The organism is Terrimonas pollutisoli, from assembly GCF_029360765.1.
Taxonomy (GTDB): domain Bacteria; phylum Bacteroidota; class Bacteroidia; order Chitinophagales; family Chitinophagaceae; genus Terrimonas_B; species Terrimonas_B pollutisoli.
Window position 1 is genome coordinate 1 of sequence record NZ_JARKNA010000025.1, and the last position, 57,671, is coordinate 57,671.

The 57,671-nt window shown below is 42.0% G+C and carries 46 protein-coding genes; 12 read left to right on the forward strand and 34 right to left on the reverse strand.

The annotated features are described in order from the left end of the window. Nucleotides 1–239 precede the first annotated feature (239 nt). From P2W73_RS24215 to P2W73_RS26570, 6 genes are all read right to left on the reverse strand, one after another. Complete coding sequence (locus P2W73_RS24215; protein WP_276504686.1) at nt 240–989, reverse strand: SDR family oxidoreductase; 750 nt, start codon at nt 987–989, stop codon at nt 240–242. Between the two features lie 164 nt (nt 990–1,153). Continuing rightward, the gene (locus P2W73_RS24220) at nt 1,154–1,735 is read right to left on the reverse strand and encodes a Crp/Fnr family transcriptional regulator (protein WP_276504687.1); all 582 of its coding nucleotides are present in this window, start codon (nt 1,733–1,735) and stop codon (nt 1,154–1,156) included. Between the two features lie 108 nt (nt 1,736–1,843). Beyond that, on the reverse strand, nt 1,844–2,437 hold the full coding sequence (locus tag P2W73_RS24225) for an NADPH-dependent F420 reductase (protein WP_276504688.1): 594 nt from the start codon (nt 2,435–2,437) through the stop codon (nt 1,844–1,846). 284 nt (nt 2,438–2,721) lie between these two features. Beyond that, entirely contained in the window at nt 2,722–2,928 is a 207-nt protein-coding gene (locus P2W73_RS24230; protein WP_276504689.1) for a hypothetical protein, read from the reverse strand. Between the two features lie 323 nt (nt 2,929–3,251). After that, a complete protein-coding gene (locus P2W73_RS24235) occupies nt 3,252–3,683 on the reverse strand; it encodes a heavy metal-binding domain-containing protein (protein WP_276504690.1) in 432 nt (143 codons plus the stop codon). Between the two features lie 95 nt (nt 3,684–3,778). Continuing rightward, nucleotides 3,779–3,943, reverse strand: a complete 165-nt coding sequence (locus tag P2W73_RS26570) for a DUF892 family protein (protein WP_369127538.1) — start codon at nt 3,941–3,943, stop codon at nt 3,779–3,781. 67 nt (nt 3,944–4,010) lie between these two features. Here P2W73_RS26570 and P2W73_RS24240 point away from each other — a divergent pair, with 67 nt between their 5' ends. The 9 genes from P2W73_RS24240 (at nt 4,011) to P2W73_RS24280 (ending at nt 13,931) form a co-directional block, all read left to right on the forward strand. Next, entirely contained in the window at nt 4,011–4,172 is a 162-nt protein-coding gene (locus P2W73_RS24240) for a hypothetical protein (protein WP_276504691.1), read from the forward strand. Nucleotides 4,173–4,350: 178 nt separating this feature from the next. Continuing rightward, nucleotides 4,351–5,448, forward strand: coding sequence for a baeRF3 domain-containing protein (locus tag P2W73_RS24245; protein ID WP_276504692.1), 1,098 nt, complete (start codon nt 4,351–4,353; stop codon nt 5,446–5,448). Nucleotides 5,449–5,474: 26 nt separating this feature from the next. Further along, a complete protein-coding gene (locus P2W73_RS24250; protein ID WP_276504693.1) occupies nt 5,475–6,311 on the forward strand; it encodes a universal stress protein in 837 nt (278 codons plus the stop codon). Between the two features lie 97 nt (nt 6,312–6,408). Further along, nucleotides 6,409–8,811: a phosphoenolpyruvate synthase gene (ppsA, locus tag P2W73_RS24255; RefSeq protein ID WP_276504694.1), complete on the forward strand. Its 2,403-nt coding sequence runs from the start codon at nt 6,409–6,411 to the stop codon at nt 8,809–8,811. 1 nt (nt 8,812) lies between these two features. Then, nucleotides 8,813–9,568 carry an SDR family oxidoreductase gene (locus tag P2W73_RS24260; RefSeq protein WP_276504695.1) on the forward strand — a complete coding sequence of 252 codons (756 nt, stop codon included), beginning with the start codon at nt 8,813–8,815 and terminating at the stop codon, nt 9,566–9,568. Between the two features lie 33 nt (nt 9,569–9,601). Further along, nucleotides 9,602–10,057: a pyridoxamine 5'-phosphate oxidase family protein gene (locus tag P2W73_RS24265; protein WP_276504696.1), complete on the forward strand. Its 456-nt coding sequence runs from the start codon at nt 9,602–9,604 to the stop codon at nt 10,055–10,057. Nucleotides 10,058–10,068: 11 nt separating this feature from the next. Further along, nucleotides 10,069–11,001, forward strand: a complete 933-nt coding sequence (locus P2W73_RS24270) for a 1-phosphofructokinase family hexose kinase (protein ID WP_276504697.1) — start codon at nt 10,069–10,071, stop codon at nt 10,999–11,001. Nucleotides 11,002–11,103: 102 nt separating this feature from the next. Further along, entirely contained in the window at nt 11,104–11,307 is a 204-nt protein-coding gene (locus tag P2W73_RS24275) for a YtxH domain-containing protein (RefSeq protein WP_276504698.1), read from the forward strand. Nucleotides 11,308–11,393: 86 nt separating this feature from the next. Further along, entirely contained in the window at nt 11,394–13,931 is a 2,538-nt protein-coding gene (locus P2W73_RS24280) for a cation-translocating P-type ATPase (protein ID WP_276504699.1), read from the forward strand. Here P2W73_RS24280 and P2W73_RS24285 read toward each other — a convergent pair. The 8 genes from P2W73_RS24285 to P2W73_RS24320 all read right to left on the reverse strand — a co-directional run bounded on the left by P2W73_RS24285 (nt 13,928) and on the right by P2W73_RS24320 (nt 23,847). Then, on the reverse strand, nt 13,928–14,125 hold the full coding sequence (locus tag P2W73_RS24285) for a YgaP family membrane protein (protein WP_276504700.1): 198 nt from the start codon (nt 14,123–14,125) through the stop codon (nt 13,928–13,930). The two genes, P2W73_RS24280 and P2W73_RS24285, sit on opposite strands and share 4 nt — an antisense overlap. A gap of 10 nt (nt 14,126–14,135) precedes the next feature. Next, nucleotides 14,136–14,786, reverse strand: coding sequence for a hypothetical protein (locus P2W73_RS24290; RefSeq protein ID WP_276504701.1), 651 nt, complete (start codon nt 14,784–14,786; stop codon nt 14,136–14,138). A gap of 57 nt (nt 14,787–14,843) precedes the next feature. Continuing rightward, complete coding sequence (locus P2W73_RS24295; protein ID WP_276504702.1) at nt 14,844–16,421, reverse strand: L,D-transpeptidase family protein; 1,578 nt, start codon at nt 16,419–16,421, stop codon at nt 14,844–14,846. Between the two features lie 144 nt (nt 16,422–16,565). Then, nucleotides 16,566–17,006: an Hsp20/alpha crystallin family protein gene (locus P2W73_RS24300; protein ID WP_276504703.1), complete on the reverse strand. Its 441-nt coding sequence runs from the start codon at nt 17,004–17,006 to the stop codon at nt 16,566–16,568. Between the two features lie 508 nt (nt 17,007–17,514). Then, on the reverse strand, nt 17,515–20,691 hold the full coding sequence (locus P2W73_RS24305) for an efflux RND transporter permease subunit (RefSeq protein WP_276504704.1): 3,177 nt from the start codon (nt 20,689–20,691) through the stop codon (nt 17,515–17,517). Nucleotides 20,692–20,727: 36 nt separating this feature from the next. Then, nucleotides 20,728–21,798 (reverse strand): efflux RND transporter periplasmic adaptor subunit, encoded by a 1,071-nt coding sequence (locus P2W73_RS24310; protein WP_276504705.1) that lies wholly within the window; start codon nt 21,796–21,798, stop codon nt 20,728–20,730. A 6-nt stretch (nt 21,799–21,804) separates the two neighbouring features. Further along, nucleotides 21,805–23,181: a TolC family protein gene (locus P2W73_RS24315; protein WP_276504706.1), complete on the reverse strand. Its 1,377-nt coding sequence runs from the start codon at nt 23,179–23,181 to the stop codon at nt 21,805–21,807. A gap of 33 nt (nt 23,182–23,214) precedes the next feature. Continuing rightward, nucleotides 23,215–23,847 carry a TetR/AcrR family transcriptional regulator gene (locus P2W73_RS24320; RefSeq protein WP_276504707.1) on the reverse strand — a complete coding sequence of 211 codons (633 nt, stop codon included), beginning with the start codon at nt 23,845–23,847 and terminating at the stop codon, nt 23,215–23,217. A 272-nt stretch (nt 23,848–24,119) separates the two neighbouring features. On the opposite strand from P2W73_RS24320, the gene P2W73_RS24325 reads away from it, so the two are divergent. Continuing rightward, on the forward strand, nt 24,120–24,719 hold the full coding sequence (locus tag P2W73_RS24325; protein WP_276504708.1) for a TetR/AcrR family transcriptional regulator: 600 nt from the start codon (nt 24,120–24,122) through the stop codon (nt 24,717–24,719). A 368-nt stretch (nt 24,720–25,087) separates the two neighbouring features. On the opposite strand, the gene P2W73_RS24330 is transcribed toward P2W73_RS24325, so the two are convergent. Next, nucleotides 25,088–26,503 carry an aminotransferase-like domain-containing protein gene (locus P2W73_RS24330; protein ID WP_276504709.1) on the reverse strand — a complete coding sequence of 472 codons (1,416 nt, stop codon included), beginning with the start codon at nt 26,501–26,503 and terminating at the stop codon, nt 25,088–25,090. Nucleotides 26,504–26,599: 96 nt separating this feature from the next. Here P2W73_RS24330 and P2W73_RS24335 point away from each other — a divergent pair, with 96 nt between their 5' ends. Then, on the forward strand, nt 26,600–27,076 hold the full coding sequence (locus tag P2W73_RS24335; RefSeq protein ID WP_276504710.1) for a GNAT family N-acetyltransferase: 477 nt from the start codon (nt 26,600–26,602) through the stop codon (nt 27,074–27,076). A gap of 11 nt (nt 27,077–27,087) precedes the next feature. Then, nucleotides 27,088–27,360 (forward strand): FMN-binding negative transcriptional regulator, encoded by a 273-nt coding sequence (locus tag P2W73_RS24340; RefSeq protein ID WP_276504711.1) that lies wholly within the window; start codon nt 27,088–27,090, stop codon nt 27,358–27,360. Nucleotides 27,361–27,401: 41 nt separating this feature from the next. On the opposite strand, the gene P2W73_RS24345 is transcribed toward P2W73_RS24340, so the two are convergent. The 19 genes from P2W73_RS24345 to P2W73_RS24435 form a co-directional block, all read right to left on the reverse strand. Further along, on the reverse strand, nt 27,402–28,946 hold the full coding sequence (locus P2W73_RS24345) for an acyl-CoA carboxylase subunit beta (RefSeq protein WP_276504712.1): 1,545 nt from the start codon (nt 28,944–28,946) through the stop codon (nt 27,402–27,404). Between the two features lie 328 nt (nt 28,947–29,274). After that, nucleotides 29,275–30,753, reverse strand: coding sequence for an acetyl-CoA carboxylase biotin carboxylase subunit (gene accC, locus P2W73_RS24350; RefSeq protein WP_276504713.1), 1,479 nt, complete (start codon nt 30,751–30,753; stop codon nt 29,275–29,277). Nucleotides 30,754–30,962: 209 nt separating this feature from the next. After that, entirely contained in the window at nt 30,963–31,454 is a 492-nt protein-coding gene (locus P2W73_RS24355) for an acyl-CoA carboxylase biotin carboxyl carrier protein subunit (protein WP_276504714.1), read from the reverse strand. Nucleotides 31,455–32,278: 824 nt separating this feature from the next. Continuing rightward, nucleotides 32,279–32,839 carry an alpha/beta hydrolase gene (locus P2W73_RS24360; protein WP_276504715.1) on the reverse strand — a complete coding sequence of 187 codons (561 nt, stop codon included), beginning with the start codon at nt 32,837–32,839 and terminating at the stop codon, nt 32,279–32,281. After that, nucleotides 32,814–33,119: a hypothetical protein gene (locus tag P2W73_RS24365; protein WP_276504716.1), complete on the reverse strand. Its 306-nt coding sequence runs from the start codon at nt 33,117–33,119 to the stop codon at nt 32,814–32,816. The genes P2W73_RS24360 and P2W73_RS24365 overlap by 26 nt, the downstream gene beginning before the upstream one ends. After that, nucleotides 33,103–33,681, reverse strand: coding sequence for a glycoside hydrolase domain-containing protein (locus tag P2W73_RS24370; RefSeq protein ID WP_338116898.1), 579 nt, complete (start codon nt 33,679–33,681; stop codon nt 33,103–33,105). The genes P2W73_RS24365 and P2W73_RS24370 overlap by 17 nt, the downstream gene beginning before the upstream one ends. Continuing rightward, nucleotides 33,666–36,395, reverse strand: a complete 2,730-nt coding sequence (locus P2W73_RS24375; protein ID WP_276504717.1) for a glycoside hydrolase family 38 N-terminal domain-containing protein — start codon at nt 36,393–36,395, stop codon at nt 33,666–33,668. Before P2W73_RS24375 ends, P2W73_RS24370 begins: the two co-directional genes overlap by 16 nt. Before the next feature lie 47 nt (nt 36,396–36,442). Beyond that, nucleotides 36,443–38,782, reverse strand: a complete 2,340-nt coding sequence (locus P2W73_RS24380; protein ID WP_276504718.1) for a GH92 family glycosyl hydrolase — start codon at nt 38,780–38,782, stop codon at nt 36,443–36,445. Nucleotides 38,783–38,881: 99 nt separating this feature from the next. Then, nucleotides 38,882–39,709, reverse strand: coding sequence for a sialate O-acetylesterase (locus tag P2W73_RS24385; protein ID WP_276504719.1), 828 nt, complete (start codon nt 39,707–39,709; stop codon nt 38,882–38,884). A gap of 62 nt (nt 39,710–39,771) precedes the next feature. Continuing rightward, nucleotides 39,772–41,529: a hypothetical protein gene (locus tag P2W73_RS24390; RefSeq protein WP_276504720.1), complete on the reverse strand. Its 1,758-nt coding sequence runs from the start codon at nt 41,527–41,529 to the stop codon at nt 39,772–39,774. Between the two features lie 157 nt (nt 41,530–41,686). Next, nucleotides 41,687–43,600 carry a right-handed parallel beta-helix repeat-containing protein gene (locus tag P2W73_RS24395; RefSeq protein WP_276504721.1) on the reverse strand — a complete coding sequence of 638 codons (1,914 nt, stop codon included), beginning with the start codon at nt 43,598–43,600 and terminating at the stop codon, nt 41,687–41,689. 78 nt (nt 43,601–43,678) lie between these two features. Next, complete coding sequence (locus P2W73_RS24400; protein ID WP_276504722.1) at nt 43,679–45,619, reverse strand: right-handed parallel beta-helix repeat-containing protein; 1,941 nt, start codon at nt 45,617–45,619, stop codon at nt 43,679–43,681. Nucleotides 45,620–45,638: 19 nt separating this feature from the next. Further along, nucleotides 45,639–46,454, reverse strand: coding sequence for a sugar phosphate isomerase/epimerase family protein (locus P2W73_RS24405; RefSeq protein ID WP_276504723.1), 816 nt, complete (start codon nt 46,452–46,454; stop codon nt 45,639–45,641). Between the two features lie 70 nt (nt 46,455–46,524). Continuing rightward, nucleotides 46,525–49,215, reverse strand: coding sequence for a glycoside hydrolase family 38 N-terminal domain-containing protein (locus tag P2W73_RS24410; protein WP_276504724.1), 2,691 nt, complete (start codon nt 49,213–49,215; stop codon nt 46,525–46,527). Nucleotides 49,216–49,229: 14 nt separating this feature from the next. After that, nucleotides 49,230–50,102 carry a phytanoyl-CoA dioxygenase family protein gene (locus P2W73_RS24415; RefSeq protein ID WP_276504725.1) on the reverse strand — a complete coding sequence of 291 codons (873 nt, stop codon included), beginning with the start codon at nt 50,100–50,102 and terminating at the stop codon, nt 49,230–49,232. Nucleotides 50,103–50,109: 7 nt separating this feature from the next. Next, nucleotides 50,110–51,432, reverse strand: coding sequence for a sugar porter family MFS transporter (locus P2W73_RS24420; protein ID WP_276504726.1), 1,323 nt, complete (start codon nt 51,430–51,432; stop codon nt 50,110–50,112). A gap of 172 nt (nt 51,433–51,604) precedes the next feature. Beyond that, nucleotides 51,605–52,558: a phytanoyl-CoA dioxygenase family protein gene (locus tag P2W73_RS24425; protein ID WP_276504727.1), complete on the reverse strand. Its 954-nt coding sequence runs from the start codon at nt 52,556–52,558 to the stop codon at nt 51,605–51,607. A 248-nt stretch (nt 52,559–52,806) separates the two neighbouring features. Further along, nucleotides 52,807–54,231, reverse strand: a complete 1,425-nt coding sequence (locus P2W73_RS24430) for a RagB/SusD family nutrient uptake outer membrane protein (protein ID WP_276504728.1) — start codon at nt 54,229–54,231, stop codon at nt 52,807–52,809. 18 nt (nt 54,232–54,249) lie between these two features. Further along, complete coding sequence (locus tag P2W73_RS24435; RefSeq protein ID WP_276504729.1) at nt 54,250–57,357, reverse strand: SusC/RagA family TonB-linked outer membrane protein; 3,108 nt, start codon at nt 57,355–57,357, stop codon at nt 54,250–54,252. Nucleotides 57,358–57,671 lie beyond the last annotated feature (314 nt).

Genomic DNA, 57,671 nt, shown 5'->3' on the forward strand with positions numbered 1-57,671 from the left:
GCTTTATGGAAATCTATATTACGCTATAGAATAAATAACACATGGATGCTAAAGTTCAATATTGCAAGCACTTGTTCAAAGTATAATTTCATAACAATCTAAAATTACAGTCGCGCAACAGCCACTTTAATGGCGGGGCTATGAAACGCTCTTCCACAATGGGCTTTAGCCCAATATCGAAAATTTTAGTCGGATAACCGGATTCATAAAGAGATTCCGGTTGTTTTTATCATGCACCATCAGGCGTTTTGTCCGCCATCTACCGTAATAGTTGATCCAGTAACAAAAGATGCGTCAGGGCTTGCAAGGAAAGATACAGCAGCAGCGATTTCTTCAGCTTTGCCATAACGGCCCAGAGCTAAGCCTGCTTTTATTTTATCAGAAAACTCGGTTCCGTCCGGGTTCATATCAGTATCAGTAGGGCCAGGTTGTACAGTATTAACCGTAATGCCTTTCTTACCAAGGTCCCAGGCCCAACCCCGTGTATAAGCTGCAACGGCGGCTTTTGAGGCAGCATAATCTGCAAAACCAGCATTAGCAAGCCTATCAGCAAAAGTGGAACCTATAGAAATGATGCGTCCACCATCACCCAGGTATTTTGTGGCTGCTCTTACTGTTGCAGCTACACCATTCAAGTTTACAGCGAACAGCCTGTCCACATGTGAAAGGTCGTCTCCTGCATTATCTACCACGCTGAAAGCTGTGACCCCGGCACTATTGACAAGTATATCCAACCCGCCAAATTGTTTTACTGTTTCTTCAACTACAGCTTCCGCAGCCTTTGTGTCGCCACTGTCAGCTTTTATGGCATAGGCTTCTCCACCTGCTTTTTTGATTTCATTTACCAGGTCAATGGCCTTATCCACTGCATTCAGATAAGTAAATGCTACTTTGTTTCCATCGGCTGCTAATCTTTTTACTATAGCAGCGCCAATGCCCCTGCTACCGCCTGTAACAAGAGCAACTTTATTTTTTGATTTCTTTTCCATGATTATTTGTTTTATGTTTTTTTAATAAAACAAAATTGCGTGTTTGAGGAGGCCGTTTCCAACGTCATTTGAGGCTATTTAGTCTTGATATTTATCAAGAGGCTTGATTGTAAAACAAAATGTTAGTCCAGCAAATCCCGGGAGAGTGTAAGAGAAATTAACGACTACTTTTTATTGGCGAATTGAGTGCGTATCCGCGATAACGTTTCGGCGGAGATTCCGAGATAGGAAGCGATCATATGTAAAGGAACCCGGCTGGTAATGTTCGGATATCGTTTGATGAAGTCCAGATATTTTTCCTCACTTGTAAAAGTGATATTTCCGTGTATCCTTTCCTGGCTGGCGATATAAGTGCGGTTTAGCAATTCACTTACCAGGTCATTAAAAGCGGGTATTTCTTTGCATAAATTATCAAAATTCTCTTTAGTGATCATGATGACCACCGATTCCTCGAGTGCGTCAATGTAACAACGGGAAGGTTTGCCCGTCAGCAAACTTTCCCGATCTCCGGCCCACCAGTTTTCGATACAAAACTTGAGGATATGCTCCACTCCTTTCTCATCCAGCCGGTAAATGCGAAGACAACCTTTGCATACAAAAGCATAATGTCTCCAAACGTCACCTTCTTGTAAAAGGTATTGTTTCCGTCGGAGTTTTTTTATAATACTGACTGAAGATATTCTATCCAATTCGGGTTCCGACAGCGTTATTTTATCAGTAAGATATTTTCGGAAAACGTCAAACATACTTATTCATCAGCTTGAACTAAACCAGTTTAAAAGACATACTCACTTCAAACTTATGAATAGTTTTTAAAACGGTTTAGACCGTTTTAAAAGAACCTGGTTTATAGGTTATCCGATTTTTAGCAGGTTTAATGTAGGAAGTGGCCCTCCCGGAAATTGCTGCAATTTACCCCCCTCATCCAACCGGCCCAGGTCAACCCCAGCAAAACCTAACCTATCAATGATACCCGCCACTACTTCCTTGGCAGATTCATCATTACCGGAATAAAAAATCACCCGGCTTCCCCCATGCTCTTTGGGGTTTGAATTCAGAACTGTTGGTGTAAGCGTATTAAAAGCTTTCACAAGAGTTGCACCTTTGGCCCATGAAGCAACCACCTCGCTGGATGTCTTTCCATTTAAATCAGCGAGCTTAAATCCTGGTAAAATGGGATTGGTAGGGTCAATAATAATTTGACCGTTCCACTTGTTACCCGTGATCACTTGTTTAAGATGCTGCCATTGCAAAGAAACAAAGACAACGTCTGCCGCTGCAGCCTCGGTGACTGTGCCAGCTTTTACATGACCACCTAATTGGTTCACAACTCCAGCCAATGATTCAGGGCCACGGCTATTGCTCAATATAACTTCATAGCCAGCTTTAACTACCTGTTTTGCAAAAGCCATTCCTATAGAACCGGCTCCAATGATACCTATTTTCATTTCTTTTAAAATTTTAAGTTAAATATTTATTTATACCAAAGATGGCTCGTAAAGCAGCCATGCTCCAATGACATTTAAAGGGAATTAGTCTTGACAAATGTCAACGCTGCATTTGTTGAGAAAGCTTAACAAAATCAGCCAACTCCTAATGCTGTGCTAACTTATTTTACCGGGCGAAAAGGATTCGATGGTATTGTAGGGATAGTGATTACCAAATACCCATCGTCTTGAAAGTCCACCGTTAGTTGTCACCATTTGATTTCGAAACGTATTATCACCTGTCTTTAGCCAAATTGTCGCAACTTACGATCCCTGATAACAGGATCTGTTGGTAATCTCAAGGTATATTTATTGGAAGTATTGACACGAACATAGGATGTTTTTTCATAAACCGTCATACCCGCTGCGATCAGCAATACGATCAGACGGTTCCGTAAACTGAATTCAATAAACTTATTGATCACTTGATTTTTATTTTCGTTATATCGCATCAGCTGAATGCTTGCGTGAGCAATTGGAATAGCATATAAGCGCTGACTTGAAATGAAAATCACCTTTCACTTTTAAGTTATAGCGACAGGAGGTCTGAGAGGCTGTAAGAAAAAAATAAAATACGCAAATTGCACTTGCGAATGTATATTTCTATGCAACTACTTCGCAGAGGGGGACATATCAGAAGAGGAGAAAAAAGCTATCGTAGTTCCCAATGAGCCGGAGATATAATGCTATAAAAGGGGCCTTTTGGTCAACAGTCAGTTTGATATGACGTTTCACCTTTACAAAATTGGATCGGAAAATGAACTTTACTTTATACCTATTCGTTGGTTTTCTTTTCAACCAGTGCTTTACCGCATTTAGGGCAATTACCCTCTTTGTCTAACGCTACTTCCGGATGCATTGGGCATGTATATAACTTTACAACTTCAGCTTTCATTTGTTCTTTTGGAGCCAGGTTTAGCTTCTTTCCACATTTGGGGCATTTTCCCGGATCGTGTTTTGTTACCTCAAGATGAACAGGGCACCTGTAAGTTTTCATTTCCTTAGCTTTCAGTTCTTCCTTGGCTGAAAGGGTAAATTCCATTCCACACTTCGGGCATTTTCCTGGCTCGTGACCGGTAGCTTCCGGATGGTTAGGACAGGAATAGAATGTCGCATGCTTTGTCGTATCCACTTTTCCGGCCTTTTGTCCAAAAATACAAGTGGATGTAAAGACCAGAGCGATCGGGAGAAGAACTAACTTTTTCATGAGTTAAGTTTTTAAAATTGAGTAATACTCGAAATTAGACGCATTACGGGCACTATAAAATGACGTGAGTCAAACAATACTGTGATAGGAGTCAGCTAATGATCATCCTGAATTAGCTTTACTACGGACTCCTCATCAATTTTCTTCTCGTTTACTTCTGCTTCGTGAAATAAAGTGGCGGCCTTATCATTTCCCAATGCTTTTGTAAAAGCAGCAGCGGTTCCATAAATACTGATTTTATAATGGTTGATGGCTTGAATGCAGCCATCCGTAAAAAACGGGAATCAAACCCGTGTCGTGCCGGATAAAAAATTGATGAAGGAGTTTATGAAGCGCCACTTTCCTCATGCCACCTATTCTGTTTTCAAAGGCTTGCCCGAAATAGCAATCGTAAATTATTTGAAAAAGCAAAAAGAAAATTCCCTGGTGATCCTGGGTGCTTACCGTCGAAGCACCGTCTCCCGTTTGGTTCAGGGCAAGCATGGCTGATGTGTTGATGAGAGACCTGAAACTCCCGCTATTTATTGCGCATAACAGATAAGCGGGTTAACGCCCTTCCGGCCAACTTTTTGCTGCTACATGAATGAGAACAATCAAAGGCTTATGTGATCATAGTCATTTTTTGGAGTAGTAAGCAGACCTAGCTTCGGTATCTAAAACATATGTTATGAATACCGGTCTGACATCCGAATTAAGTGAAGTATTGGAGGCGAAGTATTACCGTCCTGCTATTTCTATCGTAATGCCATTTGAGCCAAAGATGAATCAGAAGACAGCCCTGTCGCATTCATTGAAAATTGCCGTTGACAAGGTGGAACGGGAATTAAGGGAAGCTTATTCCACCGAAATCATCGAACTCGTGATAGGCAAGCTCAGGTCGGTAATCAGCAACTTAAATTATAATACTCATAAAAAAAGTATTGCCATTTATGTGTCACCGGTATTTGAAAAGGTTTTGTACCTGGATATTGCGGTAGAAGAAAAGATCATGGTAGATGAGTCATTTGAGATCCGTGACCTCGTTTACAACAAAAAGCAATCCCATCAATACCTGGTGTTGGTATTAAACGGTAAGAAAAGCCGCATGTTCCTGGGCAATTCAAAAACCTTTGTAAAAATAATTGCCGACACTTCCGGTTCGGTATATACGCATGTCAATGATGCACCTGAAAAAGTGTCCAATTTTTCGGATAATGCAAGCAGGCGGGAGATCATTATGGAAAAGTTCCTGCACCATATTGATAATTCGCTCGGCATTATTCTTCAGGCTTATCATTTGCCTCTTTTTGTACTGGGTCCTGAAAGAATCGTTGGCCATTTTAAAAAACTGACTAAACATGGAAGCGCTGTTATCGAATATATCTATGGTGGTTATGATGAAGCGAATGCCGAAGAACTGGCAGCCATCCTGCAACCCTACACAGTAAAATGGAAAGAAGTAAAACAAAAAGAATTATTGAATCAACTGGAAGATGCAGCCCGTAAAAAACAACTGGCATGTGGCATACGCAATGTATGGCGGGAAGCGATGAATCACAAGGGTCGTCTCCTGGTTGTCGAAAAAGATCATATGTACGCCGCACAGCATGGAGGAAGCAAGAATGTTATTTACATGCCATCAAAATCTTATTCTAAGTTTTCACATATTAAAGATGCGGTAGATGATGTAATTGAAAAAGTGCTGGAGCAAGGCGGCGACGTTGAATTCGTTGACAAAGATGTATTGAAAGATTATCACCACATTGCCTTAGTTCAATATTATTAATTATTAACCCATATAAAATAATTTTTATGAAAACAATCATTGCCCCAACCGATTTTTCGGCCAACTCGTTGAATGCGGTTGACTATGCCGCTGACATGGCCAATATGCTGGGCGCCCACTTAACCCTATTTCATGTATATGCCATTCCTACACCGGCTACCGAGGTACCAATACCCACCTATGATGTGGAAGCCCTGGCTATAGCAGCTGACGCAGAAATACAAAAGCTAAAAGAAACATTGCTAAACCGGTTGAATGACCGGGTGATCATTCACACCGAAACAAGGCCGGGCTATGTGATAAACGAATTGACAGAATACGCAGACTCCGTAAAACCATTTGCAGTGGTAATGGGTGCTGAAAGTGCCGGCGCCTTTGAACGATTCTTATTTGGTGGCAAGACCGTAACAGCAGTAAAAGATTTAGCCTGGCCATTGATCATTGTGCCGCCAACTGCGAAGTTTACCAATATTCGCAAAGCAGGACTGGCTTGTGATTTCAGGGTAGTAGTAGACTCAGTAAGAGTGCAGGAAATAAAAGAACTGGTGAAAGAATTCAACGCTGAATTGCATATACTACACGTAAGCGACAAGACACAGGGTACATTTAGTGCGGTAACAGTAGAAGAATCAGGACTATTACAGGAAATGCTGGGCGACCTGCATCCGCAATATCATTTTCTGAATGCACCAGAGGTTGAAAAAAGCGTAACTGATTTTGCAGAAGAAAACAAGCTTGACCTGCTAATACTAATCCCCAAAAGGCATAGCCTCGTTAGTAAAATATTCCAGCACAGCCATTCCAAACAGTTGGTGCTGCATACACATGTACCGGTAATGTCACTCCATGAAACGCCTATGTAAAATAGTTGACAGACAGGGGATGTTGATAGGGCGTTCCATCTGACCAAATTAAAACAATAAAAAATAAACAGATGAATAACGATTATTGCCTGGCAAAATGGACAATTATATAAAAAAATTCAAGGAAATCAGCATAGCTGATATAGCAGCAGTGGGTGGTAAAAACTCGTCCCTGGGCGAAATGTTTTCGAAACTTTCCTCAAAGGGTATTCCGGTACCCGACGGTTTTGCCACCACTGCTTTTGCTTTTGAAGAATTTTTGTCGCATAACTCATTACACCTGCCGTTGCATGACTTGGTAAATGACCTGGACAAAAATAATTTTTCAAACCTGCAAACTATCGGCGCCAAAGCAAGAGCATTGCTGCTGAAAGCAGATATGCCCCGTAGCATGGAACTGGCGATTGTGCATGCCTATAAAGAACTGTGTGAAACCGCTTATTTCGAAGTTGCCGTGAGGAGCAGTGCAACCGCCGAGGACTTGCCACAGGCAAGCTTCGCCGGGCAGCATGAATCGTATCTCAATGTTAAAGGTGAAAAAGCATTGCTACAGGCAGTTAAAAAATGTTTCGCTTCTCTTTATACAGACAGGGCCATTAAATACCGGGAAGACAATGGATTTGCACACGAAAAAGTAGCCTTATCAGTAGGTGTACAAAAAATGGTTCGTTCTGACCAGGCGTCGTCCGGCGTTCTCTTTACACTGGAGCCAGAATCGGGTTTCAGGGATATTATTCATATCAGCGGTGTATGGGGATTGGGTGAAAATATCGTGCAGGGAACAGTAACACCGGATGAGTTTTTTGTTTTTAAACCCACGTTACGGCAAGGCAAGAATGCCATCGTACAAAAGAAGCTGGGTGAAAAAGCAAAGACGATGATTTATAGCAACGACGAAGCAAACCCGATTATCAATATTGACACGCCAAAAGAAAAGCAAGAGCGATTTGTTTTGAATGATGAAGAAATAACAAAGCTTGCCAACTGGTCATTGCTGATTGAAGAGCATTATCAAAAACCAATGGACATCGAATGGGCCAAAGATGGAATCAGCAATGAACTATCTATTATCCAGGCCCGGCCCGAAACAGTACACAGTCAAAAGAATCCGCTGGTAATAAAAGAATACCAACTCCTGGATAAAGGAGTGGTACTAACGGAAGGTCAGGCCATCGGGTCCAAAATTGCAACCGGTGTAGCCCGGATTCTACAATCGCCAAAAGATTCCTATAAATTAAAACCCGGTGAAATAGTTGTTACCAATTTAACAAGCCCCGACTGGGATCCTATCCTGAAAAACGCCTCAGCGATCATCACCAATAAAGGTGGCAGAACAAGCCACGCCTCCATTGTTGCAAGAGAATTAGGCGTCCCCGCTGTAGTGGGATGCAACGATGCGACGGAAAAAATTGCTGATGGTGATACCGTAACTGTATCCTGCAGTGAAGGCAAGACCGGATTTGTCTACAATGGCGCTTTAAAATTCAAAGAGGTTGAACTTGATTTTTCGAAAGTAAAAAAAACGGAAACAACTAAAGCAATGCTGATTGCCGGCGACCCTGACAAAGCCTTTAAACTTTCATTTTACCCCAATGACGGCGTTGGCCTGATGAGGATCGAATTTATTATTACCCATACCATACAAATACACCCGATGGCACTGGTTCGCTTCAACGAACTAAAGGATGTTGCGGTAAAACAAAAGATCGAAGAATTAACCCATCACTATCCTGATAAAGAAAAATACTTTGTTGATAAACTGGCTGAAGGCGTAGCGACCATAGCCGCCGCTTTTTATCCAAAAGATGTAATTGTACGAATGAGTGATTTCAAGACGAACGAATATGCCAACCTGGTAGGCGGTAAAGATTTTGAACCAACGGAAGAGAATCCAATGATCGGCTTCCGCGGTGCTTCCCGCTATTATCATGAATTATACCGGGAAGGTTTCAGGCTGGAATGCGAAGCCATCCGCAAAGTGAGGGACGAGATGGGATTTACGAATGTGAAAGTGATGATCCCATTTTGCAGAACGCTGGAAGAAGGAAACAAAGTGATAGCCGTGATGAAAAAATATGGTCTCTCACGGGGTGTCAATAACCTCAAGATTTATGTAATGGCTGAAATACCAAGCAATGTAATACTTGCCGGAAAGTTTGCACAGATCTTCGATGGCTTTTCCATTGGCTCCAATGATCTTACCCAGCTGACATTGGGTATCGACAGGGATTCCGCCATTATCAGCCATTTATTCAGTGAACAAAATGAGGCGGCAAAAGAAATGATCGCTACAATGATCAGTAAGGCAAAAAAAGCCGGTGCAAGAATTGGCTTATGTGGCCAGGCTCCCAGCGACTTCCCTGAATTCGCCAAATTCCTGGTAGAACAGGGAATTGATAGCATCTCCTTTAATCATGACGCTTTACTAAAAGGGATTGAAAACATCCTGCAAGCGGAAAAAAAAGAAATAAAAAAATTACAACAAACGCCAAGCCTTTAGCATGGAAAGAATTTTTGAAAATAAAGTGGCGATTGTAACAGGTGCAAGCTTCGGCATTGGAAAAGCTACCGCCATTGCTTTTGCAAAGGAGGGCGCCAAAGTTGTTATTGCGGATATCATTGAAGACAATACAACAGTAAGTGCTATTCAGTCCGCAGGCGGAGAGGCTATGTTTATAGCCTGCGATGTATCCAGCGAAGACAGCGTCAAAGCGATGGTTGAAAAAACTATTGCTAAATACGGCCGCCTGGATTATGCATTTAACAACGCCGGTGTAGAAGGTCATGCAGCTCCTACACATGAATGTACAACTGACAACTGGACAAAGACCATTGATATAAACCTGAAGGGTGTTTGGCTCTGCATGAAGCATGAAATACCGCACATGCTGAAGCAGGGAAAAGGTGCAATTGTAAACAATGCATCGATAGCAGGCCTGGTAGGATTTCCCAATATCCCCGCTTATGTCGCCTCGAAGCATGGCGTCATCGGACTTACGAAAAATGCTGTCCTTGAATACGCAAAAATGGGCATCCGGGTAAACGTCGTATGTCCGGGTGTGATCAGGACGCCGATGATCGACCGCTTTACCGGGAAAAATAAAGAAGTGGAAAAACAATTTGAAACAATGGAACCCGTGGGAAGGCTTGGTGAGCCCGAAGAAGTAGCAGCGGCAGTCATCTGGCTTTGTTCAGATGCTTCTTCTTTTGTAACAGGCCACTCGCTGACGGTAGACGGCGGATGGGTTGCACAATAAACTCAAATTCTTTACAGGATAAAACATACCTGTATGCTTGGCCAATTGAATAATAAGGAAATTGAAATGGTGTTAAAAAATAACCTCCTGGGACGTATTGCCTGTTATGATGACGCCAAAATGTATATAGTGCCTATCAACTATGTGTATGATGGAAAAGACATCATCGCACACTCGATGCAAGGCATGAAAATAGAAATGATGCGCAGAAACCCGCAAGTTTGTTTTGAGGTAGATGAAATAAAAGATTTCACCAACTGGAAAAGTGTGATCGTGTGGGGCGAATACCAGGAACTGTCCGATTCAGCAGAAAGATACAGGGCCATGAAATATTTTGTGGACCATACCCTACGCACAAAAATCAGTGAAACAGCCATGCCTCCTGAAATATCAGAAGATAACCAGATACTGCATGTTCCCGGCGACCTTCGTCCTGTTATTTACCGGATCGTTATCCTTGAAAAGACGGGCCGGTATGAAAAAGATTAATTTTTCTGCTCATGACTTCTATCATTACGATCACCTTTAGCCCCTGTATTGATAAAAGCACATCGGTTCATTCATTGATTCCTGAAAAAAAATTAAAATGTTCAGCGCCCAAATTGGAGCCCGGTGGCGGCGGCATTAACGTAGCAAGGGCTATCAAAAAATTGGGCGGCGAAGCAATAGCCATATTTCCTTCCGGTGGCTATACCGGCAAATTCCTGAATCATTTGATAGAAAAAGAAAATATCCCCTCCATCATTGTTGAAACAGCCAACGAAACAAGAGAGAATATTATCGTCGTAGATCAATCAACCAATAATCAATACCGGTTTGGAATGCCCGGCACCACCTTAACTGAAAGTGAATGGCTACATTGTGTGAAAGCAGTGGAGGAAGCCTGCAATGGCGGTTATTTGGTGGCCAGCGGTAGTTTGCCACCGGGAGTTCCGCCCGATATTTATTCACGCCTTGCGAAAATTGCACATAATAAAAACTCAAAGTTCATAGTTGATGCTTCCGGCGATGCATTGAAGTACGCCATTAAAGAAGGTGTTTACTTATTGAAGCCTAATCTTGGCGAACTAAGTTCACTTGCCGGCTTGAAATGGATCGACGCTGACAAGGCAGAAGAAATTGCCCGGCATCTCATTGAAAAATTTCATTGTGAAATAATCGTGGTCTCCATGGGAGCCGATGGTGCTATGCTGGTAACAGCAAAAGATTCATTCCGGATCAAGACGCCAAAAGTGGAAAGAAAAAGTACAGTGGGCGCCGGTGATAGCATGGTAGCAGGTATTATTTACAGTCTTGCCAATGGAAAAAATTTGCAACAGGCCTTACAATATGGAGTGGCCTGCGGTACTGCTGCTACCCTGAACCCTGGTACTGAACTTTGTAAAAAAGATGATGCCGACAGGTTATACCTGCAGATCAATCAATCCGCCTGATAGTATTATGAGGATTGTCATAACTTCAAATGAGCGGCCTCATTCTTCATAGTTAAGCGGGTGGTTACTTTACAGTTTTTATTACCAATAAACTATTTTTTTATGAACAAAAATGATAAAGTATTGATTGCACTTGTCGCCGGTGCGGCTGTGGGAGCCCTGTTAGGAATTTTATTTGCGCCTGCTAAAGGAAGCGAAACAAGACAAAAGATCGCTGAAGCACCAGGAAAATTAGCCGATAAGCTGGAAAAAGAATTCAGCCGTTGCAAAGAAAAATTTGCAGACAAGGAAAATGAACCAGTGTGATGTGATCTGTACACTGCGGAAAGAAAAAAATAAGAAGGCAGTCATACCAAAACAGGTTCTTACATTTTAAAAAAATCTTTTTGCTGATGCCGGAAAAAGTTATTCAACTGGAAAACATCAACGGCTTATCTGCAAAAGATATTGAACCGCTACGCCGGCAATATGGTAAAAATATTTTCCAGGCAGAGCCATCCAGGCGTTTCTTTTCTATCGTATGGGATATTGTAAAAGAACCCATGTTTATTTTGCTTTCCATTGCCTGTACACTCTATTTCATCCTGGGAAGCATAGACGAAGGTATCATGACGGCAGTAGCAATAAGCCTGGTTACTGCTATTTCTCTTTACCAGGAAGTAAAAAGCAACAGGGCATTAGAAGCCTTAAAGCATTTGACAGATGCCCGGATCACCGTTATCAGGGATGGCAAAGAGATCATATTACTCTCAGAGGATTTGCTACCCGGAGATATCATGCTATTGAGCGAAGGGATGAATATACCCGCTGACGCCATCATCTTACAGGAAAATGATCTAAGCATCAACGAGTCGGTTATTTCAGGAGAGTCGTTCCCGGTTGAAAAAAATGAAACGGAAGGAAATAATATTTTATACCAGGGTACTACCATCAATGCCGGTAAGTGTGTGGCACAGGTTAGCGCTATTGGCAATAACACCGTTTTAGGTAAGTTGGGCAAAACAATTGGAACTTACCGACCACCTAAAACATTACTCCAGCAACAGATCAATCGTTTTGTACGATACCTTGCTTTTTTTGGTCTTGCCGGTTTCTTTATCATTCTTTTACTGAACTACCTGGATAGCGGCAACTGGGTTACCAGTTTGTTGTTTGCCCTGACACTTGCCTTATCCGCAATTCCTGAGGAAGTGCCGGTAGCATTCTCCTCTTTTATGGCACTGGGGGCTTACAAAATGAGTAAGCTCGGCATTATTTCGCGGCAGCCACAAGTGGTAGAAAACCTCGGAGCTGTCAGTGTTATTTGCCTGGATAAAACAGGTACCATCACTGAAAATAAAATGGAGGTAAAAACTATTTATGATTTTAATTCAGATGCATTCATTGAGCTGAATGAAAATTCCGGCTTGCAAAACACAGAGGTTTTACGTTATGCAGTATTAGCCAGCGAACAAGATCCATTTGATGCCATGGAAAAAGCAATATGGGATGCGGGCAAAAAATACCTGCCCCAGCAACCATTAAAAATGAACTATGAGTATCCGCTGGAAGGCAGGCCGCCGATGATGACACATGTTTACATTACAGATGGTTCAAGAATCGCCGCAGCAAAAGGCGCAGTAGAGCGTATAATAAAAGTATGTCAGCTCAGTGACGTTGATAAGAATACCATCAGCCAACAAACAAGGTCGCTGGCTTCGAAGGGATATCGTGTTTTGGCAGTCGCCAGCAGCAGGCTCCAATTTGACAGGCCATTACCATCAGCGCAGGATGATTTTGATTGGCATTTTGAAGGCTTATTGGCATTATATGACCCACCCAAAAAAAATATTCCTGGTATTCTCAGGGAATTTCACGATGCGAAAATCGAAGTGAAAATGATAACCGGGGATTATCCCGAAACTGCCGTTACTATAGCAACCCAATCAGGCATACATCACCATCAGCATTATATTACCGGTGACCAGGTTGCAAACATGAGCGATGGCGAGATACAGATAGCGGTAAAGAATACCAACATCTTTGCAAGAATGTTTCCCGATGCCAAATTGAAAGTGATCGAAGCTCTAAAAGCCAATGGTGAAATAGTAGCCATGACGGGTGATGGCGTTAATGATGGACCAGCTTTAAAATCGGCCAATATCGGAATTGCCATGGGTAAAAAGGGAACAGAAATAGCCAGGCAAGCCTCAGACCTCATTTTAACGGACGACAATCTTGAAAGAATGGTAACGGCTATCCGGGAAGGAAGAAAAATTTTTACCAATCTTAAAAAAGCAATCCGCTATATTATTTCGATTCATATCCCTATTGTGCTGACCGCATCCATCCCCATTATACTTGGATGGGCATACCCCAATATTTTTACACCGATCCATGTTATTTTCCTGGAACTGATCATGGGGCCCACCTGTTCTATATTTTTTGAAAGAGAACCGGTTGAGGGCAATAGCATGCTCCAAAAACCAAGACAAAAAAAAGATAGCTTGTTTACCCGGCGGGAAATATTTATCAGCATCCTGCAAGGCTTGTTAATAGCGACTGGCTCCCTGGCGTTATATTATTACTTCATGACGAAGGGCACCTCGCTGGAACAAACAAGAACCATTGTTTTCACTACCTTAATTCTTAGTAATATCTTTTTAACCTTTGTGGATCGTTCTTTTACGCAGACCATTTTTCACACCATCCGGTATAAAAATAATCTTGCCCCTGTTATACTTATTATCTCTACACTGTTTCTTGGTGCCTTGCATTTTGTTCCCTTTGTCCGTAAGCTTTTTCAATTGGCAACAATAAACTGGCAGCACTTCTGGCTTTGCTTCGCAGTTGCATTTGCCAGTGTTTTCTGGCTCGAGGTATATAAAATAGTTCTGCTCAACTTCAATCGTAAAGCAACTTATGGTGACCCTCTAAGCAATGCCGCTTAATTTACATTGATCTTTGGATGGCAGGTGCTTATACCCAGTAAACTGTATAGAGGACAAAATCCGGCATAAGAAGTAACCAGTGGCAGAATGGCCACAAGTCCCCACCAGGATTTAAAATACAAGCCTGCTGCACCGATCGCAACGGCTATTATCAACCGGATTGTTCTGTCTGTTTTTCCAACATTGCATTTCATAAATGTTTGTTTAAAAAGGTTTACTAACAATATTTTTTTTCGCCACCACTCCGTTTTTTATCATGTGCTTCGCGATAAGCAGGCCATACTGGTGACCCAGGCTTTCTGAACTCGCCGGATCAAAGGATTGGGTTTGCACCGAGTACAACAATTTTTGCGTACGCATATCATAGAAATTACTTTCCCAGAAATATTTGGTATCGGTGACATAATAGCCCGGTTCGTAAATCCGCCGGTTCATTGTGCCATAATATCCCCAGAAGCGATTGTAGTAATAGCCATAAGGCGAGTAGTTGATATGGCCCGGAACATATCTTTTTTCTTTTTCTTTATCCAGCAATACAATTGTCACTACCGCATCGACACCACTATTATTTAGTTTGGCCAGTGCAGCTTCTTCATCCATTTTATCGAAAGCTTTCGGTCCATATTCTTCTAACGCTGATACCGCATTATAACCTAAGTTCTGCAGATCGCCGACCAAATGATCTTCCATGTTTTCACGAATGGTACGATCTGCTTCCCGGATAAGACCCAACACCAGTATCTTATTGTATTGTTTGGGTGATACATTTTCATCTTTCCATGAACTGGTAATCCTGGAAGAAGTACATCCTGCCAGGAACAGTGCAATTATACCCAACCATTTTATCGCTTTCATATTTTTTGTTTTATGGTTCAAAATACAGAAAGCACCAGCCTCAAAAAATGACAGGCATCATTGGGCTGCCAGATTATTATCAGGCGTTTTCCCTGCCCGGTTAAACTTGCCGTATACGTCTTCAAAAAATAAAACCCGGCCCGATGAATCGACACCAGCAGGATTGTACCAGACGATCACAGGCATTTGTTGATCAGCAGGCACAATAACAGGTGATTGATTTCGCAAACATCCTTTCTCTTCCAGTGTATCTATTGTCAAAGGATTTTTTACAAGCAGGTGTGCTAACTCCATGGGCTTGCTCATGCGCAGGCATCCATGACTGAAGAAACGCTTGTTCAGCATAAATGCATCCTTAACTGGTGTATCATGCAGATAAACACCGTAAGGGCTATAGAAATTAAGCTTTATCAGCCCTAATGAATTATCGCAGCCTGTGCTCTGCCTGATAATATAAGGGAAATACCGGGTGCTTAGGCTTTGCCAGTTCACAGTATAAGGGTCTATAATTTTTCCTGATAGATTCAGCAGTTGAAAATTGCCTGCAGCAAGATAGCCGGGATCTTTTTTTATATGAGGCAACAGTTCTTTGGTGGCAATACTAAACGGCACATGCCAGTAAGGATAAAGCACCAACTCTGTTATCCGGCTGGCCAAAGTGGGTGTCGGGGTAGATTTTTTTCCTAATACCATGCGCATTTCAAGAATCACCTGTTGCTTGTGGTACACTTTCATATAGGCTGCCGGAATATTAATCACGATAACCGGCTGACTTTGTGCCAGGCAATTCAGCCAACGATAATAATTGACCGAAAGATTTAACTGTTGCAGCCTGGTGGCAAGCGGCACATTTAACTCCGCCAAAGCAGTGGTCCGTAACACCCCATCAGCCAGCAACCCAAACTGACGTTGCGCTTCTTTTACTCCTGCCTTCACAAGACTGTCTGACAATTTATTTATCGCAGTGTCAAGAAGTGATAACTGCCATAGTTTTATAATCAATGGTTGGTTAGCAACATTTACCTTGGAAGAACGGATAGTTGTTTCCTTGAAACTGTTATCAGCCATCACCCGGTTATACCATTGTATTCTATTTGTCAGCGACTGTATTTCCGGAAGAGTAGTGCTTAAGTGGTGTGCTAATGCGGGTAATTCATTTTTCAACATGGATTCAGCCAGCAATGCCGCGATATTGGTGCAGCCCGGTACGTAGTTTATACCATTATAACCCAACGCAGGTCTGGTATTTCCAAAAGTGATATCACTGTAAAACTGAATGGCAGATTGTGTAATCTTTATGTCCGCCCTGATTGAGTCCTCCTGGTTTTGTAGATGAAGTTTATCCTGTAGTAATGAAGCTATAAAATCAATATCGTAGTCTTTTGGCTGTAGCCCCCAATCAGCCGCTTGTTTTAAAACAGAAAGCAGAAAAATACAGTTTGTTTTGTTTTCTTTTTGTATCCACCCTGTCGTAAAGCCAGTCTTTTCATAAAAGATGCTTTCGTTTTGGCGGGACTCGGGGGAGCCCATCTTATTTTCAAATGAAACAAATTGCTTTACAGCAGCCGGGGAAATTTGAGCAAGGCCTGTCAGGCTGATTACGCAAAACAGCGATATGATGATTTCTTTTTTCACAAACCTTGGCAAACGAAGCAGATGAGCAATATCCCAAACATTGATTTAAACAGGGCGGTGAAAGTCATTCCTGAATTTCTTATGCATCAACTAAAAAGCCCCGTCACCCTTTGTGGCGGGGCATTAAGCCATACAGTAGCTGGCTTATTTTACAGCGATATGCTTCGCTGAAGATTTTTTTGCTTCCTCATACCGGGGCAGGGAAATCTTTAACACACCGTCTTCATACCGGGCATCAATTTTTTCCTTGTTTACTTCATCGGGCAGCGTAAAACTGCGACTGAAAGAAGAATAGCTATACTCCCGCCTTGTGTAACGTTTGTCCTTCTCTTCCTTGCTTTCTTCTTTTTGACTGCTGATGGTTAACATATTGCCATCTACATCAATATTGAAATCATCTTTCTTCATGCCGGGAGCGGCCAGCGATACCAGGTATTGGTCCTTTTGTTCAGTAATATTCACAGCGGGTACGTTCATGACGCGGCCCGAGAAACCACTATCAAACCACTCGTTCCAGGGTTTAAAAAAATCATCAAATACGGAAGGCATTCTTTCTGAAAGCCTGCTTAATGCTTGGGTTCCCATAAAAACCTCCTTGTTTTTTTGTTAGAATATTTTTTACATCACAAATCTATTTTTTCAACCGTCTGAAATAAACGATCTGCGTCAGCAAAAACCTTGAGATTAATCAGGCGTTGCGGCAATACAAGATTAGTGGCTAACTGGTCTTTTAAAATAAAAGGTGAACAGGTGAAAAGACGCACCTGATAAACTGGTAAACCTCTGACATGACAGATATTGATTATCAATGAAACTATCGAACAAATCCTGCTTAACCAGAAGGACAGAATTTTAAATGCCAATACACCGTACCCACACCCCCATCAATACGATAATATTGACCTGTCATAAAACGAGCTTTGTTGCTTGCGGCAAATAGAATAAAATCTCCATTTCAAAAAATCAATCAGATGCCTTATTGTCATTAATTGAACTACTTTTAAAAAACAGCAGGACACAGAAAATAAATTTCCAGTGTCCTGCCTCCGTTCATAAAACAACTCCGATCTAAAATCCTGATCCTTCTATATAACTAAACAACATGTATCGGTGTAAATCCGTCTTCGCTCTCAGCGGGAATATATGTCTCTGTCATTAACTCGTCAATTGTTTTCTTTTCCTGTTTTTTGCGTCTTGAGCGTTCGATCCAGCCATCGAATATGGTATAGATAACGGGAACGATGATCAGCGTAAGAAACAGCGAACTGATCAATCCCCCGATAATTACCCAGGCAAGACCATTTTTCCATTCGGCGCCGGGACCGGAAGCAATGGCGATAGGCAGCATACCAAACACCATGGCAATGGTTGTCATCAAAATCGGGCGAAGTCTTGCATGGTTTGCCTGTATCAATGCTTTAAACGTAGTTTCTCCGGCTGCCTTTCTGTGATTGGTAAAATCTACAAGCATGATGGCATTTTTACATACCAAACCAACAAGCATGATGATACCGAGAATGGTAAATATGTTCAATGAATTGTTGGTTAATCCCAGTGCCAGCAAGGCGCCGATGAAGGACAGCGGTACAGAGAACAACACCACCAAAGGATAAACGAAACTATCGTACAGCAACACCATCACCAGGTACACGAGTAAGATAGCAGCCAGCATGGCTATACCCAAAGAACCAAATCCTTCAGATTGATTTTCCATATCGCCGCTCCACACATAACTTACTCCGGCCGGTATTTTTAATTTTTCAAAAGCAGCCTGCCATTCTGTAGCAACAGTACCCGAAGGGCGCCCTACTGTTTGGCCCTGGATAGTTACTGAAGGACTTTTATCTCGTCTTTCCAACTGGCTGGGGCCTGATGATTCAGCAGTAGTAGCAAACTGCGATAGTTTGATATGCTGGCCCTGATCATTTACAAATTCCAGGTTGCGTACATCATCAATATTCGATCGGTTGAAACTGTTATAACGTATGTTGATGTCGTATTCATATTCACCGGCTCTGAACTTACCATCGGTATTACCGTTGAAAGACGTTTGCATCGTGGCGCCCACTGTTTGAAGAGTTAAGCCCAAACTAGCCATTTTATCCCTGTCCACCTGTACATTGATCTCGGGGTTTCCTGCTTCAACGGTAAGCTTTGTTTCTGTAGCGCCTTTTATTTTTTTCAGCTCATCATGCGCTGCATTGGCAAAGGCCATAGCGCTATCCAAATCAGGTGCCATTACAACCAGAGCCAGTGGTGCATTATCTGCGGTGCCCAACATACCTATGGGTGTTGTTTTCACTTTGGCTCCTACCAATACATTTTCCAATTCTCTTTTTATTTTGGCTGCATACACATACGAATCATCATTCCGTTGCTTTTTGTTTACCAGCTTTACATGTATCTCCGACTTATATGCAGTAGACTGGCTCCCGGCCATGCCATCACTTGTTTGCCCTACTGTAGTGATCATATCGATCACTTCAGGCTTTTTGCGCAAATACACTTCTGCTTTTTGCGTCACCTGGTTTGTTTGCTCAACGGAAGCATCTTTAGGCAATTCCATTTGTACCAGGAATTCTCCCCTGTCGCTTTTTGAAAAAAATTCACCACCGACATAACCGCCTACTACCATGTATAACGATCCCACAAACAGGGCGAGCACGATAGCTAACGTGATCCGTTTATGCTTAAGCGTCCACGTTAATATATTGCTTACCCAATGTGTGAAAGAGGTAAGCCCTTTTTCAAATCCCAGGATAATTCTGCCGAACAGCGTTTTTGAAGTAATATGCTCCAGCTTTCCAAACCGGGAAGAAAGCCAGGGTACAATGGTGAACGAGGATAAGAGTGAAAACAGCGTTGCAATAATTACCGTAACACAAAACTGTTTAATGATATTTGATACCAATCCGGTACTTAATGCGATGGGTAAAAACACCACCACAATTACCAGGGTAATGGCGGTAACGGTAAATCCTATTTCTTTGGTGGCTTCGTAAGCAGCCCGCACTCTGTTCTTACCCATTTCCATATGGCGGTAAATGTTTTCCAATACCACAATGGCATCGTCAACAAGAATACCAACCACCAATGAAAGTCCCAGCAAACTCATCAGGTTAAGGGTATAACCAAAAAGCGCCATACCAATAAACGTAGCAATTAAAGACGCCGGAATGGATACCATTACAATCAGCGAATTTCTTATGCTGTGTAAAAAGAACAGCATCACAAAAGCTACCAATACTACCGCCAGCAACAGGTCATGCACTACGGAATCAGCCGCTTCCAATGTAAATACAGTACTGTCGTTCGCGATGTTCATCTCTAAATTGCTGGCTGCATATTGCTTTTGAAGAGCTGCAATCTTTTCTTTGATCTCATCAGCCACCGCTACCGCATTGGCGTCGGTTTGTTTAATGATCTGCACGGCAATGGCGTTCTTCTGATTTACACGGGATATTTTCTCTACTTCTTTTTGTGCATCCTGTACATCAGCAACGTCTGAAAGCCGTATGGATATACCATTCTGAGAAGTCAGCACCAGGTTACGCAACTCGTCTACGTTCTTGTATTTACCTGATAAACGCACTGTAATATTTTGTTCCCGTGTTTGTACATTACCAGTAGGAAAATCGAGGTTAGAGCCAAGAATCATTTGCTGCACCTGGGGAACAGACAAGCCATATCCTTTCAGTTTTTCTGCATCAAGACTTACCTGTATTTCTCTTTCCTGTCCTCCGATCAGGTTCACCTGCGCCACGCCATTCACCCGTGACAATGCAGGATTAATTCGTTTGTCAATAAGATCATACAACGACGATTCATCCATTTTTGCAGAAGCAGAAAGCGTTAATATAGGCAGATCGCTCAACGAAAATTTGTTCAGTGATGGCGGATCAATATCATCCGGTAGATCTTTTAAAACAGCATTGATCTTGCGCTGCGCATCGTTTAACGAATAATCGGCATCGGCCCCGCTGGTTAATTGAATCGTAACCAGTGAAATGTTTTCCATTGATTTCGATTCCAGCTTTTTTATGTTTTCCAGCGATGCCACTGCATCTTCAATTTTTTTGGTTACAGTATTTTCTACTTCCGACGGAGAAGCACCCGGATACACCGTAGTAATGGTTACCGCATTGGAGTCGAACTTAGGGATCAGTTCATATCCCAGCATCGTATAACTAAATAAGCCGCCGAGTATGAGAACCGTGAACAGCACGATTACGAGGGATGGCCGTTTTATGGAAATTTCAGCTAATTTCATGTGTTATGTTTTTACAATGATATTTGTATCCGTGGTTTATTGAATAATACTCACTTTACTACCATCCGCCAGGTTGATCTGACCACTGGTAATAACCAATGCACCTTCATTTAAACCTTCCAATACTTCTACTTTTTCGCCTATAACCCGACCGGGTGTAACGGTTTTCAAACGGGCAGTACCGTTATCGGCCACAAATACCTGTTTGCTGTTTACACTGCCCACAAAAGCTGTTCGCGGTATCATAATAATAGCCGATTGATTGGGGAAATCGAATACTGCGGTACCATACATACCTGCTTTCAATTGATTGGCTGTATTGTTTGTTATAACTATTTCTACCCGGAAGTTCAATGCTTCATCCGCTTTCGGTGCAATGAAATTGATTTTACCGGAAAATGTCTTGTCAGGAAAAACACTTGCTTTTATCTGTACCGGTTTTCCTAATTCCAGGTAAGGTATCTGTGCTTCGTTTGCTGCAACATTTAATTTAAGTGTAGAAACATTCACGATATCAAATAATACAGTGCCGGGCGCTACAACGGTTCCCGGTTCAATATGGCGTTTGTTTACAATACCGCTTATGGTAGCACGAATATTGGCATCACCCAGGTTAATGCGTGATTGTTCCAGTTTAGCCTTTGCATTTTCTACATTCAAGCGTGCCTGATCTACCTGCTGCTGCGTTACGCCACCGGTTTTAAATGCATTTTCATATCGTGCAAGGTCAGCAAGTGCTGTTTGATAATTAGCGCTGGCATTGTGAGCATCCACCGAAAGCTGGTCAACCCGTATAGTGGCAACTGTTTGCCCTTTTCGCACATAGCTACCTTCGTCTGCCAATACGTGTACAATGCGACCCGATTTTTCTGCGGCCAGGCTCAACTCCTGGGCAGGTGCAAAATTGCCGTTGGCTATTACATCCAGATCAGGTATTTCGCTGGTAGCAGTATCTATGCGCACCGCTACCGTTGCATTTGTTTGTGCTACAATTTTTGTTTTTTCTTCTGATTCCTTTTTATTGTTCGAAAGCACCATTGCTATAGCTCCGAACGAAGCAATTATTACTACGATGGTTAAAATAATTCGGGTGATCTTCTTTTGCATTGCATATTAGTTTAAGAGTGATTTTAAATTTCCCTGTGATTTTATTAATTGAATTTCTGCCAGCCGGTAATCAAGCAAAGCGGCGGTATAATTATTTTGAGCTGTTGACAATGAATTTTCAGCGTCCAGCAGGTCGGTTAAAGGAGCCAGGCCCTGACGGTAGTTATTCTGGGTATTATCATATACTTCTTCGGCCAGCGCTACATTTTCTTTTTGATTATTCAGCGTAATAATGCTGTTACGAAGTTGTGTTTTTGCATTTTGATTAGTAAGACTAAGCGATAGCTCAGTGTTTCTGATATCTTCTTTGAGCTTTCGTATATCTACTTCGGCCTGCCGTACTTTGGAGCGTGTTGCAAATCCATTAAAGAGGGGAATTTTCAGGTTTAATCCTACCGATGCATAATCGAACCAGTTGGCGCCACTAACCGTTGATTTTCCTATGGGAAAGGAATTGCCTAATCCCTGGTAGCCATAATTACCCGAAAACGACAGCGACGGATAATCACCGGCACGGATGGATTGTTTTTGTAATTGCAACAGTTCTTCCTGTTTTTTCAGCACCTTGTAATCAGACAGCTTTTTGACATCAGCTACATTATCCATCAGTGATAAACCTGGTTGAATGTCGTTCAATTCGGCAGAAGGAATAGTAATGGGTGCTTCAATAGGCATACCCATGTAAAACTTCAATGTGTTTTCCTGTTGCTGAACCGAATTGATCAATTGCTGACGTTGTGCCTGAAGGTTAGATAAATTAACCTTGCTTCTGTCGAGATCAATTTTTTTTGCAAGCCCGTTTTTGTATTGTCCTTCGATTACATCCTTCACGCGGGTGGTAGTGGCAATATTACTGTCTACAATTACCAGTTGCTGGCGTTGCACCAAAACCTGGTAGTACTGTGTAGCTACTTTTTCAATCACCTGTTCATCGGTCAGGCCTGCCATTAGCTGGTAATATTGTTTCGTGGTCTTTGCTGCTTTCAAACCAGTAAATACCGATTTGTCGAACAGGGTTTGAGAAAGAGAAACAGAGGCACCGCTGTTCCATTTTTGTCCCATTGGAATCAATAATGTTTTACCTGGTTGTCCTGCCAGATCGCCGGGCAATGCGGTCAGCTGTAAAATAGGATTATAGGTAAGGCTTCCATTACCATTTATCTGCGGGAGCGCCTGTGATTTGGCTTCGTCAATTTTGTTTTGACCGTTTTCTTCATCAAGCCTTGCCTTTATTGCATCAGATTTGTTTTTCAGCGCATACTGCAGTGCTTCTTTCAGGGAAAGCGGAGTTGTCTGGGCTTTTGCTAAAGACAAAACGCCCACCCCGATCGCAAGTAATACCAAGCGTTGGGCAAAAGTTCGAAGCGATTGATTTTGTTTCATTAGTTAAGTATTTAATTGAACTGTTTAGCTTATTTATATTGAGTGAATTCTTTCGGGTGCAGTGAGGCTGTATTGCTGCAGTTCGCTCTCAAGCCGGGGAATAGCACCAGGCGCAATAATTCCATACAGGAACAAGTACATGGCCTGTCTGAAAACTTCATCTTTTGAGTAGTCGGTAACCAATTCGGCTGCGAACTCAAAATCTTTTTGTATGTGTTGTTGTAAAAGAGCAACTATCAGTTGCGGATGCAGACTTCCACGGAATACACCTTCCACAATCCCTTGCTCCAATACTTTAAGCAGCTTTTGCTGTATAAAATTGTTTAGCGTATTAACCAGGTTGGCATATTCAATGGGATTATATTTTTGCAGGTCGGTGAAAAAAACCGGGCTTGTCTTTTTGCAGAACTGTACATTAGCTGTGAGGTATCCGAGTACCCGCAGCAGGTTATCAGCTTCCGCCCTATCAACTTTTGCCATAGCTGCCTCGTAATTATCCGCCACACGCTTACATACCTGTTGAATCAAATGGTGCCTGGAGTCAAAAAACCGGTACAAGGTTTTTTTCGAAATGGCCAGACGGGATGCAATTTCATCCATGGTAAAGGGCTGAATACCCTGGCTGGTGAATAATTTGTAGACCGTTTCTAGTATCTGTTCTGTCATAAAATTTTCGACCACTTTGGTTTATTGGTCAAATATAGGATGACTATTCGACCAAATTGTAAAATTGGTCGAATTAAATTGTTAAGAAACTGCCAAACGTGCCAGAATTGAAGAAAAATGTTAAGCTCGCACCTGAACATTCACCAATTAACTATATAATAATCAATAAAATAAAAATTTTCACTCCTGAAACGTTTTAAATGTCCGCTGTTTTCTGACAACGGTTAGAAACGATTCTGTATATTTGTACAAGACCTTAAAATAGACCAAATATGTCGAATAGTCAAGAAACAAAGGACCCTATCAGGGAAGAAATACTAAATGGCGCCAGGGACTTGTTTGAGCGGTTTGGCTTTAAAAAAACGACCATGGAAGATATTGCCCGCCAGATAGGCAAATCGAAAAGTGCTTTATATTATTATTATAAAACCAAGGAAGAGATATTTGGTGCGGTTGTGCTAAATGAGGTAGAAGCATCGCAGACCATGGTAGCTGAAGCGGTAAAAAGAGAGGAATCGGCAATTAAAAAATTCCGCATGTTATTTATCAGTATGCTGGAGGGTGTAAAACAAAAGGCCAACAAATTCTCCATTTTCAGAGCAGAGATGCACGAAACCCATTTCCTGGTTGAAAATGCTCTTAAGCATCGCGATTCTTATATCGAAGAACAGCTAAAAGATATTCTTATACTGGGTATCAGCCAGCACGAAGTAAAAATGATGAACAATGCAGAAATGAGTTTATGGGCAAAAATGATAAATCTTGCTATTAAGGGTATGGCCCACAAACTTTTCCTGGAAGATGATTTTAGTGTATCCGAAAGTCAACTGGGTTTTATCGCCGATACGCTTTTCTATGGAGTGAAAGCATAAGAATTGCTAATCCTGCTTTCCCGTAATAAGATCGAATTGTTTATCGCCCTGCCAGTGATCTTCTACTGTCACCTTATTAGATAGATCACTCAACTTGTTATTGCAAAACAAACAATTTATAAAGACTAAAGCCGCTTAGCAATCAATTATATTATTTCAGATTCTGTTTTGTCCAGTTGTACTTCACCCCAAAGAGCATCTTGCACATCTTCAGTCATCTATGGTTTCGCCGGCTCACCGCTATTTTTAGCTCTTCTAAAAATTCTAAGTCTAATCTTACAACCTTAACCGTCTTGTAAAAAAAGGAGTCCCAAAATCAAAAATTACAAGCCATCGAATAAGAAATTCTAATATTGTATAAGGTAAGATTATTGCATAGATGCAGCCAATCTGCCGAGTATTTTTAATTTAAGCTGCACTTCTTTCGACCAGGGTAAGCCGATAGAAAGCCTCATGCAATTTTCAAATTGATTTTGTAAAGTAAACATCCTTCCCGGAGCTATGCTTATTTTATGTTTCATTGCTATATCAAACAGTTCTGTAGTATTTACTTTTCCGTTAAACTCCACCCATAAGGCAAGCCCACCTTGGGGTCTGCTTGTTTTAGTGCCTTCCGGAAAATATTCTGCTATCGCATCTATATAATGCTGGTAATTGCTTCGAAGTGTTTGCCTCAGTTTGCGAAGATGATTTTCATAGCGACCGCTTTTCAGGAAGTTGGCTACTGCCTCTTGCGTTATAGTGGGGCAAGATATGGCATGAACGAGTTTTAGTTTTAAGATTTGTTCCCTGTATTTGCCTGGTGCTACCCATCCTACCCGATAGCCCGGTGCCAGTGTTTTGGAAATAGAGCTGCATAATAAAACTGTTCCCTCTTTATCAAAAGCCTTGCAACATTTTGGACGTTGAGTTCCAAAGTAAAGATCACCGTATATATCATCCTCTATCAGTGGAATACCATGCTTCGACAAAAGCGTCACGACTTCTTTTTTTTGTTCATCGGGCATACAACTGCCCAAAGGAGTATTGAAGTTTGGTACGAGTAAGCAAAGGTTGATCTTAGGTATTACTTTCTTCAGGGCTTCTATTTCAATACCCGTGGTTGGATGTGTAGGGAGCTCAAGTACTTTTAGCCCCAAACTTAAAGCCAGTTGTAAGATGCCGGGATAACACGGGCTTTCCATAGCAATAGTATCCCCGGGTTTTGCCAAAGCCATCATGCAAAAGGATAAAGCATTCATACCTCCTGCAGTAGTTACCATGTCATTTTCTGAGAGCGTTAACCCGCAGGATAAGGAACGGGCAGCAATCATTCTTCTCAATTTTTCATTGCCCTGCAACTGTTCATATTCTGTACCACTTCCTTTCAGTTCCCGGGTAGCATGTATCATTTCCTTATTCAATTTTGCTAAGGGCAACAATTCATTGGAAGGTACTCCAATTGAAAAAAGCATAAGGTCATTCTTGCCCATATTAGCATAGACCTTGCTGATTAATTCTGCTGGTTCCTTACTATTACTAACTTGTGGCGGCTTGCTTACTTCCGGGAGTGGGAGCCTTTGATAAGATAACCTACTTACAAAATATCCCGATTGTGGTTTTGTCTCAATGAGTGATTGAGCTTCCAGTTCCACGAATACCCTTTTAGCAGTGTTCATACTAATCCCGTGTTCCTGACATAACATTCTAACCGAAGGCAGGCGGTCGCCTTCTTTCAATACTCCGCTTCTGATCAGTTTTGCAATGTTGTTTGATATTTCAACATACAGATAGTCATTCTTCATACCCTAAAGATAACTGTGTCCATCAAAATAAATAAAAACTGCGACTGTGTTCATCGAAAAGCCTTATCTAGTTTTGCAAAAAAAATACAAATACATATGTCAGAAGTAATCATTAAAACAGGTAAAGAGAATATGGATGTGAAAATGATACATCGTTTCTTAAGTGAAGATTCCTATTGGGCTAAAGACATTTCTTATGCGCTCATAGATCATTCGTTGTCTCATTCTTTTTGTATCGGTGCTTTTGTAAATGACGAGCAGGTTGGCTTTGGTCGGGTGATAACCGATTATTACACTTTCGGGTGGTTCGCTGATTTTTTTGTGTTACCAGGATATCGGGGAAAAGGTATTTCTAAAAAAATGATATCCTATATATTGGAGCAGCCCTGGTCTAAGCGTTTAAGAAGGAAGATGCTGAATACAAGTGATGCACATGGTTTATATCGTCAATTTCAGTTTAAGGAACTTACTAACCCTTCCTATATACTGGAAATATATAACCCCAATATTCATTTACAGTATAAGGAAGAAAAAGAAACTTCTCAGGCCTCAATAGATAATCAGCCTGTTTAAAACCATATCCAATGTTTATACCCAATGCGTTCAAATTTGAGAATCTGGCAGATAAAATCGCCTTTATGAAAAGGTACAGTTTTGCCACCATGGTAACCTGTAAAGACAAAATTCCTATAGCCACCCGACTGCCTTTTGTTATCGATTACAGTTCAGGGAAATTGCTGTTAAATGCCCACCTTGCAATTATTGGGTATTTCTTTATAATCAAATTCCCACCTTATCGTGATGGCAGTTTAAACCTGGTCTCACTTTCAGTTTCTTTCCTGCAATCCAGTTCATAAAAAATTTTGCCACATTGATTTTAACACAGCACAATAGTTTTTCACAAAGGAATATTCCCATGCTTCTTCCTGGGTAGTTTAGCCACTTTATTCTCCAGCATGGCAAATGCCTTGATCAGTTTTATTCGTGTTTCTTTTGGTTCTATTACTTCATCAATAAAACCTCTTTCTGCAGCCAGGTAAGGAGTGGCGAATTTTTCCCCATACTCCGCTTCTTTCTCCGCAAGTTTTTGAATCGGATCAGCCGCTTCGGCGATTTCTTTTTTGAAAATAATCTCACTGGCCCCCTTCGCTCCCATTACGGCTATTTCCGCTGTGGGCCAGGCGAAATTCATATCAGCTCCGATATGTTTTGAATTCATCACATCATAAGCGCCGCCGTATGCTTTTCTTGTAATAACGGTGATACGGGGAACGGTGGCCTCGCTTAATGCATATAGTAGTTTTGCACCATTGGTAATAATGCCATTCCATTCCTGGTCGGTACCCGGCAAAAAACCCGGCACATCCACCAATACCAATAAAGGAATATTGAAACAATCACAAAAGCGGGTAAACCTTGCCGCTTTTTTTGAGCTGTTAATATCCAGCACACCGGCCAGGCTCATGGGTTGATTGGCCACGATGCCAATACTCCGGCCCGCCAGTCGTGCAAAGCCAACCACGATATTTGTCGCATACTCTTTATGTATCTCAAAAAATGATTCGTCATCACAAATCGTTTCTATCACTGATCGCATATCATAAGGTTGGTTATTACTTTCGGGAATGATCTCTTCCAATGACTCCCTTGTTTCATTTCCCGGTACATATGGAAATTTGGGTGTAGTGTCCTCGCAGTTTTGCGGCAGGTAGCTTAATAGTTTTTTTACCTTTGCAATGCACTCCATATCGTTGGCCGCCGTCAGGTGTGTAACGCCGGATTTAGAAGAATGTGCAAAAGCTCCACCGAGTTCTTCCGAGCTTACTTCTTCATTGGTAACTGTTTTCACCACATTAGGCCCGGTAACGAACATATAACTGGTATGCTCAACCATCAAGGTGAAATCAGTCATAGCAGGTGAGTACACTGCACCGCCGGCACAGGGCCCCATGATAGCCGACAGCTGCGGAATAACACCGGAAGACAACACATTCCTGTAAAAGATATCCGCATAGCCTCCCAGTGATCTTACACCTTCCTGTATTCTTGCGCCGCCTGAATCATTCAACCCGATCATAGGTGCACCCACCTTCATAGCAAGATCCATTACCTTACATATTTTTTCCGCATGCGTTTCAGACAGTGCGCCACCGAACACGGTAAAGTCCTGTGCAAACACATAAGCGAGTCGTCCATTGATAGTACCATAACCGGTAACAACACCATCGCCATAAAACTGTTGGTCTTCCATCCCGAAATCTTTGGTACGATGAAGCACCAGGGCGCCAATCTCTTCAAAGGATCCAGGATCCATTAGAAGTGTAATACGCGCCCTGGCAGTCAATTTTCCTTTTTTATGCTGCGCAGCATTTCTTGCCGCACCTCCACCCTGTTTTCCCTCCTCAATCTTTTTCCGTAATATTTCTGACTTAGCTTTTTTCATGAATCGTATAATTATTTCAGGGTAATTAAATTAAACCGCAAAGTCAAATAAGTCCTGAATATCTTATTTACTTTTTTGTCTTGACACAAAAAAGTAACAAAAAAAGTCAAGGCTTCGTAAAAAATGCTAAAAATTTCCCTCTCAGGCTAAAATGAAATAGTTCAAGCGATCATGCAAAGCCGGACATCAGTACGACAACAAGCTAAGAATATGGTCAACCGATAGAATACTTATTTCATTTTTACGCCTTCCAGGTAAATTTTCTTAACGCATTTTTTCCGAGGCCATTCCCCAATACTATACTGCGGCTTAAATAAATTATTCTAAATTATTTTTCCAAAAGCCGGTTTTTCCAGTTGGTAAAAACGGATTCAACAGGTTTTATTTTTTTTTGTTGATCAAAAAAATATTTCAATGCAATGATGGACGCCAGTTCGGCATTGGCCCTTTGTTTGTCTAACAGTTTTTCCGGTGTATAATATTTTTTTACAAAATGTGTATCAAATTTCCCGGATACAAAAGCTGCATGCTCAAAAACAAAATTACCGAAGGGCAATGTAGTGGCTATGCCTTCAATTTTATATTCCTTAATAGCCGCTTTCATTTTTTGAATGGCCTCATTCCTGTCTTTTGCATGTGTCACCAGCTTGGCGATCATCGGGTCGTAATACACAGGAATGGTCATGCCTTCCGTGTAACCATCATCTATTCTTATTCCTTCGCCACCAGGTTTTATATATTTGGTCAATGTGCCGATAGAAGGTAAAAAATCATTCAGCGGATCTTCAGCATACACCCGCAATTCAAGAGCATGACCATTGATAACAATATCATCCTGTGCGAAACTTAACTTGTCCCCTCTTGCTATTTTTATTTGTTCTTCCACCAGGTCAATGCCTGTTATCATTTCGGTAACGGGATGTTCAACCTGCAGCCGGGTATTCATTTCCAAAAAATAAAAGTTAAGCTCATCATCCAGCAAGAACTCTACGGTGCCTGTGCTGGTATAGTTACAGGATTTGGCAACCATCACGGCTGCTTCTCCCATTTTTTTTCGAAGTTCAGGAGTCAGAATGGAGGAAGGAGATTCTTCCACCACTTTCTGGTGGCGCCGTTGTATACTGCATTCCCGTTCAAACAAGTGAACAGTATTGCCATGTTTATCCGCCAACACCTGTATCTCTATATGCCGTGGCGAGTTCACATATTTTTCAATAAACACAGCACCATCGCCAAAAGATGATCTTGCTTCACTGATGGCCCTTTGCATCTGCTCTTCCAACTCGTTTTCTTTTTCCACCACTCTCATTCCTTTGCCACCACCGCCCGCAGATGCTTTTATTAAAATTGGATACCCTATTTTGCCTGCCACTTCTTTCGCAATGGTAATATCTTCAATCGCTTTATCAATACCCGGCACCATTGGGACATTATATTTTCTCACCGATTCTTTAGCAGCCAGTTTCGAGCCCATTATCTGCATAGCTTCGGGGCCGGGCCCGATAAAATTGATACCGGCCTCTTCTACTTTCCTGGCGAACTCCGCATTCTCACTCAGGAAACCGTAGCCGGGGTGAATGCCGTCTGCACTCAACTCTTTGGCAATTGCAATTATCTTATCACCATTAAGATATGATTGATTGGAAGGTGCAGGCCCGATACAGACAGCCTCATTGGCAAATAACACATGCGGTGCATTGCGATCAACTTCGGAAAATATCGCCACGGATTTGATACCCATCTTCCGTATCGTTCGCATGATCCTTAAAGCAATCTCCCCACGGTTGGCAACTACTATTTTCTGCATGCATTTTTAATTTTTAGTAAATGAAACACGGATAAAATGATATGACGGACTAGTGTTCTGTTAAGTTCAAAATGTCGCTTTAAAAAAGCCACGTCCGCCGTGCCGGATCGAGCTTCGAGACTTTAATTAGTTATCGAACTATCAGTCTCGCAGCTCATAGCTCACTGCAAAATCCGTGTAATTCTTGTATCAATCCATTAATCCGTGATTTATTCCAGTTCTACCAGCACCTGGCCTTTCTCAACAGCCTGCCCGGCAGATACCGATACTTTTTTGATGATGGCATTGGTTTGGATCATAATACTGTTCTCCATCTTCATGGCTTCGAGTATTAAAAGTTTATCGCCTTCCCTTACTTCCTGTCCATCACTTACGGCAATTTCCAATACCAGCCCCGGCATGGGTGCTTTAATCTCTTTCACTTGTTTATTACTTGCTTTGCCAAAACCCATTTGTTCCAGCACCTGGTCAAGCTCATCTTTTATTTCAATGTCGAATGTTTCCCCTTCTATTTCAATGGTTAGTCTTTTAGCTGTTGCATTGGCTTCAAGCAGCTTTGCATTACTACAGCGCTGATCTTTTATAAGATTGAATGCTATTGGAGATAGTGCAACCAGGTCTACCTTCTCTATTTCATCTTTTGTAAAAGAAAATAAGAACCTGTTTGTTTTTACTTTGTACGTTTTAACGTCATCAGGCATATACCAGGTTTGTACTCTAAATTAAGTAATCTGGAAATTGAATTAGAAAAAGGCCATATTTCAAATTTTAGTACAGTTCATGTGACCATTCACAAGTGTCCCCGGTAAAGCGAACCAGGATTGAAGGCTGTTGTACCGCGGCCGGACAGAAATTGAACAGCTTGATAATGCAAGGTTGAAGCCATTCCAATGAGTAAATTTTTTGTGAATTGATGACTCACTGGTTTTGGAGAGAATTGGAGCAATTTGGATAAGTATAAAAACAAAAAAACCTGTAATATCAACGATTTGCAGGCCTTTAGTTTGTTTTGAGATTGACTTAAGCGGACCGGACGGACTCGAACCTAACCCGGCACATATACTAAAATCAATTTCTTACAAACATCTCTGGAATTGTACTCACCGAATCACTCACTCTTCCATTTCATTATGAGTAACTGCAAATCCAGATAAAGATAGCCACTTTTCTCGCCTTAGCCCAAGGGTTGTCTAAGATATTTGATCTCTACCTTTGCGATTATGTAATAGCATCATCCCTTGGCAAAAATTTATTAAATCGAAGGTTACTCACTATACTGACTTCCGAACTTATATAAAAGATGCCGAGATTTTGATCAAACAAAATCCAGTGCTTTATTTTTTTCTAACAGAACCCATAAATCGGGTCGTGGATGTGAAAGTAAAAGTGTATAAACTGTTTAAAATTGAAAAGGAGGATAACCTTATTATGACCCTCTTAACCACAGAAGTTTGCCTTATTTATGATAACAATTTTGATGATAGTCTTACGTCGGTTCTTTCACGGGAACTTGATGACCTTCCGGTCAAAACAACATTCTTCCGCCTTTGTAATAGGAAAAATGATGTGCCCATAAATCCTGAGGCCCGTCAGTTACGGGATACACCGTTGCAGGCCCGCCATAGGCTGTATAGTTTTTAATGAATGGATATGTGTTTTCATCAGCAGGCACTACACTGTCATTGTTTGAGATCACATGCAATACCGGCACTTTAAATGATGCAAGACCTTCCAAATCTTTCAGCGGAATATCATTGTAGCCGGCAGCCGTTTCATCTGTAAGCTTTAATACTTCCTTGCATTGCTTCCATGTTGCCGAATCGCCTTTGCCTTTGCCTTTGCCTTTTCCCTTACCGGCAGGCCAACTGTTAATATCGCAAACCGGCGCCTCATTATAAATACAGGTTACTTTAGCGGGATTTCTTTTAGCCCATTCAAATACATACAAACCACCACGGCTCACTCCTTCCAACGCCACTTTTGATGCAAAGAATAAACTATCTGTTAGATAAGCATAGCATTTATCCCACACCTGCATGGCATAGGGACTGCCGTACTGGTTATCCGTATTTACAAAAAAAAACATGAAAGCCTTTAGCCAGCAGCAGGCTATCCATCTCGGTATGCCAATCAGGGAACGATGCACGCCAAACCCAGGGCTTGCCCTCCAATGTCTGTTTTGGTTGTACGTAGTAAGCGTTATGATCAGCAACAGTAAAATGAATGCGTTCAAAACCTTTCCATTTATCTTTGCGGATAAATGCAAAAGGCAAAGACGAAGACTCATGCTTCACTAGTGAAAACACGAGAGAAACAACAAAAGAATAAATAAAAATGAGAACCGTTTTTTCATAATTTTTTAGCACCGCATGTTTTGTTGGGCTGAGGGCCAAGTTTAATATTCAAAGAGCCACCGTTGGCAAACGTTTTAAATGTCAGCTCAAAACTGTTCCAGTTCTTTCCGTTTAATGTTGCCGATTGTATGTACGTGTTATCCTTTCCTGCAGGCGATGTGGTTTGTATCACAAATGTTTTTTTTCGGGGCATGTGAAACCTGATCTTATCGAAGCTGGGCGAAGTAATTTCAAGTGTCGGATTGGTATCGGCCAAACCCTGTACATCAAATAATCCAACCGCCATTAATGTGCTTAATACCCCCATCTGTCCCTGTTCTTCATCGCCACAATAACCTGCAAAAAAAGTTGTATCACTAAAGGTTGTTTCATTTACCTGCCGAATCCAATAATAATCGCCAACATTCTGCTGAAGATTGGAAATTCTGACCTCTCTTTCTGCACCGGTATCAGCAGGTTCTGTTTGCAGCTGTGCATTTGCATGGTTAAGAAATGATGTAATAAAAGCAAATACTAATGCTCGAATATGGCAATTGTTATGACAATGATCTGGTTGATTTATTTCAACATAAATGTTCTTGGCTGGTTGGCTCCAATTTCAAATGAAAAACTGTTATTGACAATGGGGATTCCAATTTTATCCATTTGTTCGCCTCTCAGGTTACACAGGTATGCTTTTTTGAATGAAGCGTTTGCAGGAAGCGTTGCTGTACATTTTCCTTCATTACCAGCTTGTTCCCAGAAACGAACGATTGCGTTATTGCCGTTTTTGTTAAATGAAGTAACCAGTACACCCTTGCGATTCAGTGTAAGGCCGGTTTGCATATTCGGCAATTCACCACTCGCTTCATATTTATGCGCATAAGCTAGGTCGGTGGGCGCCCAAAATGCAGCACTCAATGCTGTACGTGTTTCTTCAGCAGGCGTAATAAGGCTGGCAGCTGCATCGTAATTTTTGTAACTCCAGATGTAAAACTTTGCCGCATGCGATCCCTCAATCCACTCTGTGAAATTGGTGCCCCATGCGTTGTTGAATAAATTCGATAACACCGTACCGGTAGTCAGCGTTCTTGTTTTGTTGTACACCCCAATGCCTGGCTGATCGATGCTTACGCCAGGTGTATGCGGACAGTTTAAACCAATACCACCTGTTTGATCGTACATAGCCATGGCGGTGTTTAGAAAATAAAAATCATGATTGGTTTTGTTCACCAAATCTTTTTGCGGATCAACAATGCCGCCGATACGCAACAAACGATACTCAGGTTTATCCAAAGCAAAAGGGAAAGCCATCCATCCGGCTTCGGGATTGGCTACAGGTTTCTTGCCATCAAGGCCCACTGTAATTTCAATATAAGGCTGATTTTCGTAGAGCGTATAGCTTACCAGGTATTGTTGTGCAGAGCTGTCATTTAACTGGCACATAGCCGTGGCACGTATCAAACTGCTATTATTCAGCCACTCAATTTTACTGCATCGGCCGTTGTAGCGAATGGTATTTTGATTAGACAGTTGCTTTGGCAGCCTGATAAATTCCTGGCCAGCCCAATCAACCGCACTCGGCTTTATATAAGTGTTGTTGTAGGTTTGCACCTGCTCTCTTCCTAATTGCTCATACACATACTCACCAAAAGCGTACTTACTTTTTGCATCCACCAGCTCCCGGTTGTTTTGCTTATCGAATACCGATTGCAAAGTGCCTGTTGAAGGATTGATGGTTAATTTGAAATACTTATTCTCTAACACATTGTTCTGAACATTGGCTGAAAGTGTCGACGCTATTTCGCCCGGGTTATCTACCACCACAAAAGTTTTATATCCGCCTGCGGGAATTTCGGTAGCGTCAAAAGAAAGCAGGTTATGATCCTGGTGAACCGGGATAATTTTACCGGTTTCAATATCTTTTAATGCTTTGATGGGTGGTACTTCGTGAGCAGGGTTTTCATAATAGCTTTCAAACAGGGTTACATGCCCGCTCCTCGCCCATGGCAAAGGGTTATACACGGTTACATGCGGATTCTTCTCTTTTACTGATTTCGTCAGTTCAAAAAGAAGATTTCGTTTCAAAGGCCATATCAATTTTTCGGCCTGTTTTGTATAAGCCGATTTCTCTTCCCATGATTTTTCCAGGAAATAAAAATTGCCTTCCGCCTTATTGATCTTGAATTCGTTGCCATACTTCCAAAAAAGCTGGTGCCCGTGTGAAATCGCAGCGCCAAAAGTATGTTCATCAAACAGCAACATGCGTTCTGTTGCTTTATTCACATATTTATCAATCGAAACATTTTTATTCTTCCATACGTTCATTTGGGTATTCAGTTGCTCTGTCACATACGCTTCACGTTGAAAAACTTTATTGGTCTTCACTTCTTCAGGCATCGACATAAAGCCATGTATCCAGGTATCGGGCATATCGCCTTTAACGGTGGGCAACTGAGGTTTTTCTTTCATCAGCAAATCATAGAAATCAGAGATCCTGCCAATATGAATGCGTGCATTGGGCATTTTCTCACGAGCTTCTTTTATCAAAGCGGCTACTTCTTTCGGATCGGGTGCGCCCGTGTTTTCGTGCGTGTGAATCATGGCCAGCCAGGTTTTGTGCGGCCAGTCTTTGGGAGGCAAAATGCCGGAGCCATAATACTGTGCCCAGTAAAAAGTAAGCAGCTTTGAACCATCGGGGCCCTGCCACCAAAATAAAGTAGGCACATCGGGTGATGAGGAACCAGAATTGCAGCCAATGTGCAGGATATCCACGCCTGAGTTTTTTAGCAATGTGGGGATGATCCAGGAATGCTCGGGTACATCGGTAAACTTGGCATCACGGGCAGGCTTTAGTCCATAACGACGATTGATATTATCGGCAAAGGAAAGCCCACGGGTAAGGTTCTCCATATCGCTTGATTCTGTTTCTACAGTAAAAGGCATCGCATGCGCCACAATACGTCCGTCCTTAATGGCCTTTTCTAATCTTGGTTTATTCTCCGGAGAACAGTTGTCAAGCATGTATTGCAAAGGCCATGCGGGAATGGTCCATACAAACTGTTCGTTCTTTGGCAACGAAGCTGTTTGATCAATAGAAGCCAGTGTTTTATCGAGCATAGGACCGGCATACTTTTGCAATACCCCTTCCGCCCAATCGGTATAACCAATATCGACATGCATTTTGAAAGCGATGACGATATCTGTAACCTTATTACTGGCGTTTCCATTACCTGCATCGGTAGCAGCAATCTGTGCCTGCAATAGCGCAGGAAGCATTAAGAGGAAAACTAATTTTATTCTTTTCATAGCAACAATCATCTTACAACTTATTTGATATCTCTTTTAAAACCGATTTACTGTTTCTTCAATCCCCATGTTTTATTGGGTTCAGCACCCAATTTTATTTTCATAGAGCCGCCGTTCGCAAACAGTTTAAACGGAAGTTCAAAACTGTTCCAGTTCTTGCCGTTCAAAGACACCGATTGAATATACGTATTATCCTTACCTGCAGGCGATGAAGTTTGTATCACAAATGTTTTTTTGCCGGGCAGATGAAACACAATCTTATCGAAGATGGGTGAAGTAATTTCAAGTGTAGGGTTTGTATCAGCTAAACCTTGTACATCAAATAATCCAACTGACATTAATGTACTTAATGCGCCCATTTGGCCCTGGTCTTCATCGCCACGATAACCTGCATAAAAAGTGGTATCACCAAACGTGGCTTCTTTTACCTGGCGAATCCAATACTGCGTAAGCCAGGGTGCATTTGCATGGCTGAACAAGTGGCCCATATGACAACCGGGCTGATTATCGTAATCAACACGGGCAGCGTAATGCTCGCCATGCTCCGCTGCAAACCCACTGCTAACTGCACTTTCAAAATCGGCATTCAATCTTTTTACAAAAACATCATTGCCTCCCATTGCTTTGATTAAGCCTTTCACATCTTGCGGAGCATAATAGCTGTAGATGGATCCATTCGATTCAATAAAGCCTGGCGTAGCATGATTAGCGCCTCGTTTAGTACCAACAGCCTCAAAGGGAGTAAGCCAGTGGCCCAAGCTGTCTTTGGGTCTTGCGTATCGAATGGATGTATCGAAAATATTTTTCCAGTAACCGGCCCTTTGCATAAACTCAGGGTAATATTTTTTCTTATTCAGAAGTGAAGCCATATTGGCGATACACCAATCCTGGTAAGCATATTCCAATGTCATAGAAGCACCACCACGGTTGTAGCCATCACCCCTGTCTTTTATTTCAATAGGTACATAACCATATTTCAAATACCAGTCGATACCACCGCCTTGGGGTGATGGACCTGCTTCATAACCACCCCTGTCTCTTGTTCCTCCCGGAAATGCATTTTTATAAGCCCCTTTAAAAGCAAGTTCTTTATCAAATGTTGCCCGGTTGGTTTGAAGCAATGCAGCCAGTAACGGTGTTGTGTGATCGCCCACCATCACCCAACATTCCTGTCCACCCCACGAGGTTCGGCCCATGATGCCGCTATTTTGATAATAGGCAAGAAAAGTCGATGCCAGGTCATTCCCGTATTCAGGATATACCATCGACCAAAGAATATTGAGGTTCCAATGCGTTCCCCATAAACCATCGGCATCAAGAAAATGATACGACGGTTTGCCGTTTGATTTCAGCGGTACATATCTTACAACGGGTGTTGGTCCTGTATTATCAGTATAAGCACCGTTTACATCTTCAGTGATTCGTCGGCCAATAGCTGTATGCATCAAATCGGTATAAAACTTTACCTGTTGCTTATGCGTTCCGCCCTTCACTTCTATTCTGCCCAGGTAATCGTTCCATGATTTTTTTGCTTTCGCAACAGCTCCTTCAAAATTCCAGTCGGGCAATTCTTTATCGAGATTCATCTTCGCATTTTCCATACTTACAAATGAAATCCCTACCTGCATCATAATTTGCTCACCTTCTTTGAGATTGTAGTAGCTGGCATATACACCCGCTTTGCGGTCATCGATCAGTTCGTCTTTCACCAATTCTTTTGCATCCCCTTTTGCTGACGTGGCTTTCCAGAAATTTATTTTGTGGAAGGGCTTACTGAACTTTGCATAAAAGTAAACCGTGCACTTTTTCTTTCTTCTGAAAGTGGGTGCATTTACAGAGTAACCTTCTATTTCAGTATCACTTATTTTTTTTGCAAATCCTTTTTCCATTTCCACAGGCCCTAATGCTGCAGTAAGGTCCATAATGATGTGTGCTTCCTTGGCTGCAGGAAAAGTATAACGATGAAAGCCGGCACGTTCTGATGCAGTTAACTCTGCAGTAATGCCATAATCAGGAAGCATCAATTTATGATAGCCGGGTTTAGCAATTTCTCCTTCATGACTAAATTTCGATTTTGATGCATTCAAACCCTGCAGTGCTTTGCATTCTCCCACAACAGGCATTATCGGAATTCCTGCCGTTTGCGTGTTATGAATATGGCTGAAGTTGAAAATATATTCATCATTATAACGATAACCTGCATTCCACAAATCACCATGATGGGTATCGGGATTTAAAGACACCATGCCATAAGGCAGAGAAGCAGCTGCAAAAAAATCGTAGCGTGGTTTTGTAGTTGCTACTAAAGGATTAGCAAGGTCGGCAGGCTGTTGACTGAAGACTTGCGTAAACAAGAATAAAAATATGCACGACAAAAAAACCTTCATAAACGATACTTATTTCTTCAACAGTTAAAACGTAATTCTTACAAACTAAATAAACTGAACCTAAACTTGTCACTAAGTGAATTACTTATTGTCTGGTTCCTAAAGATGACATTTTTCATTCTTTTTTTTAATAGCCTGCAACCACAATCTTGCAAAGGCTTTTATACCGAAATCGGAAAAATGCACACTATCATATCGATGAATAGCATGAATTAGCGTATCGGTATCGGGGCCTTCAAGTACTGTTTTATTTTCATTGATAAATTCCTGCTGAGCTTTTCTGATAGCGCTGTCAATACCCAAAGGCTTCGTAACGGAACCAGAATAGAATGATGCCAGGCTTATATACAGATCTGCGGATTGCGTTTTGCGAATTGTTTGCAAAATAGCTCCCAGTTGTTCCTTGTACTTTGCAGTACTGGTGTTTAAAATATTATCTGTTTCACCCTGGTGCCAGAAAATATGTGTAAGGCGTATGTGCTGGCTATCTAAATAGTTTAATGTTTGTTGCAGTTTATCAAAGCAATCACCAGTTGCCCATCTTTCAATAGATGATCCGCCAACAGCTATAGGTATAATGATCACTTTGGAATAAAGACCGCTATCGATCAACATGTCACCTAATTGCGACCACACAGATCCGCCTCCAACACTTCTTGTAGCACCAAACAAAGGATCTTTTGCTGTATACAGTTTGCCTTTGTAATAATTGTACACGTTGGCATTGCGTGGCGTATATGCACGCTGTCCGTAATTACCAGCGTTCGACTGTCCAAAGGTTAAAGCAATCATTGTTTTTCCATCTTGTTGAAGATGGGAAAGACTCACTTCTCTTACTGCACCTGTATCAGCCGGCTCAGTCTGCAACTGTGCATTTGCATGGCTAAGAAATAAACTAAGAAGGCTGATCAAAAATACTCTACTCATGTTTTTTATTATTTCACGTAAACGAATAATATATAATTTGAGTGATACGTTGTTTGATTTTATTATTTCGTCAGCAATGCCCGGTATTTGTTTACTGAAGCACCCATACCTTTTGTTAAATGATATGTTGGCCCCTTATAAACAAAAGCATAAGGCCTATATAATGTAGCACAGGAAACATTATTATTTTTCAACGCTTCATACTGCTCCCAATAGTGATCATATTTTTTAATGGAAGCTTTGAGTTTTGCTTTATTGTATATACCCGTTTTATCGCCTTCAAAACCCAGCGCCATAATATTCCATCCTTCAGCAATGATCTTATGTAATAGTAATCCATATTGAGAAGATACTCTGAGGTAGGTTTCATCAGCTTTATTGCTGATGACTATCTTTCGGCTTAACGCTTCTACCTTCTGCCAAATGTTTACCGCTTCATATTTTTCTGCAACGGCTTTCTGTAACAAACCTTGCTTATAGTAACTGGAAAATGCTCGATACAGAGGCCCTTCAGAACTAAACTTATCCAACTCGGGAATAGAATCAATGCCAGCCAACAACTCATCTCTCATCCACCATACCCAACTGTTATCAAAAGGCAATGCACTGCTGTAATGCCCCCGCAACACCGCTTTGGCCGAAAGCAAACACAATTCACGAAACCTTTTACGTGAAGCGCCTTTGATGCCATTCTCATTCATAAACTGGTTAAATACTTCTTCTTCAGTTTGCGTTGTATTCATTGCCCAATGACCAATTACATATGCATTGAGCTTGCACCAAAATTCGTTGCTGATGTAAGGACCAACCCAACCACCACCACGGCTCCAGCTCCACACACCTTTAAAGTTGGGGCTCTTTTTAATATCATTTAAACTCTTATATCCTTTTTGCGGTGTATTGGTTTCATATTCTTCAAAACCTTTGATAACCCCGTTCATTACATAATTAGGATATGCTCCTTTTCCTTCGTACTCACGCTGGCATTGCACTTCCACTATTTGCGGATGATGACCGAGAGATAAAGTAGGATTGAAACCAAAGGTTCTAAGGTAATCGCCCTTTGTGTGTTTGATAGAAAAGATGAGTTGTGGATGTGGAGTGATTTTGTTGGTTACATTCAGGTAATACTCCGGACTCTCATGCATACCACCAAATGACCAGGTGCGATAGAATATTGTTTTGTTTCTTTTCACACACACTTCATCCCTTAACAGGTTAATCAGTTTGATATGACTTTGCTCTTTATTGGTAATGGGATTATTGCCTGTATGATAAGGTACATTGTTTGTGTAAGTCTCGCCGGTGCGGATCATCAATCCATCAAGATCGGGAAAAGTTTCAAACAATTCATCCAACATCACTTGATGGATCTCCAATGTGCGAGGACGTTCAAATGATATGCGGCCAAGACTGTCACATATTTCACTGCGATATAGTTCTACCAGTTTTTTCGGCAACACAATAATATCTGTGAAATAATATACTTTGATACCTGCAGCATGAGCCGCTTTAATATTCTTTTTTACCCGCTCTGCAGCATTCATTACCCATTGCAATTCTTTTGATCCCTCCGGAAAGATGGAAGGGTTAAGCTTCTTAAATGTAATTGCAGCATGAGCAAAAGTGAAATCATTCATCACCTGCCCGGTATAACCTTGTTCAGCCAATACTTTCGGATCATTAAAAATAGATTGGGTTAATGCTTCACCGGGATTATGATGCACCATGTCCAAAATAAATCCGTCATTTTTCTTTTGCGAAATTGCAGGCAGAGAAAAAATAAACAGTGTAAGAAATAGTAAGAATCGGGCATTCATATTAACCACTCTCTTTGAAAATAATAAAAAACGTTTTACAACTCAACCAGCAACACTGCTAAAAAATGAAACGATCTTTCTTTTTTATAATCACCTTAATCATATTTTGCATTGTGTTATCCTCCTTCATTTTTCAATCTTGTTTATTCAAAACATTTTACCACACTCTGATTTTTTGTTTTCCACTTTGCCTAATTTCAAAAGGCCCCGGCGATGGATTGGCAACATTGCGCTTGTTGCCCAAATAATCTGTATCAATTTGTATTGCTGAACCATCAGGATTTTCAAAGGCCTGGTTTGGAATTGGTGCGGTACCCAGCAATGCAGTTGTAACCAATTTTCTTTTTTGTGCTGTCGTCCAGTTCTTATCGAAATTGATTTGCAGCCATGTGCTGGCTTTCTCATTAACCAGTTTAACTGCAGCATCAAAATCGGGCCGTACAAGGGCGTCAGTCTCGACCTTGTATTGTAAGGCTGGCAGTTCTTTCAATTTCCTGCTGCTAATTCTTTGATAGTCTTGTGGGTGAAGCTGGTTGGTTCCTTTTGTATATACATTCCCAATAAATTTTGCTCCCAGTAAACTGCTATCATAGGGCCGCACATTTCCTGCATTCACAAACAGGTTATTAATGAATTGTATTCCGCCACCCGGGTTATCATGAAGACCAGCCATTTCAGTAGAATGAAGTTTCTGGTAAGGTGTTTCCCGTTTTTCATAAGTGATCAGGTCGAGGCCTCCGCCAAAAAGATTATGCGCAAAAGCCACTCCATTTGCATTCATCTTCAAATTGGTAACAGAGAGCATAATATTGTTATCAACGAGAACCGGGCCATGCGTTACCTCTACAAACAGATCCCAGGTATTCTTGTGCAATAAATTACCGGTCACCTGTGCACCCTGTGCCATCCAATCGAGCCAAATACCGAAATAGGTATGATAGATCTGATTATTACGGATTTTGGTATCAATAGCTCCGTGAAACTTAATCCCCGCCATCTCCGCACCACTGAACAAACCTCTTGTGAAAATATCATGGATAAGATTGCCTTCGATGGTGCTGAAAGAACAGCCCATACTTCCTACGATACCTACCTGCTCACAATACGCCACTTCATTATTACGAACTATATGACTGCCAACTGTGTTCTTATTCCATCCATTTGCGAATGCCCGCTTTATTACTTCCACATAACTCTCTGCTCTTTCTGTACTCGTGTTGTCATATTCATCACCGTATTTGCCAAGTGCAATTCCTGCACAAATGGAGTATTGAATAATGTTGTTTTCAATAATCCATCCTTTACTCCAATTTGTTCCAATCAATCCTTTTTGTTCTGCAGTTGGCGGTGCCCAATTGGTAGCTGCGTGCTGCATGCTAAATCCCCGCACAGTAATATAATTGGTGAACGGTTTTTCTGGATAGAATACCGTTTGCCTTGTATTGATTTCTACTATTTCTTTATTTGGGTCTGAATACTTGAATTGAGCCAAAATAGTAGTGGTTGTCGAATCTACTTCAGCCCACCATAATGGATTGTTCAGATCTGCATGCCGCAACACAGCTTCTTTATCAACTGCTTCAGCCAGCCAATGACCATTGAGGTAAACAGCGCCGGTATGATATTTCCTCTGTTTGGGAGTTGGCCAAAACCAATCGCCACGAATCAGATCGGCGTATGGATTAAAGTTTCCAAAAAAGCTATTTGGAATTTTCATCTCCCAAGTATCCTGATTCAGTCTTTTCCATCCTGTGATAATCTCCGAACCTTTGATCTCTACTTTCTCACCTGTTGCTGCCTGGTAAACTATGCGTTCTTTTTCGGAACTACCGCCACGGGGAGGTATTATTTGCTCCCGGTATACATCGGCATGCACGGTAATTGTATCGCCGGGCATAGCTGCATTAGCTGCAGCCATGATGGTTTTAAATGGTCTGGATAAGGAGCCATTATTGGCATCGTTGCCACTAACAGACACATGATATTCTTTACCCGTTGATATTTTTTTTACCGGATTTGCCTTTGCAAATACGACTAAGCAACATACAATTAAACCAAAAAGAAATTTCATAATAAGGATTAACTAAATAAATAAAATGAAGATGAAGCTAAACCCGACTTATCTGCCCCGGATGATTAACGACGTTTACTAATTGTTCCAAATTTTTATTTTTTGTTTCCCACTTTGCTTAATTTCAAACGGCCCCGGCGATGGATTAGCAGCATTGCGCCTGTTACCCAAATAATCTATATCAATTTTTATTGCTGAACCATCAGGATTTTCAAAAGGCGCATCCGAAATGCTGGCTTTACCCAAAACCGATGATGTTACGAGTTTTCTTTTTTGTGCCAGCCAGTTTTTATCCAGTGCTATTTCGAGATACCCTCCATTTTCTTGCAGTAGCAAATTATACGTTGCATCAAAATCATTTTTCACCAGGGCATTAATTTCTACAGCTGACTGTTCTTTATATTTTTTCATTGTTTCTGCAGCATCTTTTTTCAATTCGCCCATTCCTCTTTTCTCTTTTACGCCAATAGCCCGAACAGATCCCTTTGTGTACACATTACCATCAAATGTTACCGGCAATAACGCACTGCTATACGGGCTAACATCACTTCCGTTTACAAACAGGTTGTTTATGAACTTTGCTTCTCCACCTGGATTATCATGCGTAGCCACCACATGCGTGGAATGAGGTAAATGATAAGGCGTTAAACGACTGTCATAAAATATCATACTGAATTTGCCGCCAAAAAGATTGTGGACAAAAGCAGTGCCCTGTGAGTTCATTAAAACGCTATTCTTTGAAAGCATAATATTGTTACACACCAAAGCGGGCCCATGACTTACTTCAATAAAAAGGTCCTGGTCATTATCACGAAAAAGATTGCCCTTTACTTGTGCCCCCTGCGCCATCCAATCGAGCCATATACCCAAAACGGTACGATAGATATGGTTGCCACTAATCACTACATCCACGGCACCATGAAATTTGATGCCTGCCTGTTCCCAGCCTGCAAATAATTTGTGAACATGGATGTCATGGATCTGGTTGTTTTCAATACGACTGAATGCACAGCCCATGCTTCCCACAATACCTGTTTGTTCACAATAGGCAATTTTATTGTTCCGAACAACATGCCCCCCAACGGTGCCCTTGTTCCATCCAAAAGCCAACGCCCGCCTGATCGTTCCTTCATAACCTTCGGCCGACTCAGTATTCTTGTTATCATGTTCATCGCCATGTTTTCCGAGGGCAATCCCTGAACATTTTGAGTATTGAACCGTATTGTTTTCAATAATCCAGCCACGACTCCAGTTGGTGCCGATGATGCCCATTTGTTCGGCGGTAGGTGGCGCCCAGTTGGTAGCCGCATGTTGCATCACAAACCCTCTTACGGTAATGAAATTGATAAAAGGTTTGCTGGGATAAAAAATGGTTTGCCGTACATTGATCTCAGTGGTTTCTTTGTTTGGATCCAGGTTTTTGAATTGTGCCCAGATGCTGGTGGTAGCAGAATCCACAACGGCCCACCATAGCTGATTTTTTTCATCTGCGGCCTTCATGACTTCCTGCTGCGAAGCTGCTTCCATCAGCCAGTCACCATTCAAATAAACAGCACCTGTATGATATTTCCGTTCTTTGGGTGTGGGCAAAAACCAATCGCCACGAATTAAATCTGCATACGGATTAAACTTTCCAAAAAAGTTATTGGGGATTTTTACTTCCCAGGTATCGTTTTCCAGCTTTCGCCAACCTGTGATGATCTCAGAACCTTTGATCTCTACCTTCTCACCCTTAGCTGCCTGGTAAACAATTCGCTCCTTATCTGAATTGCCTCCACGTGGTGGAACAATTGATTCACGATAAATACCTCCATGCACGGTGATAATATCGCCGGGCATAGCAAGATTAGCTGCAGCCATAATGGTTTTAAAAGGCTTTGCTGCAGAACCATCACTTGCATCGTTACCAGTTACCGACACATGATACTCCCTTCCTTGCGCAATCTTTTTAACAGAATTTACTTGTGCAAAAACAGGTAAGCTTATCAATGACAGTAAGGCAATAAAAAATCTTCTCATAATAATTTGGGATATACTTTTAGTTGTACCGTTTTTTCAATAGTTCCATCATATATACATTCACATCCCATTGGTTACAAATGGGTGCTGCGTTACCGGGTATATGCACCATGTAGGGATAAGGCCCAAACTCCGGTGCAATGGTTAATAAAGTATTTTCCTTTTTCTTTCTTTCTACCACCTTGTCCCACCATCTAAGATGCATATTCACTGCATGCTGCCATTCGGGCACACGTGGATCGGGGATCTGCGGACCACAGGGATAACCAACTCTTGCATGCAAATGCTCTGTACGCTCAATGGCCAACTGCATGGCTTCGGGCTGGTCGTCCAAAAATGATTCGGCCACGCATACCCAATGCGATGCATCGAGTGTGATCTTCAGTTCCGGGATTTTTTCCAGATAAGTTTTGGCAATGTGCGCTGCAAAGGAAAATTTATTTCGATGCGTTTCGTGCACCACTTGTATGCCTGTTTGTGCATTCATCTTTGATGCAGCTTCAATTAACGCACTGTTTTGCTCTATCGTAAAAAAATCTTTCCCGGTTTGCGTGTTGATCTTTACACAGGATAAGTTTTTTGCTTTCTGCAGCCAGGCATTATACAAATCGTAATGCTTTGAGAAGTCGGCATCATAGGTATCGTAATGCTGTACAATGATCTTCAGCTTATACTTTTCAGCCGTATTCCAAATTTCACTCAACTCTGCTTCTGTAGCAGTACATGCTATTCCCACCTCGAAACCATCATAGCCGGCGTTGCTAACTTTCTGACAAAAAACTTCCCAGCTTAAATCCTCACTTCCCCACCGGGGGCAAAAAAACTGAATGGGCATATTGTGAATTAATCTGTTTTCTTTTTTAGCACAAAATTTTTTCTAACTATCCCGGTTTGTCAATCATGAATTATTGCAACATAAAGCTTGCAGGTCCGAATGCCTTGATGGTACAGCTGAACTTGCCATTAATGATGCTGACGGACTTGCCATTTGTTTCGCCCCGAAGATTTACTGGGATGGCTTTGGTGAATGTTTTGCCTGCTGGTAAAGTAACGGTAACCATACCCGCACTGCCTGCTTGTTCCCATATACGCAGCAGAGTTCCTTTATTGCCATCGGCATCGTTGCCATAGGCAGTAACTACAATGCCTTTTCGGGAAAGCTCAATTCCTTTTTGCTGTGCAGGCAGTTTGCCTGAACTGTTTTCCTTTTTTATAACCTGTAATGGATTCCTTGCTTCCAAGGCGGGAACGGCCATTCGGTCTTCCGCTCTGGCGTTGCGATCAAAACTCCATATCCTTACACGGGAGCTCCAGGTACCGGGGTACCAATAGCGATAATTAGTATTCCATTGATTGTTGTATAAGTTGAGATATACGATCGGTTTTTTCGGAACAAAATCGAGAGAGAATTGCCAAATACCAGTTGTATCCAAACTGATAAGCGGGTGATCGAGCGGCGCCACTGCAATTCCCCGTCCTTCGGCATCGGTCATAGTAACACCCTGTCCCACTGAATAAATGTTTTTGTTAGCTCCTGTTGCAATGTCGGTTGCAGGATTCATAGTTCCCAATGGGCGGTAAACTTTAAAAACAGGGTTCTTCACATTAAACGGAAGTGCCAGCCAATCTGCTTCAGGCCAGTTGTCTTTTGCTTTATTAAGAATTGTTATTTCCAGGTCAAAATAAGGCTCTCCGTTTACCAATGTTACTGTTAATTGTGATGCCGGTAAATGATTGGCAGTGTCGGCAGGCATTTCTATGATCGCAGTTTGTTGTAAGGCGCTATTGCGAATCGTTAATTTGCCACCCGAAGGAGAAGCCTTGCGATAAGGCACCTGCTTTTCTGAAATCATTCCCGGTTTGTTGATGCCCGGATGCAACCAATCACCCTTTTCTGCAAACATTTGCCAGGCACGGCGTTGCTGGTAATCTGCAGTATATTTTGCCGATTGCTCGTAGGTAAACCGCTCGTTGATATATGCTCCGGTTTGGTTTCCCGATACGTTGGCTGCCCAATCGTAGCCAGTGCGCTTATCTATCAGCGACTGAATAGTGCCTTTATCGGCATCAAAACTTATTTTGTAAAATTGATTTTCAATAAACTGATTGGACGAAATGCTTACTACCTGTTTTTGAGATATAGGAACAGTAGTATAGCCACCCGCAGGTATATTTTTTACCAGCATGGATTCTCCATTTATCTCCACCAATCCACTACGCTGCCATGGCAAAGGGTTGTACACAATTAAACTATTGGGTGATGCTTTTACTGACTGTGCCAGCATTTTCAGATTGTCTTGTTTTATTTGATTGGCAATCCTAGAGGCATTACGGATATAATCCGTTTTATCTTCCCAGGAAGCTTCCAGATCAGCATAAGCTGTGGCAGGTTGGTTCTTAAATTTATCTCCATATTCTTTTACCGACCGTGAACCACCCCATGTATGTTCGGCATACAATGCCATCATCTCATAGGCTTTGGCTACCGAATCACTAATAGCAGGTGCAGGCAGTCCCCAGTTTTTCAACTGTGTATTGAGCATTTCATCAGCCTCCAATAAAGGTGCGGATTCTCTCGATAGTTTTGAACCACCGGGATCGCACATAGCTCCATGTACCCATGTATCGGGCATTTCTTTTTTAAAAACTGGTAATGCGGGTTTATCAGCAAGAAACTGCTTTACAAACTCGTCCATTGTGCCGGTTCGTACTTTAACCCCGGGCATTTTTTCACGAACTTCATCAAACAGTTTTTTTACTTCCTCCTCTTTAGGCGGGCCACTGTTATCCATGGTTACCAAAATTGCCGGCCACACTTTATATGGCCAATCAGCAGGAGGCAATAAATTTCGGCCAACAAATTTTTCACCGTTACTCCATTCGTGTGGCCAACTTAAACCTGTTGCTGTACCATAATTGCTTGAATAGAATGTAAGCAGCCGTGAACCATCAGGTCCCTCCCACCAAAATATGCCTGGTGTTTGCACATAACCACTGGGCCAGTTACAACCGATATGCAAAAACTTCACACCCGCATTGGCCAGTACTGTTGCCAGCTCACCTGAATGCGAAGGCATGTCGGTAACTTTGGCCGAAATTGGAAGCGGCAAATGATACTGCCGGGAAAGTCTTGAAGCAAAACCAAGACCTCTTGCAAGCACTTCCGGTTCGGATATATCGGTTTCAATTGTAAAAGGCATTGCATGGGTAATAAACCGGCCTTCACGGAATGCTTTATCCAGCTTATTCCTGCGCTCGTCGGTTTGTCCCTGCCAAGGTTCCATCACTTTCGACATTACCCATCCGGGAGCTGTCCATCTAAACTGTTGATCCCTGGATATGGATTTTGAAGAATCCATGACTTCAAGCGCCTTATCAATCATCTCAGTCCGGTAATACTGAACCAGGTCCTTCACACGATGAGTATAGCCGATATCGAAATGCGTTTTAAAAACCACAATGATCTCTTTCACCTTATCGTTCCTGACAAAAGGCTCAACCTGGCTACTTTGTGGCCCTTGCGTTTGTGCCAAACCATTCTTTACAATAAAGAAACAGACTGTAAGTAAGAGTAAGACAAGCTTCGATTGTTTCATTTCTCCGAGCATGGTTATAAATCTGTTTTTATTTTTAATACCTCAGGACGTAAGTAAGGTTGGTTGGCATCAATCGTTCCTTTCCATGAATACGGATCTTCACCTGCTACCAACACTATATCCCGCAGGTCTTCTGTTGGGTCCAACTTACCATCCTGGTCCCATGGCAGCATGGATTCGGCACTCATGTAGTGGTTGACCAACGCTGTACGGAAACAATCGGTTGTTTTATTTCTTAATGAGCTGTGTAAAGTATAGCCATTAAAGAATACGACCGAACCGCTTTTTACTTCCACCGGTATCATTTGATCAGGATAGGCAGATACATCGGCGGTATCTACATCGGCATACTCGTCGCTGTCATTTTTTACTCTTTTTATCATATAACCCGGGCGGCCGGGTATAATCCACAGGCAGCCGTTTTCAACCGTTGCATCGTCAATGGCTATCCATGCGCCTACCAGCGATTTATCCCTTGTAGGAATATAATATTCGTCCTGGTGCCATGATTGCCCTGCCTTGCCGGGCCCTTTTACAAACAGCATGGATTGCATGCATTTAAGATTCTTGCTTACAATCTTTGTAAGTATATCGATCACTTTTGGATGCGACAGGTATTGATGTATGGTTTGCGAAATCTTATGCGCAAAATGAATGGCAACGTATTTCTTTAGCACATTGGCATCGCTTCCGTTTTTTTTCACGCCCAACATGCCTTTTACAAAACCACGTTCACCTCTAAAAATGGCAATCGTCTCTTTTTTTAGCTCGTCAATCTCTTTCTTGGATAATAGTGCCGGCGCCACCAGGAATCCATACTCAGCGTAAAAGGCAATATTCTCTTTACTGATTCCTTTGCTATTTATTATTGAATGCTTGTTGTTCATAATATGTTTACTTAGTGTTGAATACGGTTTCAATGTCTTCAAGCGAACGCCCCCTGGTTTCTTTTAATTTAAACAGCATGTACACAAAAGCCACTGCACACAGAAAGGCATAACAAAACATGGTGTAAGCCACGCCTAATTGTTTGGTCATAACCGGAAAACTTAGTGAAACTGCGAAATCGGCCAGCCATAATGCCAGGGTGGCGACAGACAAAGCCAGGCTGCGGATAAGATTGGGAAATATTTCAGAAATATACACCCATACTACGGCGCCCATAGTGGCGCTAAAGGAAGCTACATAGAGCAGCATAAAAATGAGCACCACGTAATTTGCATAATAGTTATAATGAAAGCAAAGACCCACTGCTACCAGCGAACATCCCATCAGCAAAGAGCCGGCTAATAAAAGTTTTTTGCGTCCCAACCTATCCACCAAACCAATGGCAACAAACGTAAACACAACGTTTACCACGCCAATAATAACGGTTTGAAATAATGACGATGAACTGCTGACACCGGTTTGTTTAAAAATATCGGGAGCATAATAGATAATAGCATTAATACCCGTCACCTGCTGAAAAACAGCCACCAGTATCCCGATCCATAATACAGGCCGGCAGGCTTTACTGAAAAGCTGTTTTAAAGAAGTGCTGTGCGCTTCATGAAAACTGCGTTCAATATCAGCCACCTCATCTTCTATCGAATTACTATCACCTATTCGTTCCAGAATCATCGCAGCCTGTTTCTTTCTCCCTTTCATAATCAGCCAGCGTGGTGTTTCGGCTACAGGTAACAATAGTAACAAAAACAAAACCGAGGGAATGGTTTGTGAGGCAAACATCCAGCGCCAGTTATTTTCACCAATATCATCTAATAGATAATTAACAAAATAGGCCACCAATATGCCGATCACGATGGCCATCTGGTAACAGGATACCAGCCTTCCTCTCCATTTGGCCGGCGCCATTTCGGCTATGTACATGGGCGATACCATGGCCGCAGCTCCTACCCCCAAGCCGCCAATTAAACGAAAGAAAACAAATACTGAAAATTGCTGCGACAGACCGGTTCCAATTCCCGATAGAGCAAACAGGATGGCACAAATAATGAGTGTGAACCGGCGTCCGTACTTGTCTGCAAGCTTACCTGCAATCATTGCGCCGATAGCACAGCCGATGAGTATAGAACTTACTGCCCAGCCAAGCATGTAAGCATCCAGTTCAAAATATTTGGTGATGTAGGGAACCGTACCCGAAATGATAGCTGTATCAAAGCCAAATAATAGCCCGCCCAGTGCAGCTACCATGCTTGAGAGCATAATAAACTTCATGTTCGGTTCTTTTTGCGGGGAGTTTGCCGGCGGGCCGGTCTCCCTCTTTGGTGAGGCGGTAGCAATCGTTGAATTCACTTGATAAAATTGAGATTAATAATAAATGGCAAGATGCTTTTCATGGAGTGTTAAGCCGCAATCGAAGGCAGAAAATCCCCCATGAATACGCTGATTATACTACCGGAATACTGCTCATCAACTCTTTGAGCTCCGGCTCACTGCCATTGAATAATAAAGGGAAGAACCGGCTGTTGAGCAGTTCATCCTGCGGCATGGAAGGAAAACTTTCCAATGCCTCTAGGCGTTCATACCCTTCGGTATTGCCCTGCGTACCATCGGCCATAGCATTAATCACCACTGCCCTGCGTGAACGCTCAGAAAAATTGGCATAAGAACCGTGCATCATCAGCGGATGATGAAAGCTGGCATAGCCCCTTGGCAGTTCATTGGCTACTTTTTTATCAAAAGCAATACGCTGTTCTTCTGTAAGCACTTCTTTCACCGATTCCATATCGCCGGTAAGCCCGGTAATGGGCAGCAGGCCCCATTTGTGACTACCAGGTACATAGTAAAGGCAACCATTTTCTGTGCTGGCATCATCCAGTCCTATCCAGCAGGTGAGGTGTTGCATGGGTTTGGTAAAAGTCCAGTACGAAAAATCCTGGTGCCAGGCTACTACTCCTCCATGTTTGGCAGGCTTGCAAAAAAGTTGATCGTGAAAAAGCCTGATGGGCTGTCCCAAAAGTTGATAGGCAGCCATGCGGTAAGCAGGCGCCCAAATAAGATCGTGAAAGCCGGGCGTTACACGCCATGCCCCTATTGCATGAAACAACACCTTGCTTGGATCTTCCGATTCGTTGCTCTCATAATGATAGAACAACTCTTTCTCTTCGCCCGACACCGATTGCAGTTTTACCAGCTCCTCATTCAGAAGATCCACCTGTTCCTCATTCAGAATTTTGATACCGGAGATATATCCGTTTTCCCGGAAGAAATCAATCTGTTCTTTTGAAAGCACGTATTGTTCCCATTCTGCAGCTGTAGCAGGCTGCTTAAAAACAGAAGAAACAGGATGGCTGAAATCCGCCAAGTCCTTTACTGTTGCGGAAATAGTATTGTTGATCATGATAGATAATTTTTTGTTGATTTAATTTGATATTGTATGAGCATCTCCCTCGTGTTCCTGCTGTTGTTAAACTATAGTTTCAGAAAAACATTCATGCCACTAAAGGAAACATTTACTCGGGTGTGAATTGGTTTTTCGTATTTATTGGCATGTTAGCTCCCCACTCATAGTAGCGGGGAGCTAACATATCAATATACAATGGCTGTTTAGAGTTTACCTACTCTGCCATCCATTGCTTTTCTGCATAATTAATATCCCGTATTATTCGGCAAAAGCTTAGTATTAATTTGTGTTTCGGCAAATGGAACAGGGAAAAGCACATGGTGCGCCTTCATAACAGGAGGCGTTGCACCATAATAGGTTGTATTGGCTGCAAAGTGAGCATTCATCACCTCTAATGCACGGCCTGTTCTTACCAGGTCGAACCAACGATGGCCTTCCATGCATAATTCCAACCGACGCTCCGTTTCTACTGCCAGTCTAAAACCAGACTGTGTGAGAGCAACAAGTGGAGTTAATCCTGCACGCTGGCGAACCTCATTGATAGGATCCAAAGCTTCTACAGTTCTGTTGAGTTCATTCAGGGCTTCTGCCTTCATTAACAGCACATCGGCATAGCGCAGCACAATCCAGTCGTTCTCAGCATTAGTGGCGGCAGTGGCTTGTGCATCAATAAACTTCGCACAATAATATTCGGTGTTTAGTCCTCCAGCAGAATAAACGACTGAAATTGCAGCTCTTTTATCGCCGGCACTATACAAGCCTGCCCATTCGGGCATTTCATTGTTATAGCGGGCACCCGGGCTGCCTGCCATACTAACTGTGCTTGGCAGCATATTAATACCAATACTGTTTCCTAAACCAGGCAGCGCCCTGGTATAACGGACAGCGAAAATAATTTCATTATTCATTTCATTGCTGTTGCTAAACACGCTGTTGAAATCGCTTAATAATGAATAACCGGTTACCATATTTAAAGCCGTTAAGGCTTCGTTGTATTTTTTCTGTGTCAGGTAAACCTTACCCAACAAAGCATTGGCAGCTCCGCTTGTAACACGGCCAATATCGGCTCCGGTATAACCTGGAGACAAAACCGCTGCAGCTTCAGTGAGATCCTTCACAATTTGTGTATACACATCAGCTACCGGCTGGCGGCCATAATTGTAAGAGTCCTTGTAATCATCGAGAGGTGTGGTAACCAGGGGAACAGCACCAAAAAGTTGAACTAAATTGAAGTAGTTCAGCGCCCGAATAAATTTTGCTTCGGCCAGGTAACGGCTCCGTAGTGTTTCGTCCATTGATACGGATGCTCCTTTAACAATAACTAAATTGCTTTGAGCAATAGACTTGTAGGAGGCATTCCATATAGTGGAAAAAGATGCCCATGTTTGATCAAATGTAAAGCCGTCTAACAAATTATAAGCAGGGCCCCCGATCTGAGCCGTTGAATTGTCAGATGCAACATCGCCAAATGCCTGAAAGACCCCATTATAAATGGGTTGCAGTGTATTGTAATCAGCCGTCAAGGCACTTTTTAAACTTACGGCGTCTTTAATATAATTTACCGAATACACCTTATTAGGATCCGACAACTCAATAAAATTGCGCTTACATCCCGCTAATGCAGCGATTGCCAGCGAGCAGATTGTTATATACTTGATACGATATTTCATGATGAATGAAGATTAAGATTAAAAATTCAAATTAACACCTAAGATAAAGCTGCGATACAAGGGGTATGAGCTACCGTTGTCGAATCCTAAAGTAGCATCGTTGTTCACATTTGATTCAGGGTTGTATCCAGGATATTTTTTGGTAAACATGGCAAGGTTCTGCGAAGACACATAAAAGCGCAAACCATCAAAATAAGACGATGTCTTTTTAGGCACAGTATAACCAAGGGTTACATTGGCAATGTGCAGGAAAGATGCATCATGAAGATAGCGGTCTGACATAGCGTCTTGTGCAGGACCACCGGCTCTTGGCTCCATACCATTGCCAGGATTTTGCTCAGACTTCCAACGATCCAATACATTGGTTCTTGGGTTCACACTACCGGAAAACCTGAATTGATTACGGTCAATACCATACAAGTTTTTAGCGCCGTAAGAGCCACGCATAATGATATTCAAATCGAAATTGGCATACTGAAATGAATTCACCAATCCAAAAGTGAATTTGGGCGCTGCATTGCCTATGGCCTGCATATCTTTTACATCAACCTTACCATCGTGATTGTAATCCTCATATTTAACATCGCCGGGCTTCATTGTATTAGCCGCCCATTTGGGGCTATCATCTACATCTTTCTGACTCCGGTACACGCCAATTTGTTTATAACCCCAAAACTGGCCAATCGGTTTTCCTTCTTCAATTTTGTATCCATTTAGGAAACCTTGGAACAAAGGAACATGATTCACTAGCTCCAATACTTTGTTTCTGTTGAACGTGATATTGAAGTTGGTATTCCATGTTAAACGGCCTGTAAGGTTTTTAGACGCAATGCCTATTTCCAATCCCTGGTTTTGCACTTTACCAACATTTTCCAGAATGGTTAAAGCAAAACCATTGATGGCAGGAATATTTTTGTTAAGCAGCAGGCTGGAAGTAATCCTCCTGTACAGATCTACAGTTACAGCAAGACGATCTTTAAAAAATCCGGCTTCCAATCCAAGGTCTGTTTGCTGATTCTTTTCCCAGGTTAAGTTCGCATTCGACAATCCACCCGGTATATAGCCGTAGTTTACGGTGCCGTTGCCGGTACCAAAACTATAATTGGCTGAACCCATATAACTCTGCCAGGCATAATCGCCAATATTATAGTTTCCAGTGAAGCCATGGCTTGCTCTTAGTTTTAAATCGCTAAGAAAACTAAACTTATCCATGAACTTTTCCTCCTTAATACGCCATGCAGCCGATACAGACGGGAAGTTTGCATATTTATTATTGGTGCCAAAGCGGGAAGAACCATCCCTTCTGAAAGCAGCCCCCAGAATATATTTATCCTGGTATGCATAATTGACCCTTGCATACATTGAAGTCAGGTTGTTTCCTGTATAAGAACTGATAACCGTGGTTTGTCCGGCGCCAGCTACTGTATGCACTGCATCAGTTAAAAAACTTCCAGTCACAGAATTCACGGTTTCCATTGTGGATACGTTTTGCTGGGCAGAGTAACCTGCAACAGCACTAATATCATGGTCCCCCATGGTTTTATCATAGGCAAGATAATTCTCAGACAACCAGTTGTAATTCATCCCCACTTGTCGTTGCGCCCTTATGGCCGACAGGCTAGGGTTGGTAAAAGATGCTGTTGTAGACCCTGACCCCCCATAAGTTGAAGGAGTGAAAACATTGCGGCTGGAATTACTGTTCATAAAACCGAAAGTGGTTTTAAATTTCAACCCTTCCATAATCTTAGCCTCCAAATAAGTATTTCCCAGAAACACGGTCGTTTTGGTTTTGTCCTCGTAGAGATCTATTATGGCCATTGGATTGGTAAAGTTTGGCGAAAGCCCAAAATTGAGAGGGTCAATGGCCGGTTGCGCATAATTTCCATTGGCATATTTTACAGGAAATAAGGGAGGCATCATCGCTGCATTTGCTAAAATGCCATAAAAGCCACCAAGTGCACCAGTGCCGCCGCTAGTGCCTTCTGCACCATCTCCCCTAGTATCTTTATTAGTATTAACAATAAAAGAAGGCATTAATGAAACCCCCAGCTTAATTCTCTTCGTTAACTGTGCATCAAGATTAGCCCGCAAATTATAACGCTGATACCCTGTGCCCTTAACAATACCATCCTGCGATAAGTATCCACCGGAAACAGCATATTTTACTGCATCAGAACCACCACTTGCACTCAACTGGTAGCTATGTTGCAACGCATTTCTTAGTATCACATCCTGCCAGTCGGTATTGGGTAAATCGGCGGGCGGGTTTACAAAAGAAGCCGGCACAGCCTGACCTTTGTTGGTATAAACCTCTTTCATATACTCAATCAACTGTGGGGTATTTAATACCGATACTTTTTTAAGCGCCTGCTGCGTACCTGCATAGGCATTAAAAGCAAATTTGGTTTTGCCGCTGCTGCCTTTTTTGGTGGTTACCATTACCACACCATTCCCTCCTCTCGATCCATAAATGGCACAAGATGCAGCATCTTTCAGCACCTCCATCGACTCGATGTCTTGAGGATTAATCAGATTAAAGACTGCGTTATCGGGCAGTGGATAACCATCTACCACATATAAAGGGGAGTTGCCTGCATTGATAGAACCTGTGCCTCTTACCCTGATTACAGGAGCCTGACCGGGTGAGCCATTAGTGCTTTGCACACTTACACCCGATACTTGCCCGGCCAATGCCGCACCGGGGCTTAACACAGGCAAATCCCTTACCTGTTTTGAGGAAACTGAGGCAACTGCAGTGGTCAGCATTTTCTTTTTCAGGTTTCCATAACCTACCACCACCACGTCCTGAAGGGTTTTGCTGAGCTGGGTTAAGGAAACGTCAGCCCTGGTTCTGCCCGGCCCTACCTCAATCTCGCTGGCATTATAACCTGTAAAAGAAAAAACTAATATTACATTATCTGTGTCAACAACTATGGAGTACTGACCCTGTTCGTCCGTAGCCGTTCCTTTACCCGATCCTTTCAGTACAACACTCACATCTTTGAGCGGGCTGTTGTTTTCTCCCGTTACCACTCCGATAATGGATCTTTGCTGTCCTATAGCAGAGGAGCTAAGAAATAGCAGTAATAATGACGCATATATGCATCGCATGGCAAGTCGGCTCATCGTTATTTTTTTTGGTTAGTATAAATTTAGACCAGTAGTTACAAGACCCCCCTGCCGTTTGCGAATAAAAACCGCCAATTTGCGAATTACTTGTTCCAAAGAGCAATGGAGTCCAAATACAGGAACTATATAACAGAAAATTAAATACGGGCAGTAAAAACAAGACAACCCCTCTTTTTTTGTGAAATCTAAAACATGCAGATTACGTTTTATGTAAACACGGTTTTATCAGTTCATGTTTTTCAAGCCAATACATCAACTGCTCAGCTATTTCATGATTATAAATAGTTGGTCTTAAATGAGACAGACTCTTT

Coding starts and splice junctions, on each gene's coding strand:
- P2W73_RS24215 (WP_276504686.1), bottom strand. CDS start 989: ATGGAAAAGAAATCAAAAAATAAAGTTGCTCTTGTTACAGGCGGTAGC.
- P2W73_RS24220 (WP_276504687.1), bottom strand. CDS start 1,735: ATGTTTGACGTTTTCCGAAAATATCTTACTGATAAAATAACGCTGTCG.
- P2W73_RS24225 (WP_276504688.1), bottom strand. CDS start 2,437: ATGAAAATAGGTATCATTGGAGCCGGTTCTATAGGAATGGCTTTTGCA.
- P2W73_RS24230 (WP_276504689.1), bottom strand. CDS start 2,928: ATGCGATATAACGAAAATAAAAATCAAGTGATCAATAAGTTTATTGAA.
- P2W73_RS24235 (WP_276504690.1), bottom strand. CDS start 3,683: ATGAAAAAGTTAGTTCTTCTCCCGATCGCTCTGGTCTTTACATCCACT.
- P2W73_RS24240 (WP_276504691.1), top strand. CDS start 4,011: ATGAAGCGCCACTTTCCTCATGCCACCTATTCTGTTTTCAAAGGCTTG.
- P2W73_RS24245 (WP_276504692.1), top strand. CDS start 4,351: ATGAATACCGGTCTGACATCCGAATTAAGTGAAGTATTGGAGGCGAAG.
- P2W73_RS24250 (WP_276504693.1), top strand. CDS start 5,475: ATGAAAACAATCATTGCCCCAACCGATTTTTCGGCCAACTCGTTGAAT.
- ppsA (WP_276504694.1), top strand. CDS start 6,409: ATGGACAATTATATAAAAAAATTCAAGGAAATCAGCATAGCTGATATA.
- P2W73_RS24260 (WP_276504695.1), top strand. CDS start 8,813: ATGGAAAGAATTTTTGAAAATAAAGTGGCGATTGTAACAGGTGCAAGC.
- P2W73_RS24265 (WP_276504696.1), top strand. CDS start 9,602: ATGCTTGGCCAATTGAATAATAAGGAAATTGAAATGGTGTTAAAAAAT.
- P2W73_RS24270 (WP_276504697.1), top strand. CDS start 10,069: ATGACTTCTATCATTACGATCACCTTTAGCCCCTGTATTGATAAAAGC.
- P2W73_RS24275 (WP_276504698.1), top strand. CDS start 11,104: ATGAACAAAAATGATAAAGTATTGATTGCACTTGTCGCCGGTGCGGCT.
- P2W73_RS24280 (WP_276504699.1), top strand. CDS start 11,394: ATGCCGGAAAAAGTTATTCAACTGGAAAACATCAACGGCTTATCTGCA.
- P2W73_RS24285 (WP_276504700.1), bottom strand. CDS start 14,125: ATGAAATGCAATGTTGGAAAAACAGACAGAACAATCCGGTTGATAATA.
- P2W73_RS24290 (WP_276504701.1), bottom strand. CDS start 14,786: ATGAAAGCGATAAAATGGTTGGGTATAATTGCACTGTTCCTGGCAGGA.
- P2W73_RS24300 (WP_276504703.1), bottom strand. CDS start 17,006: ATGGGAACCCAAGCATTAAGCAGGCTTTCAGAAAGAATGCCTTCCGTA.
- P2W73_RS24305 (WP_276504704.1), bottom strand. CDS start 20,691: ATGAAATTAGCTGAAATTTCCATAAAACGGCCATCCCTCGTAATCGTG.
- P2W73_RS24310 (WP_276504705.1), bottom strand. CDS start 21,798: ATGCAAAAGAAGATCACCCGAATTATTTTAACCATCGTAGTAATAATT.
- P2W73_RS24315 (WP_276504706.1), bottom strand. CDS start 23,181: ATGAAACAAAATCAATCGCTTCGAACTTTTGCCCAACGCTTGGTATTA.
- P2W73_RS24320 (WP_276504707.1), bottom strand. CDS start 23,847: ATGACAGAACAGATACTAGAAACGGTCTACAAATTATTCACCAGCCAG.
- P2W73_RS24325 (WP_276504708.1), top strand. CDS start 24,120: ATGTCGAATAGTCAAGAAACAAAGGACCCTATCAGGGAAGAAATACTA.
- P2W73_RS24330 (WP_276504709.1), bottom strand. CDS start 26,503: ATGAAGAATGACTATCTGTATGTTGAAATATCAAACAACATTGCAAAA.
- P2W73_RS24335 (WP_276504710.1), top strand. CDS start 26,600: ATGTCAGAAGTAATCATTAAAACAGGTAAAGAGAATATGGATGTGAAA.
- P2W73_RS24340 (WP_276504711.1), top strand. CDS start 27,088: ATGTTTATACCCAATGCGTTCAAATTTGAGAATCTGGCAGATAAAATC.
- P2W73_RS24345 (WP_276504712.1), bottom strand. CDS start 28,946: ATGAAAAAAGCTAAGTCAGAAATATTACGGAAAAAGATTGAGGAGGGA.
- accC (WP_276504713.1), bottom strand. CDS start 30,753: ATGCAGAAAATAGTAGTTGCCAACCGTGGGGAGATTGCTTTAAGGATC.
- P2W73_RS24355 (WP_276504714.1), bottom strand. CDS start 31,454: ATGCCTGATGACGTTAAAACGTACAAAGTAAAAACAAACAGGTTCTTA.
- P2W73_RS24360 (WP_276504715.1), bottom strand. CDS start 32,839: ATGTTTTTTTTTGTAAATACGGATAACCAGTACGGCAGTCCCTATGCC.
- P2W73_RS24375 (WP_276504717.1), bottom strand. CDS start 36,395: ATGAAAAGAATAAAATTAGTTTTCCTCTTAATGCTTCCTGCGCTATTG.
- P2W73_RS24380 (WP_276504718.1), bottom strand. CDS start 38,782: ATGAAGGTTTTTTTGTCGTGCATATTTTTATTCTTGTTTACGCAAGTC.
- P2W73_RS24385 (WP_276504719.1), bottom strand. CDS start 39,709: ATGAGTAGAGTATTTTTGATCAGCCTTCTTAGTTTATTTCTTAGCCAT.
- P2W73_RS24390 (WP_276504720.1), bottom strand. CDS start 41,529: ATGAATGCCCGATTCTTACTATTTCTTACACTGTTTATTTTTTCTCTG.
- P2W73_RS24395 (WP_276504721.1), bottom strand. CDS start 43,600: ATGAAATTTCTTTTTGGTTTAATTGTATGTTGCTTAGTCGTATTTGCA.
- P2W73_RS24400 (WP_276504722.1), bottom strand. CDS start 45,619: ATGAGAAGATTTTTTATTGCCTTACTGTCATTGATAAGCTTACCTGTT.
- P2W73_RS24405 (WP_276504723.1), bottom strand. CDS start 46,454: ATGCCCATTCAGTTTTTTTGCCCCCGGTGGGGAAGTGAGGATTTAAGC.
- P2W73_RS24410 (WP_276504724.1), bottom strand. CDS start 49,215: ATGAAACAATCGAAGCTTGTCTTACTCTTACTTACAGTCTGTTTCTTT.
- P2W73_RS24415 (WP_276504725.1), bottom strand. CDS start 50,102: ATGAACAACAAGCATTCAATAATAAATAGCAAAGGAATCAGTAAAGAG.
- P2W73_RS24420 (WP_276504726.1), bottom strand. CDS start 51,432: ATGAAGTTTATTATGCTCTCAAGCATGGTAGCTGCACTGGGCGGGCTA.
- P2W73_RS24425 (WP_276504727.1), bottom strand. CDS start 52,558: ATGATCAACAATACTATTTCCGCAACAGTAAAGGACTTGGCGGATTTC.
- P2W73_RS24430 (WP_276504728.1), bottom strand. CDS start 54,231: ATGAAATATCGTATCAAGTATATAACAATCTGCTCGCTGGCAATCGCT.
- P2W73_RS24435 (WP_276504729.1), bottom strand. CDS start 57,357: ATGAGCCGACTTGCCATGCGATGCATATATGCGTCATTATTACTGCTA.